The sequence below is a fragment of the Fulvivirga marina genome (assembly GCF_016775155.1).
Taxonomy (GTDB): domain Bacteria; phylum Bacteroidota; class Bacteroidia; order Cytophagales; family Cyclobacteriaceae; genus Fulvivirga; species Fulvivirga marina.
On record NZ_JAEUGD010000003.1, the window covers coordinates 1 to 57,671 of the forward strand.

The window sequence follows — 57,671 nt, forward strand, 5'->3', positions numbered from 1 at the left end:
CGTCGCCAGATTTTATCAATGAAACCCTGTTCATTATGAACAGGGTTTTTTGTTTTATAGACCTTACCATTCTAAGTTGCATAATGTCGTTAAATAACAATTGTCTACACGTGGTAAGAGTTAACGCTACTCAAGGAATACCATATTAGCATGGAACATGTCTGAAGGATCCTTAATCCTTACATAAATACTACCTGTATGATTAGTTCGTTAACCTTTGATTGTTTTTATAGGTCTTTTGATAAGTAGTATGTCTTAATAGAAAGACTTTTAACAACTGCCAGGAATGAACAAGCTGTTAAACATTATGTTTTAAGAAATATTAGTTAAGAAGTTGCGAATGGCTTCTGGTTAACCTATGATAACTTGATTTAGAGAGCCTGGCTTCAGATATTTATTGGCTATTTCCTGTATTTCTTCACTTGTGATTTCTTCAATAGTCGAAAGGTAACGGTCATAGTAGCTATACTCCAGACCGTGGATATGTATGTTTTTAAATTTTTCAGCTAGAGAAAATGCCGAGCTTAATTTGGATTGGAAGTGTCCAACCATATGGTTTTTAACCGTATCCAGTTCATGTTGCTCTACAGGAGTGTTACAAAGAATATGTAGCTCTTTGTTTACTTCATCTATGGTATCTTGAACAAACTCCTTTTTAACGTCGGTTCCAATAACTATATAGCTATTGTGTTTTAAAGCGACTATACTTGAATATATACCGTAAGTGAAGCCTTTATCCTCTCGAATGTTTTTCATCAATCTAGAGCCAAAGTAGCCGCCAAAAACATGACTTGTTATTAGCAATGGAATATAGTCGGGGTGTGTCTTTTTGACCGTATGCGTTCCTATACGTATTGATGATTGTAATGCTCCTGCTTTTTCCTTCTTAATAGTTGATGGCGGAGCATCAGCTAAGGTAAATAGGCTTTCATGGATGTTATCTGTTGATGTTGTAGCTTGTTTGAATGCACGGTTAATAATATTGATACTGGAGGAACTTACCTGGCCGGAAGCAATAAGTTCTATAGACGTTAAATGTTCTTTGTGAAACCTCTTAAGTTCCTCTTGGCTACGACCGCTCAAATCCTCTTCAGTGATTATTTTTCCATAGGGGTGATTCTTACCGAATAGTAGGTTCCTGAATGTTTTGGATGCGACTATGTTTGTACGCTCTTGCTGTAGTTTAAGTTGCTGTACTTCAATCTGTTTGATCCTTTTTAGCTCATTCTCGGGAAATGTAGGTGTAAATATCATTTCAACCAGATAAGGAAGAAGCGTTTCAAGGTGTTTTGGTAAACAGTATAGACTTACAGATGGAGCATCAAATGAAGGGTTTAATTCAAGAAATGCACCGTACTGAGCAAAGTGGTTTGCAAGCTGATTTGATGTGAAGGATACTGTTCCTTCTCGCAACATTTTCAAGGCTAGAAGAGAGGTGCCGGTTTTATTTTCATGATATGTTCCTCCAAAAGGAAACATTATCTCTAGTTTAATAACAGGCTGGCTTCCTTCATCTAAAAGAAAAAGCGGAATACCACTATCCAGGGTGTGCCGCTTTACTTTTGGAAACTTTATTTGATACGAAGAAGTGTGGCTCGGTGCTACAGATCGATTTAACATAGATTAATCTACAACAGATTCTTCATCCTTACTACCTTTGTCAAAGTTGAAAAGGAGTGTGAATCGAAGCGTTTCAGCTAACGGATGCTCCTGTTCTTTAGGTACTAGGTAGGCAAAGTCAATTCCGAAAACCTGATATCTGAAGCCTAGCCCTAGGGTCAGATATTTTCTGTTTCCTTTATCCTCCGATTCGAAGAAATAGCCTACACGAGCAGCAAATGTATTGTTGTACCAATATTCAGCTCCTGCAGAAACGGTTACTTCTTTCAACTCTTCACTAAATCCGTCTTCGGCATCACCAAATGAACCAAACATACCACTCAAAAGCGATTTGTCACTTTGGGCTGAGTCCAGCTGAGGGCTTGGTACCATTAATTTATTGAGATCAACACCAAAAGTCAACTTGTTATACGGATCTAGGTTAGTGGTGAATGCACCCCCTAATCTAAGATTAGTTGGGATAAAATCTTTATTGCTTTCGTCAGAGTAAGTAAGCTTAGAGCCAATATTAGAGATTACTGCAGCCAGAGCCAGATTAGAATTGCTTCCACTTAACAGCAAGTCTTTATCATAGAAAACTGCAATATCAGCCGCGATACTATTACCTGGCTTTGCTTCTACACCACCTGAAGAAAAGCTTCCTGTGAGGTTTGAATGAATATATCTACCGGCAACACCGATACTTAGGTTTTGCGTTAACATTCTTGAATATGCTGCATCGAATGAAAACTCTCTAGGATTAAACTGACCTTCGTCACCACCTTGCTCATTGGTGAAAAATATTTCACCCAAATCAAAGTAGCGCATAGACATGGCTACAGCCTGTTCTTTTGAAAATTTGTAATAACCAGATAGGTAAGTAATAGACATGTCATTTATAATTTTACCTAGCCATGGTGTATAGGAAAGGGAGAACCCTATATTATTTTCAATAAAAACAAGTTTTGCAGGGTTCCAGTATATGGAGTTCGCATCAGGGGACGTAGCTGCTCCGACATCCGCCATCCCTCCGGCGCGAGCGTCAGGTGTAATGGTGAGAAAAGGAACTGCTGTGGTAATTACTCTTCTCGAAGAATCTTGACCGACAATACCCTGAGCTTGAGATGTATAACCTGTTAATACTGATAAAATGACCGCCGAGACGAGCGTAAATAACCTTTTCATGTGACTTCTGTTAGCAAACAAATATAATTAATTAATAAGAATAAGCTTTTCATATCCTTGATTTTTTCCCCCATCCGACATAGAACGTACCATGATCTTAAATAAGTATATTCCTCCCGGAACTTTTTGTCCAAAGATATTTGTGCCGTCCCAATTGAAAAGCTCTATATCTGATGTACTTCCTTGTATCTCAAAACTCATGTCTCTTAATATTTCACCTGATCTGGAGATTATCTGGAGATTGACCTGAAGATCTTCGCCGGATCGGCTATGCTCAAAAGCAATGGTAGTATTGCTGGAAAAAGGGTTGGGGAAAGCCCTTAAATTCGATAACGAAATGCTCCCTTCCTCACCTACAACGAATTCGATTTCACTTTTGCCTGGGTTGTTGTAGGTATCCCAGGCCTTTAGTGTTAGTGTATGTTTCCCTTTTTCTAGGTTATTAAGTGGAAAGGAAACCCATCCGGTTTTGTAGGTGTTTTGAGAAGCTATATAATATTCATTAAGGTTATAAACGTTTTTGTCATCCAATATGGCAGTGATATTGTTTCCGACTCCGTATCCTGAAATATTAATGCCACTTTCATCTGATAGCCTAGCAACCAACATCGTATTAGGGTTGACTTCTCCGGTGCCTCGGTATGTGCTATCTCCCAGATACAGTTGAATATTAGGTCCCGTATTATCCTGAGGTGGGTTTATAGCCGTACCTCCCACAACAATTTCTATATCAGAGCCATTTGCATCGTCATTTTGAGTTTTTTGGAATGCGTATAAACTGATCTTACCTGTTCCTGCTTGGTAAGAAATATTTTTAGGTACAACAAATTCGACGGTAAATTCTCCATTACTAATCGTTGATGTTCCTCTGAAAATGACATTTTTACGAGACTTGTACGTATAAGGGGTGTTTTCCTGGCCAAGTGTTACGAACTCAGACTCCTTATCATAAATGACGGTCTCTAAGGTTCCGTTAAATTCGGTGCTTTTTAAACCATCCACTTCCTGGATTTCTCCTTGGATTTTAACTTTACTTAAAGCTTTAAGCGTATCTGATTTATTCGCGTTGCCGTTAATTGACGTTAACACAACTTTCTTTTTTGGATAGCTGAGCCTTAGGGAGGGATCCCCTAGCAAACCAAAGTTTCTGTTTCCTACTTTATTGGCATCAATGGCTTTGTCCACGCTATTATTTTTTGTGATCCTTATAATATCACCAAGTCTTGGGTATTGGTCATCCGTGATTCTAAACAACTCGTTATAGAAGGCTTTATTCAAAGCAAAATTAGAGCTTGAAAATACAGGTCTACAAGTACTTATAATGCCAATACCTCCTCCTTTAGAATTGGTTACTAGCTTTTCTCCTCCTGAGATCAGAGTTGGGTCATCATGTCGACCAAACTCACAAGTGGCGGTAACAAATAGAGGGAGCCTTTTAATGTTATCCCATTTTCTTATCATTACAGTATCCAATATTTCTTCTTCGGTCCAGCCGACTTCTCTTCCGTGCCCTGTAAAATTTATTACCAATGCGCCTTTACTCACTAATTTGGTTAGTGCTTCTTTAGCTTTAGGTGAGGTCTGTTTGCTAGGGGTGGAGATTTGAGGATAAGCGTCCAAAAAGAACTTATTGTAATTGAAGTCTGAAAATGCAGTATCGATCAATACTGTTAATTGATCCGATTGTGATGTGTGCGTATTGGCGTCTCCATCATCAGCCACAAATGCTATATCATTTCGCCAATGTCCCAAAGCTTCTGGGTCGGTGCTATAACTTATAAGCTTATCTACCACTGTTTTAGCCTGTTTTAGGCTGGTAACTGGTAATCGTCCGACTCCTATTTCCATAGTATGGTTGCCTCCCGACTTCTCTTGCCATTCACCTTCATCTGATTCCATAAAACCAAAATAGTCATCTGAGGTATAGGTGTCTAGCGGGTATAGAGAGTTTCTTGATTCATATACAGGAACATAATTGTTGTTCTTTTGTAGAATATTTTTATAATCGTAGGAGCCTCTTCCAAATAACAAAAGGTATTTAAGCCTGTTGGTTTTGCCGTATAAGTATTTGGTATAATCTCTAATGGCTGTGACATCCTGTTTGCCACTTGAAAACTCGTTATAGACTTGTTCCGTTGTTACTACTGCTACGCTAAGGTTATCATTAGACCTTCTGAATTGTGCCAGCCTTTTGGCTTCAGGTAAAAAGTTTGGGTGAGTTACTATTAGTAAATCAGGAGTACTGATCCCTCGAATATTTTGATTAGGAATCTTTATAATTTCCGGGGTGAGCAGTTTGGCCGGATCGAAAGCTATAAACTCCTTTATCGCAGATGTTTCAGTTCCAAAAGAAGCTTTACCCTGATTAAAAGTAAATGGCTGGTTTTTAGCAGCTAAGGGATCTGATATATCCCAAATCATAGTTTGTGCTGTAGCATCAGAAATTTCAAAAGTACTGCTAGTGTTGTTGCTGCTTTCAGTTGATCTGAATATGGTCATGCTCTGGGTTAACTTGAGATGACATTTAGCCTCTATGATAAGGTAATCAAGGAAACCAGCAGCATACCCGGAGCTGTTTCCTATATACTCCAGTTTAACCGCAAGATTGCCACTTCCAATATCATTTGAATTAAGCATAAACTGACTCAAATCCTCATTGCCTTTAACACTATATAAATATTGCTTTTTGTTAAAGTCAGGAATGCTTCCTATAATTTGTTCTCCTGCAGCAATATCATTAAGAGTCAGCTTGAATTTAGATTCAGCAAAAGACTGGGCCATTACTGCTGATGTAACTGTAACAGTGGTATTTGGAATAAGTCCATCTATTTTGAAATTATAGGTTTGTATCCCGGGATTGCTTTCATACCATTTCCGTCCAGAGCCAAGAATGTTCTTCTCATCTACCTCATGGTACCTAAAAGTGTTGTAACTCTGTATTTTAGGGAAACTTGTACCTAGGTTGGAACCGCTGGATATTCTTAGGCCGTTATCGGTACCGATCGTTAGAAAATAATAATTCTGGTTAGAGTAAATATTATGCTGGTAGTTTAAAATACCTCCTTCATAGCTATATGAATCGGCTCCCTGAGCATATATGAGTATATAATCACCGTTGTCGAACTTTCCATCATTTTCCCCACTAATGTATATGGCATTTTGTGTCAGATCGGCAGGTCTTTCTATGCTGTTTGCTTGAGGGAGCATTCCGGAACCATTTCCATAGACCTGGATTTTTCTTGGGTCAATGCTGGCTACATCAATGCCCATTTCCTGCAATTTACTGTGGGTGATTTTATAAACTCCATCTTTTTCAATAGTTAGCTTGAACCAGTCACCCGAGGATAAAACCGAATTATCCTGGCTGATAGCAGCTTGTGAAAAAGTGAATAAATAAAACAGAATAATTATGACTCGTAAATTTCGGGTCATGGGAGATCGGTTTGATTATGAAGTAGCAACATGATATCCGTTTTAAACGTTTCCTGTCAGCTTATATTATGTTACGCTTTGCTTATTCACAGTGTTGTTTATTAGTGATAGACCGATATACGTAATAATAATAAGCGAAATAGCCAATATTTTAAATATCGCTATAAATAATACGCTTATGATCAGAAAGGTAAACCTTATCTTATTGTCTTTCCAGGAAAATGACTTGAACTTAAGTGCAAAAAGCTCTACAGGAGCGATGAGCAATAGTGAAAATACTATGGAAACTGCGAGCAATACCCAGATACTAACAAAGCTTGAGTAGTCTGAGGTAACAATAAATGCAAAAGAAGATATAAACAAAGCATTAGCCGGCGTAGGGAGGCCAATAAATACCGATTGCTGCCTTTCATCAATATTGAACTTGGCTAGCCTCAAGGCAGAGAATATTGCAATTGTAAAGGCTATGAAGGACAAGTATTCATTTTCAGAATACTGACCGATCAAGTGATACATAATCACTGCAGGAAGGACTCCAAAGGTCACCATGTCGGCTAATGAATCTAATTCTTTGCCAATTGGAGAACTTACTTTTAACATTCTGGCAGCAAACCCATCGAAAAAATCCAGGACCATAGCGAGCCAAAGCAAGTACGTTGCGAAAATCAAATCACCTTTAAATGCAAAGACGATACCCAGACAACCACAGAAAAGGTTGCCGCAGGTAATAGTATTAGGGATATGTTTTTTGATATTCAAAGCAAATTAGGCTACAGCGCAGAAGGGATTTGATTTTTTTTCAGTTCCTACATTCGTGGCCGGACCATGTCCACAATAAACAGTGAAATCTTCACCCAATGGGAATATTTTTGAGTGGATGCTGTTGATCAATGTATCAAAGTCTCCACCAGGTAAATCTGTACGGCCAATACTACTCTGAAACAGCACATCCCCACCTATACATATTTTATCTGCTTTGCTAATGAACGCAATATGTCCTGGGGCATGTCCGGGTACGAAAATTACATCTAGTTTTGATTCTCCAAATTCAACAATATCGCCTTCATCTAAATGCTGATCTACAGTGGCCTCTTCATAGTTAGTGAAGCCATAAGATGGTGCGTAGACCTTCACTGATCTCAAAGTTTGCTCGTCCAGTTGATGTACATAAAGTTCTACATTGAATTCCTTCTTAACATATTCGTTGCCTAATACATGATCGATATGGCAATGGGTATTCAGTAGTTTAACCACTTTCAAGTCATTCTCAACAATAAAAGCTTTCAGCTCTTTCTTTTCATATTCTTCATAACACCCTGGGTCAATCACTACACATTCTTTAGTGTCATCATATAAAACATATGTGTTTTCCATGAATGGATTAAATACAAAAGACTTGATGTATATCATTATGTTCTGCTTCTCTTTTATCAAATTTGTCCAATAGAAACAAAAATACATTTTTATAAAGATTTTTAATGCATAATAGCCGTGAGATTGATTATATCATCGTAGGGCAGGGCCTAGCAGGTTCTACACTTTCGTATCAGCTTATAAAAGAGGGAAAAAACATATTGGTAATTGATGAGGGCAACCCTCACACTTCTTCGAAAATTGCCGGCGGCCTTTACAACCCGGTGACTGGGCGAAAAATGGTGAAAACCTGGAAAGCTGACCTGTTGTTTCCTTACTTGATTAATTTCTATAAGGAGATGGAACAGCTTTGCTCGTCCAGGTTTCTGGTGGATATCCCAATTTACCGCCCATTTATCTCTATGGAGGAACAGAATGAGTGGATGGGCAAAAGTTCGACGATAGAATATGCTCCCTATATTAAGAAGGTTCATTGCAAGTCACTTTACTCATTTGCCAATGACCCTTTCGGGGGTATCGAACTGTTACAGTCGGGCTATCTTGATATACCTATATTTTTGGAATCATTCAGGGATTATTTGAGCAGTAATGAGCAGTTGGATGATTCTCAATTTGAAAGTGATAGCCTTATTGTGGAGAAGTCCTTTGTGCGATACAAAGGCACAAAAGCACGAAGGATAATTTTTTGCGATGGTTTAAACAGCGTGAAACAAGGGCATTTTCAATGGCTGCCTTTTAGCCCTGTAAAAGGTGAAGTGTTACGAATAAAGTCAGACTTTAAGTTAAACAACATCCTTAACCGTGGAGTTTTCGTAGTACCATTAGAAAATGGTCTTTTTCGGGTTGGTTCAAATTACGATAATCATGATTTGACCTCGGTGCCCACTGAAAAGGCTAGAGCTGAAATAACCGGCCGTTTGAGCGACTTAGCAAATATTAGCTATGACATTGTTGAGCAGGTTGCCGGAATACGACCAGCTACCAGAGATAGAAGACCATTTTTAGGACTGCATCCTGATTATGAAACTATTGGAGTATTTAATGGGTTAGGAACTAAGGGTGTGTCTTTAGCTCCATACTTTTCAAATCACTTGATGAGGTTTTTGGAATATGGAGAAGAACTCAGTTCTGAGGTCAATATTAATCGCTATTTTTCGTTATATTACGATTCTCTAAAAAATTGAATGAAAAGTATTAAGAATTCTCTATTAACATTATTCGCTATAGCCGCACTTTCCCAGGCATCCATGGCTCAAAGTACTATGGAAAAGTTTGGGAGGAATCGAATCCAATACGAGCAATTCGACTGGCGATACCTAAGTTCTGATAATTTTGATGTTTACTTCTATAAGGGTGGAGACAAAATTGCCAAAGAGGTAACCGAATATCTCGAAGAAGAGTTTGAGCGTGTTACTGACATCATTGGATACCCCCCATACTCGAAAACTAAATTATTTTTGTACAACTCTAATGCCGATTTACTACAAAGTAATATTGGTATAAACGATCATGCCGTAAGCGCGGGAGGAGAGACACAGTTTGTTAAGTCACATATTGAAATAGCCAACCCAGGAAATATTAATGCATTGAAGAAAGAACTTTTATATAAAGTTTCTTCACTTATGGTAAATGAAATGATGTTTGGAGGAAGCCTGAAGGATATGTTCCAAAGTTCTGTTTTGTTGAACTTGCCGGAATGGTTCATCAATGGGGCTTCACTTTATGTGTCTAAAGGTTGGAGCATTGAAATGGATGACTATGCCAGAGAGCTTGTAAACACCAAACATCCAAGAAAATTCGGAAAACTGACGGGAAAAGAGGCAGCCCTGGCCGGACAATCCCTATGGAATTTCATCGCCGAAAAATATGGTAAAAGTAATATATCCAATATCCTGAATTATACCCGTATAATTCGTAATGAAGAGAAGAGTATCGCCATAACTCTTGGGGTGAGCTTTGATCAAGTGATGTATGAGTGGCAGAATTTTTACACAGATATTGATAGACAGGTTGATGAAAATTATATAGAGCCTAACAAGGATAACCGAGTAATAAAGAGGAACAGGAAGGATATAATTTATTCACATGTTAAACTTAATCCGGATGGCACCAAGCTTTCCTATACTTATAATTATAAAGGGAGATATCATGTTTATGTTAAGGACCTGTCAACAGGCCATGAAAAGGAGGTGCTCTCCGCCGGAGATAAAGTAATTAACCAGGAAATAGACCATAATATTCCGCTGATAGATTGGGTTGATGAGAGTACTTTAGGTATTGTGTATGTAAAGAAGGGACAGATTTACTTTAGCTTATATGATTTAATTACTAACAGTAAGCTGCCTCGCATAATGGATAAATTTGAGCAAGTCAGGAGTATAAGCTTTTCTGATAATGGTCGCTTGATGATCGTGAGTGGTGTTGTAAATGGCAAAAATGACTTGTACCTTTTAAGTACGCGAAGAGACAGGGTTAAGAGATTGACAGATGATATTTACGATGACATTGATCCTGCTTTTGTGCCTAACTCAAATACTATTGTTTTTAGTTCAAACAGGGTGTCGGATACATTGAATGTAGAGACTACAGATTTTGAAAAGGTTGGCAATAATTTTAATCTTTTCTTTTATAATCTAGATACAACGGAAAATATACTTCATAGAGTTACAAATACGATTAGCCGCGATGTAAAGCCAATGGCTTTGAGTTCTACTCGATTATTTTACCTAAGTGATCAAAAGGGAATAATCAACCTCTTTACTTATGACTTATCAACCGGTATATATACTCAGGTAACTAATTTTGGTTCTAGCATTGAAAATTATGACATAGATTTTGGTAGCTCTAAATTGGCCTACATTATGGCTAGCCATGGTAAGGATTATGTTTACTATGATCCGGAGTTTAACTATGATCAACAGATTTTTACGCCGTTAACTACACGCCAGCAGGTTTTGCAGGCAAAGGCTTTCAGATTGAAAAGAAACCAGGAAAAAAAGGAAGCACTTACTGTTAAAGAAATTGTAGAGCAGAGACTAGCTGAAGCCAGGGAGAATAAGGAGGAGCAAAAACAAGATACAACGATTTTAGAAGAAGGCTTCATTGATACTGACAACTATCAGTTTGACATTGAAGAAGAGGAAAAGGAACAGGAAGAAGTTATCAATACCGATAACTATACATTTGACTCGGATATTCTTAAAGAAGAGCAGAAAGATTCATTCCTGGCACAATACAGAAAGCTTAGAAAAGGAAATAAAATCACGGGACCTTTTCCTTATGATACCAGATTTAGTGCCGACCATCTGGTGACATCTCTTGTGATAGATCCGTTGAGGGGTTTTGGTATTTTGATGGAAACGGAAATGAATGATATGTTGGAAAATCATAAGTTTTCAGGAGGTATCATGGCCACTGTTGATTTACGTAGTGGAGATATATTTGCTGAGTATCAATATTTAAAAAGTCGGGTTGATTATAGTGTGAGGTATGACAGAGAGGTGATTTTCAGAGACTCTGAGATGTTGCATAAATACAGCAAGAATGCTTTTGAAATTGGTGCGGCTTATCCTTTCAACCCCAAAACAAGGATAGCCATGAAGCCGTTTTATGCCGTTACCAGGTTTGAAAATTTGGAACCTACATTGGTTGGTAATACGCCTACACCGGTCTTTAGTCCGTCATCATCTGAACAGTACGGTGGCGCTACTGTTGAGATCGTTTTTGACAACTCAGTAATTAATGGAATGAACCTGATTGAAGGTAGCCGCGCGAAAATAAGGCTCAAACATTATGAGGGGATGACCGACCAGAATAAAAGTTTCTCTAATTTCTCGGCGGATTTCAGGCACTATCAAAAAATATATAAAGAAATAGTACTGGCCGGCAGACTATATTATGGAACGTTTTTTGGAAAGGCTCCTAAGCAATACCTATTGGGTGGAATGGACAATTGGTTATTTTTCGATGAAAACACTGATGGCACAAACAACCCATTGAAGCCAAATGCAGAAAAGGATAACAGTGACCTTTTATTTGTAGAGTATGCTACTAACCTGAGAGGCTTTGATTATGGCGCACTATACGGAAGGAATACATTGCTTTTCAACGCAGAGCTAAGAGTTCCATTGGTCAGGGCATTAAGTAGTGGACCTATAACATCTAACTTCTTCAGAAATTTACAGTTTACAGGCTTTTTTGATATAGGTTCTGCCTGGACCGGAAAATCACCGTTTAGAGAGGATAACTCCATAAGCACAAAGATTATCCCTGAAGATCCAGCAGACCGAGAGAAAAGTAATTTTATCATTGAGCTAAAGAACTATAGAAGTCCATGGATTTATAGCTACGGAGCTGGTTTCAGGACAATTATTCTGGGGTATTACATCAAGTTGGATGTAGCCTGGCCTGTTGATAACTATGAGATTGGCGGCCCAAGAGCTCATTTGACATTAGGATACGACTTCTAAGTCAGCTATTTTTGTTCAACATTATATTAAAATTCAGTTAGCCATATATGCTTAAATCCATGACAGGCTATGGTTCATCTCACCTTTCTAATGATGAGGTAACCATTAATATCGAGGTTAAAACTCTCAATTCTAAATATCTTGACCTTAACTTTCGTTTGCCCCGGGCTTTCTCTGAAAAAGAGATAGAACTACGCAATCTGGTTTCAGAGAAACTTCAAAGAGGCAAGGTTTCTTTAAGTATTGATTATGTCAAAGAAAAAGAAACAGAGCTTAAGCAACGGTATAACGAAGAGCTGTTCGTTCAGTATTACACTAAATTGAAGCGGCTTGCAGACAGAGTGATAGCTCCCGACCAGGATATTTTCAAATTGGCCCTGAGTGCTCCTGATGTTATGATCACCGATCAAAATGAAGAGGTGGATGAACAAGAGTGGACCAATCTAAAAAACCTGGTGGAGCAAGCACTTGATAATTGTGATGCCTTTAGAAAAAAGGAAGGTGCAGAACTCCAGCAGAAATTTTCCACATATATTCAGTCTATTAGCCATAGTCTGGAACAAGTGAAAAAGTTGGATCCCAAACGTGTTGAAAAGATCAGGGACCGTATCAAAGGTAATCTTACAAAGTTTGTAGATGAGGAAGGTTTGGATAAAAACAGGCTGGAGCAGGAAATTGTCTATTATATTGAAAAACTTGATATCACTGAGGAAAAAGTGAGACTGGCGAGTCACCTAAACCATTTCAATGAAGTGCTTTCAGATAAAAACTCTCTTGGTAAAAAGTTGGGGTTCATATCTCAGGAGATAGGTAGAGAAATCAATACCATTGGCTCAAAGGCTAATGATGCTGACATTCAAAAGCATGTAGTATCAATGAAAGAGGAGCTGGAGAAGATCAAAGAGCAACTCCTTAATGTACTTTAATGCATCAATGGATAAACTCTACTATTTCTTCCAAGCCCAGGCTTCTTGATGCTTTTATTAAGATAACATGCTGATTAAAATGCTGGGCTTTTAGAGTCTCAATCAGATCAGCTTTACTTTTAAAGTATTTTGCATCGGGTAAATGTTTAAGGACTGATTTAATCATATCACCACAAAGATAAACATCTGTGAGGTGCTTGCTGGAAAGGTCTGCTCCTAGCTTTTCATGTTCGGAAATACTTTCAGGCCCTAGCTCTTTCATATCGCCAAGTATAGCTACCTTATGTTTCGCACTCATTTGTGACAGGTTTTCCAGAGCTGATGCCATTGAACTTGGGTTGGCATTATATGCATCCAGTATGATGGTATTATTCCCTTTTTTTATGATTTGAGACCGATTATTCTGGGGAATGTACTCCGCAATTGCCCGGTTAGCATCAGTCTCGGGAACATTAAAGTATTTGCCAATGCATAATGCTGCAGCTATATTTTCAAAATTGTATTTCCCAATAATGTTGGTCTTGATTCGCTCTCCATTTTCAGCTTTTAGTTCAACAAAAGGCGAGGCATCTATGAACTCACAATGATAGTAGTTGCCTTTTTGAGGGTAGAATAATGGGTTGAGAAATCGCTTTGACATATTGCTTAATACCTCATTTTTCGAATTTATCCAAACGATACCCGATGTTAGGGTTAGGTGATGGTATAGTTCACTTTTTGCTCGTATCACCCCCTCATAACCTCCAAAACCTTCCAGGTGAGCCTTACCAATGTTTGTGATTAGGCCATGTGATGGCTTGGCAATGCTGCACAGTTGCTGAATCTCCCCAACATGGTTTGCTCCCATTTCAACGATGGCAATCTCATGCTGATCCTCAATAGAAAGTACCGTTAGAGGTACTCCTATATGGTTATTAAGGTTTCCTTGGGTGGCTAATACTTTATAAGATTTACTCAGCACCACATTAATGAGCTCTTTGGTAGTCGTTTTACCATTTGAACCGGTTAGGCCAATGACTGGAATTTTTAGTTGGTCCCGATGGTATCGCGCCAGACCCTGTAGTGCCTCAAGTACATCTTCAACTAAAACAAATCGATCATCTTTTTTATACTTCTCTTCATCGATTACAACCATTGATGCCCCTTTTTTCAATGCTTCTTCAGCAAATTCATTGGCATTAAAGTTAGGTCCCTTTAAAGCGAAGAAGATAGACCCCTTTTCAATCTTTCTTGTGTCAGTACTTATTTTTCTGGTTTCTAAAAAACGGCTGTAAATGGTTTCAATCATGAGAGTTATCTTATTCATGCTAATATAGCGCGTGTTACAAAGAAGAGTAGTGTTAAAAGCAAAAATATTGACGTATTTTACAACTTGAATAAATACATTAAATGTAAAAATTACAGATACGCGAACCTGTAATGGAGATTCTTCGTTAAGTTACATGTTCAAAATCAGCTCGTATGAAAACCCTTTATGCTTTTACGCTCATTTTTTGTACATCTTTTTCGATTTCCAAAGCACAGTTTGTTTATACACTTGACCAATCAATCCCCGTGGAAAAGAAAGGTGTTACGTTAAGTATGCCCTGGACTGGTGGGCTGAATAGTATTCAATACAGTACAATAGACCTTAACCATGATGGTATTGAAGATCTTGTAGCTTTTGATAGAAGTGCTCATAAAGTTTACCCCTTTCTCGCTGTGGATAAGGCGTATGCCTATGCTCCTGAATACGCCTTCTACTTTCCTGCTGAGATAAAGAACTGGATGCTGTTAAGAGATTATAATTGTGATGGAAAGAAAGATATCTTCACTAGCCATTCTTTTGGTGTTCGTGTATTCATTAATGAGACAACTGTGAAAGGCCCTCTTAGCTGGAGAGAGTACATTACTGGTACAGATAACTCAGGAGATGATCAGTATTTTCTGAAAACCAAAGGCTTTACTTCCAATATCAACATGCAAATGAATTCGTCTGATATTCCTGCAATTGTTGATATAGATGGAGACTCTGACCTTGATATCTTGATGTTTCGAGCCAGTGGCACATCCACAGTTGAGTTTCATAAAAATCTGAGTATTGAAAGGGACGGGAATTGTGATTCCCTGCAATACGAACGCATTACACAAACATGGGGGAATTTTCAGGAATGTCAGTGTGGAGAGTTTGCCTTTAACGGGAATGATTGTGCAACCTCAGGGGGAAGGGAGGAGCATCAGGGCGGTAAGTCAATACTATTGCTCGATAATGATAGTGATGGAGATTACGATGTGTTAATCTCAGAGGAAACTTGTGGTAACCTTTTCATTATGGAAAATACAGGAACCAATGAATCACCTTCCTTTAATTCAGCCAGTGCTGGTTTTCCTAATAGCAGTGATCCAGCTACAATGTTATTTTTTCCAGTAGGTTATTATGAAGATGCAGACTTTGATGGAGTAAGGGATATGTTGGTTTCGCCAAATGTTGCAAATAATGTATCTAACTCGGTAAACTTTGAGTCGTCAAGCTGGTTTTATAAAAATATAGGAACAGACAATAACCCACAATTTGAACTTAAAAATCGTAATTTTCTGCAGGATCAGACCATAGATCTTGGAGAAAATGCATCACCAGCCTTTGGTGATTATGATGGTGATGGTGACTTAGATATGATTTTGGGAAGTTATACTAACCAGGGGGCTCCGGGGTTTAATGCCACTCTTTTACTTTATGAAAACACTGGCTCGGTTAATGAACCTTCATATGTACTTAAAAGTGAAGATTACCTGCAACTTTCATTGTCAACGGTGTTTAATCTTAAACCAAAATTTCGTGATGTTAATGGGGATAACCGTGTCGATTTGGTATTTAGTGCAACTGAACTCTATAATTTCTCCACTAATGTTTACTACATATTGAACCGAGGTGAAGGGAAGTTTAACTTTGAAGAAGAGATACGTGTCTTATTTTCAAATATCGGTTTTGATGAGAACTTTGAGACCTATGACATCAGTGGAGATGGTTTGACGGACATACTCATAGGAAAGAGTACCGGAAAATTAGAATACTATGTTAATGTTGGAACGATAAATGCCCCGGTATTCAATTTGGAGGATGATACATTTTATGGGCTTAATTTTAGTACGTCGAGGTTGGATTTGAGTGTTACCATAGCTGATATTAATAGTGATGGTAACGCTGATATGATTGTTGGAGATAAACGGGGGAGTCTGACAATATATGATAATTTTCTTGCCCATGTTGAACAACCTGAGAATGGAATTACTGATTTTGTCTGGTCTTCAAATGAAGAGGTATCGACTTTTAATTTTGGAGGTAAACTGTATCCAGCAGTGGCTAACCTTTTTAATGAAGATAAACCCAGCCTGATTATAGGGACGGGGCAGGGAGGTTTACACCTATTGAGAAATTCAGATGCACTGGCTGGGTATGTCAACAGGTTTGATCTAGATATTTTTCCCAACCCGGTATTTAGTTCCTCCATGAAATACATTAATGTAAGCTCTAAGACTTCTGGTAATGCTACCATAATTTCCCTTCTTGGACAACAAGTGACAGACAGTTTTTATTTGCCTGCAAACACGGTGAAACCCATTTCGGTGGCAGGACTTAATCCGGGTATGTATATTGTTATCCTGTCTGCTGGGAATGAATATATACATCAACGGTTTATAGTTGTTGAATAAGGTGTACTTGTTTCTTCATATCAGGATTACAAAGGATCAGTTCATTTTTAAGAATGATTCAATAGACAACTTAAGGGTTTGGTTGCCTCATGTTACATTATTTGACTTAGATAACTATTCAGATACTACAACCATACAAACAGCAATTAAAGCTATGGATATAGCTGAAAAGGTATTTATACAGATTGAAGCAGAGGAAGGACCAGAGCTGGGAGGGGCTTTAAAGGTTTTAAATCAAGTTATTAAAAAAACTTCGGCTGTTATTGATTATCAAGGAAGTCATGAGACCTTGAATAAAATAATGATGCGTTTCAAAGATAAACAACTTGGTCAGGGCCTGTCGTTGCAGGAAAAAGTTCAGGAATTTTTCAGTGATTGATGGTAAAGTGGTCGGCATCCATATAAGCAGGAAATTTTTCTCTAAGGCCAGTGACGTCAGCGGGGTTCAGAGTAACTGTATGTATCTCCTCTCTGTCATCTGCTGCATAAAGTGCGTCACCTTTGGGCGTAATAATGGCTGAGTGACCGTTGTACCCTACCTGATTACCATCTTTACCAATTCGGTTAATACCAATTGTGTAGCTGAGGTTTTCTATGGACCTGGCTTTTAAAAGAATGTCCCAGGCATTGACTCTGGCAGCAGGCCAGTTTGCAATATAGATTGCAAGGTCATAACTCATTTGGTTACTTTCACCTTCCGGAAAATTTCTGCTCCATACAGGGAAACGTAGATCGTAGCAAATCAAAGGACAGATGCGCCACCCTTTCAAAGTTTCTATCAATCGCTCTTTTCCTGGAGAGTAGTGTTCATGCTCATTGGCCATTCTAAACAGGTGTCTTTTGTCATAAGAGCTGTATTGTCCATCTGGTTTCATCCAGACTAGCCTATTATAGTATTTACCACCTTCTTTAGCAATGAAGCTACCGCAAATTACAGCTTTGGTTTGTTCAGCCATTTGCTTCATCCACTTAAATACCTTGTAGTTCATGGGTTCGGCAAGTTCTTCTGCCTGCATGGAGAAACCGGTGCTGAACATTTCTGGCAGTATAATCAAATCGGTAGATTCATCGATCTGCCAAATCTTTTCTTCAAACATCGCAAGGTTCGCGTCTGAATTCTGCCAGTAAAGTGGCGATTGAATTAATGTTACCTTTAAATTCTGCATAATATCTTAGCAGCTTTTTCTATGGTTTCTTCATTTTTTGCAAAGCAGAATCTTAATATCTTATCATCCCTACGATTTTTATAAAAAGCTGAAATAGGTATAGAGGCAATGCTGTGCGTTTTTGTAAGATATTCGGCCATTTCCATGTCCGGTCGGTTAGAAATCTCTTGATATGAGAGTGATTGGAAGTAAGTACCATGACATGGTATCGGAATAAAACCAGAGTCTTTAATTTGACCCAGAAACAGGTCCCTTTTTTGCTGATAGAAGGCAGGCAATTGGGTGTAGTTACTTTCGGTTTTGAGGTATTCGGCAATAGCCAGTTGCACGGCTGTATTTACACTAAAGGTCACAAACTGGTGAACCTTTCTAATCTCAGCCATTATATCTGCAGGAGCCACTACGTAACCTACTTTCCATCCTGTGGCATGGAAAGTTTTTCCAAAAGAGAATACCGCAATACTTTGATCTGCAAGTGCAGGATATCTAAGTACGCTGGCATGAGTAAAATTATCAAATATGATATGCTCATAAACCTCATCACTCAGAATAAGCAGATTAGGATGTTGCATAGCTATTTTATCCAGCCGTCTCATGTCCTCACCAGTTAATATAGACCCGGTTGGGTTATGAGGTGTATTGATGATGATCATCCTTGTTTGGGAAGTGACCTTTTGCTCTACCTCATCCCAGTTAATAGAGAAGTCCGGCTGCTTGAGAGTAAGGTGCATTGGAATACCACCACTTAACCGTATGACTGGGGCATAACTGTCATATGCCGGGTCAAATAGGATAACCTCATCATCTGGGGAAATTAGTGCTGTTATCGTATTAAAAAGAGCCTCAGTAGCTCCAGAGGTAATAGTAATTTCAGTGTCAGGGTCAGCATAGTAATTAAAACGAGATTTTAGCATAACTCCTATTTGCTCTCGAAGTGCGGGAACCCCAGGCATGGGTGCATATTGATTGAACCCATTGGACATGTATTTATTTACCAGACCGATTAGCTCTTTTGAGACTTCAAAGTCAGGGAAGCCTTGAGAGAGATTAATGGCACTATGTTCCTGTGCCATTTTCGACATTACAGTGAAAATTGATGTGCCTACATCCGGAAGTTTTGACTTTAGTTTTGGCATATTATTTTTTTGCAGGAAGTACTACCCTGTAATCCACTTTCATCTTTCCTTTAGTTATGTTTTGGAGTTTCCCTTTAAGCATTCGCTTTTTCAGGGGAGAAAGGTGATCCGTAAATAATATACCTTCTATATGATCATATTCATGCTGAATAATCCTGGCTTTCATGCCATCATACGTTTCTTTATGTTCTACCCAGTTTTCATCAAAGTAGCGTATAGTAAGGCATTCATTTCTAAACACGTCCTCTCTGATGTTTGGAATACTCAAGCAGCCCTCTTCGAATGCCCATTCATCTCCGGTTTCTTCCAGTATTTGAGGGTTAATGAAAACCTTTTTAAAATCTTCCATATCCTCATCTTCTATTGGGCGTCCATCGACAACGAACATCCTTAAGCTTTTTCCAATTTGAGGTGCAGCTAAGCCAATGCCACTGGCGCCTTCCATGGTTTCAAACATATCTTCACTGAGTTGCTTGACATCCAACTCATCCTTTTCTATGTCCCTTGCCTTTTTCTTCAGCACAGGGTCTCCGTATACTACTATAGGATATATCATCTACTATTTAAGTTTCCTTATAATTTATTCAAAATTAATATATTTTTTCAAAAAGAGGGATTGCTGTCCAGGTAGGATTGTAAAATCACTGTAGCGCTTACCTTATCGATGTTGGCTTTGTTTCTTCTGTCTTTTTTCTTCATGCCCCCCTCTATCATAGCTGAAAACGCAATTTTGCTAGTAAATCGTTCATCTACTTCGCTGATATCGATATCGGGGAAGAGTTTTTTTAACTTGTCTATGAATTTGGTGACAGCTACTGTAGCATGAGTGTCTTCATTTTGAAGGTTTTTAGGCATGCCTATAACAAACCGTTCTACTGGTTCCTTGGAGCAGTAGTCTTTCAAAAAAATGAAGATTTCGCTAGTTGATACTGTTGTAAGGGGGGAAGCAATGATCTTCATAGGGTCTGTTGAAGCAATTCCTGTTCTTTTCAGCCCGTAGTCGATGCCTATAATTCTACCCACTAGTTAAACCGGATGCTTTCTTTAAAACGTGCTTTTACTTCTTTCTCCAGGATCAATGCTTTAGGAAATAGGATGTCATTTTCTATTTTTGCATGAGTGATCAGGTTTTTTTCGAGGTCTTTGAGTTCCTCATAAATGATCTTTACATGCAAAGGTGTTTGCTTATCGTAAGCATAATTATTGGTGATTTTACGAATGCCTTTCATTTCATCATCATGTTCACTATGCTCTACAGCATATCGCTGCAGCGAATGCTTTTCCATCAGATAATAAACCTGTGAAATGTTGCAGTTGTTTTTAGTGAATTTGTAAAGAGCTGAGATATAAGAAAAAAGTGTATCTTCTTCCTGATAAATGTGGTGAATGAAGTCTTCAACAAATAAAGGGAAGACGAACTTCAGGTCTTTTTCAATAAAATCATAGTTTGGGTGCCCAGCATGAAAATTATCTATTATACGCGCAATGTATGGTAATTTTTGCTTAATAAAAATGTAATGCGTGTGCTTGAGGTACTCAATAATAAGCTCTACAGGGTATTGCCTTAGTGAGAGATTCTCCTCCTGGCAATGGTAGACCGACTCCAGTTTTTGGACTACGGAATTTACATTGAGTCCCCTTTCTCTACAGGCTTGCTCAAGTGTTTTTTCTGAATAGTCATAAAACTCTATTCCAAAATAAAATAGTACAGAGGCATGCACGTAATTGTCGTCTACAATCTCTATGATCTTTTTGTTGTTCAAGGTCAAGGCTTATCTTATGGGATGAAAAACTGCAATGTAAATATACAAAACCTAATGTAATTTATTAAATAACCTTGACATAAGTCATAAAAGGTTAAAATATGTTGGTCAACAATTATTGTTTATGTCCCGTTAATAAGCTATATATTATTTTTAGGAAATTTATTTTTCTTTGTTTCAGTTTTATAGAAAAAATTTAAAAGCCGTGGATCAATACAAAAACTCAAAATATCAGATCAGACTTCCCATTATTTTATGCGTAGGTATAGCCGCTGGGGTTCTTATTGGAGCTACTTTTTCAGATTCTCCCCCGGTTCAGAACGACATCAACTCGAGTATGCAGAAGTTCAAAGAGGTGCTAACCATGATTGATCGCAACTATGTAGATGAAGTGGATACTGATGAGCTTGTAGAAGATGCCATTGAAAATATGCTTACCAAACTCGATCCTCATAGTACTTATATTTCAGCGGAGGATAGAATCAGGGCAAATGAGGATCTGCAAGGCAACTTTGAGGGAATAGGCATTGAGTTTAACATATTCAAAGATACCATTGTGGTAGTGTCTCCTTTAAGTGGTGGGCCAAGTGAGGCCGTTGGTGTTATGTCGGGTGATAAAATCGTTAAAATTGATGGGGAGAATGTCGCAGGCGTTGGCTTTACGAATAGAGATGTGCAGGAGCATTTAAAAGGACCTAAAGGAACGGAAGTAACCATTTCTGTTAAAAGAAGAGGCAAGAAGGGAGCCATCGAGTTTTCTATAATAAGAGATAAGATACCCCAGTACTCTGTTGATGCCAGCTATATGATTGACAGTGAAATTGGATATATTAAAGTAAGCCGTTTTTCAGCAACAACCTATGAAGAGTTCTTGGCATCTCTGAGAAAACTAAAAAAACTGGGTATGAAAAAACTAGTGCTTGATTTGCAAGGAAACCCAGGGGGATATATGAATCATGCTATTAATATGGTGGATGAGTTTTTGCCTAACAATAAGCTCATAGTTTATACCTTGGGGAAGCAGGAAAGGTTTAACAGTAAGGCTAACGCAAGCCGAAAGGGAGAGTTTGAAGAAGGGGAGCTCATAGTACTCGTTAATGAAGGCAGCGCATCAGCCTCCGAGATTGTAACCGGAGCATTGCAAGATAACGATCGTGCACTAGTGGTTGGGAGAAGAACATTTGGAAAAGGGTTAGTACAGGCTCCTATGAATCTTAGCGATGGCTCGGAGTTGCGCCTGACTATTTCACGCTATTATACGCCAAGTGGAAGGTCAATCCAGAAGCCTTATGAAGATAAAGATGAATATGCACATGATATTGTAGACCGTTATGAGCATGGAGAGTTCTTTAGTGCGGATAGTATCAAGTTTACGGATTCATTAAAATATCAAACAGCTCATGGCAGGACTGTATATGGAGGCGGAGGTATTATGCCAGATTATTTTGTGCCATTAGATACTAGTCTTACCTCAACTTATTTAAACAAGTTATTTACCAGCAATTCTGTGCAAGAGTATACTTTTAACTTTGTGGCCCAAAATAAGATCAGGTTAAATGCTATGAACTATGAGGAGTTTTATGCCGATTTCAAAGTAACCAATCAGATGCTGATGGATTTGGTTGAATCAGGAAAAGTCAATGGCGTAAAACCAAATTATGAGGATATGGAGAACTCAAAAGACCTATTTGAGCTTCATATAAAAGCGCAGATAGCACGACAAATATGGAATAATGAGGGGTTTTATCCGATTTACAACCAAACCAATGAGGTTCTGGAGCAAGCGATTAAACTTTTTGACGAAGCGGGTAATCTCGAGCGTGCTAAGTTTTAGTAAATAAGTTAATTTTTTCATGAAAAGCCTACCGGAAGAAGAATCGGTGGGCTTTTCTGTTGTGAGAAAACTACCGGTAATTATGTGTGGATTATATATTTCATGCTTTTATGAATTGATTATCTTTGGCCCTATATGGAGATAATTTGGTTAATAAGCGGTGTTATTTTAGGAGGTGTCGGATCCTGGATGATTGCGAAATTTAAATTTGCCAGCGAGGCAAAGGACTCAGAAGCTGGCCTGCAGGTAGAGAAAGAAAGGGTAGCAAATCTTCAGCGAGATGCTGATGTACTGAAGAAAGAACTTCAGGAAGAGAGAGCAAATGTGCTTGGTTTGAACAACAAGCTTTCATCTACGGAGGCGGACTATCGAAACTTAGAGGAGAAGCTTCGGGACCAGAAGCGAGAGTTAGAAAAGCTTCAGGAGAAATTTTCCTTGGAATTTAAAAATCTTGCCAACGAAATTTTCGAGGAAAAGAGCAGAAAGTTTACAGATCAAAATAAGATTAACCTTGGTGAACTACTTAACCCTCTTAGGGAAAAAATAACGGAGTTTGAGAAAAAAGTGGAGATGAATAGTAAAGAGAGTCTGGAGCAAAGCACCGCACTTAGAGAACAGCTAAAGGGGTTGCGTGAGCTTAACCAGCAAATGAGCAAGGAAGCTGAAAACCTAACCAGAGCCTTGAAAGGTGACACTAAAGCTCAAGGTAACTGGGGAGAATTTATCTTGGAAAGCGTTCTTGAAAAATCAGGGCTGGAGAAAGGGCGTGAGTATCTCGTACAAGAATCTTTTACCAATGAAGATGGAAGGAGGTTTCAACCTGATGTGATTATCCGTCTGCCTGAGGACAAAAACATTATCATTGATTCTAAAGTTTCGCTCATTGCCTATGAGAAATATGTTGCCGGAGACGAAGCTGAAAAGGAAATAAATTTAAAGGCCCATATATTATCCATCAGAAATCATTTGAAGGGACTTAACCTGAAGCAGTACGAGCAGTTGCATGGAGTTAAAGGGCTGGACTTTATATTGATGTTTGTGCCTATTGAACCGGCATTTAGTACTGCTGTTCAGTCAGATGTTCAGCTTTTTAATGATGCTTACGATAAGAATATTGTAATTGTAAGCCCTTCCACTTTAATGGCAACACTGCGAACTATTGCTAATATATGGAAAAACGAGTACCAAAGTCAGAATGCACTGGAGATAGCGAGACAAGGGGGAGATCTATACGATAAATTTGTGGCCTTTACCGAAGACCTTGTAAAGGTTGGAAATAGTCTTGACTCAACTCAGAAGGTGTATAGAGAAGCGATGAAGAAGCTTTATGATGGTCGGGGTAATCTTGTGAATAGAGCTAAGAAAATTAAGGAACTTGGGGCGAAAACCAGCAAAATATTAGATCAAAAGCTTATTGACAGGGCAAGCGAATCGGAATAGGCTGGTTATATGAAGTAGCGTTTATATTAGGGAATGAAAATAGCCTTTCATTAAGGCGATTCTGCTCAAAAGACCAAGTGTTGTATAGTTTGGTGTATAAATCTCAGCTCATTGAGTAAAGCTGGAGGTGCGCTTGGCTGAATACAGTGTTTTTATTTACTTCCGCCACCTATAATTTTAAAGAGACTTAGAATGCAAAAACTGACAGCAGATAATAAGTGGAAGAAGCTCATTATTGTAGGCGATAGGGTGTTGATCAAACCCAAAAAGCAGACAGAAAAAACGAGTAGTGGGTTATTTCTGCCGCCAAGTATTCAGGAGAAGGAAAAGATACAGAGCGGGTATGTGGTTAAGGCGGGACCTGGATATCCAATACCTACAACGGATGAAGATGATCTTTGGAAAGGGAAAGATAGTCAGGTGAGGTATATTCCACTACAGGCTGAAGAGGGGGATTTGGCTATATTTCTACAAAAAGGGGCGATAGAGATTATGTATGAAGATGAAAGGTATTTTATTGTGCCACAGTCTTCCATACTAATGCTAGAACGGGAGGAAAACCTTTAACGGATGTACTTTATTTATACTTACCCTTATTTGTCGGCCATTATAATAACATTAACAGCCAATTTAGTTTGCAAAAAGATTTTTATGCTTAAACATTCACCAATCTCTTATTTATTACTTTTTGTATTTTCTTCTATTGGTCAGGCATGCAGTCCGTTTGAAGGGCCGGTAGATAAGGAGAAATCCGATTCTTACTATTATTCGAAGTCAAAGAAGGAGGTCAGGTATAGTCCTATGGGGAATTGGTTTGAGTTGGGGAATTCAAAGGTCGATTCTGCTGATGTAGAGTCTTTCGAAGTCATTGATAGGGATTTTGGAAAGGATAAAAACCACGTATTTTATAAGACGCAGATAATAGATAGCGAAGTCGATAAGGAAACATTTATAGTTAAGGAGTTTCTGTGCTTTGATAAGAATAGAGTATATGTTCCAATAGACTATACTCCATATGACTTGAGGGGTCTGCTGCCCGAAAACCGTTACATGATGGTTATCGACCGAGCGAATCCTAAAACCTATGTTAAAGTGGATAGCGATTGGTCGAAGGATGATGCTAACTATTTTTACAATTACCAAAGGGTAGATGTTGACTATCAAACATTTGAAGTGATCAATGATCACTTTGCCAAGGACAAGAACATGGTTTACCTGTTAAAGTCTTTTTCCCTGCTTGAATCTTCCGTAGATCCGGCAACTGCTCAGAGGGTTGATGAGCGCTATATTGTAGATAAGAATAATTTATATGATTTTCAGCAGTATCGAGAGTCTGAAGAAGTTGATTCTCTTGTATCATTTAAGTGTTTTGATAGTAACAGCCTCAACTTTCTAGGGAAGAGTTTTCTCTTATTTGATGATAAGGTCATATTCGATGGAGTTGAATTACCAGATGTAGATTCCCGTTCTTTTAAAGTGGTGAAAGACTACTATAGCAAGGATAAAAATCATGTCTATGCCGGGAGTAAGATTATAAACGGTGCTGATCCCGCAAGCTTTGAAGTTCTCGAAACAACATTTTATTCAAAAGATAAAAACCATGTATTTGGTGAAGGAATTCTTATCGAAGAAGCGGACGCTGAAACCTTTGGGCCGATTGATCTTAATAAGAACATATTGCATAAAGACAAAAATCACACATACCAGTGGGGTAAGATCGTAGAAGAGGAAATGTAACAACTTATTAGAAACAGGTGTTGAGTATTACTGACTCTTTATTACTTTCACACTATGCAAGGACTATCAATTAATGCTATGAGAGTAGGGTGGAGGTATCGTCTGAGAAATTTTGACGAAACCTATGAATTTGAAACCCTGCAGAAGTTAAATTCTGAGAATTTTCTACTCAAAGACCTACATACCCTGGAGCGGTATGAACTCCATGACCTTGTGAAATTTGGGAGAGGTAAAGATTTTGAAATCAGGGAGCTATAAATACTTATCGTTTGTTTTTAGCAAATTCCTTTGCGAAGTACGTAAGAATAATGTCCGCACCTGCCCTTTTGATACTTAACAAGCTTTCGTTCATTGCAGAAGTTTTGTCAAGCCATCCCTTTTCTGCAGCAGCAGCTATCATGGCATATTCACCGCTAACATTGTAAGCCGCGATAGGAAGCTCGTAATTGTCTTTTAAAAGTTTTATTACATCCAGGTATGCCAAAGCAGGTTTTACCATTAGGAAATCGGCACCTTCTCCTACATCAAGATCGGCCTCAATGAGGGCCTCACGCTGGTTCGCCGGGTTCATCTGGTAAGTCTTTTTGTCTCCACTTTTAGGGGCCGAATCCAAGGCATCTCTGAATGGACCATAGAAAGCACTGGCATATTTAGCGCTATATGACATAATGGAAGTTTCGGTGAAGCCATTGCCATCCAGTATTTCGCGAATATATCCTACACGTCCATCCATCATATCAGATGGGCCGATAATATCAATTCCAGCTTCAGCCTGCGTAAGTGCCATTTTTCCTAATACATCCAGCGTCTCGTCATTCAGGATCTTTCCATTTTCATCTACAATACCATCATGCCCGTCAGAGCTGTAAGGGTCCATGGCAACATCAGTCATGACACATGCCTCAGGAAACCTTTTTTTTACCTCTTTGAGTGCGGTGATATAGAAAAAGTTGGGGTCATGGCTTTTGGTGGCCATTTTATCTTTGTGAGATTCATTCACAACGGGAAAGATGTCAAAAGCTGCGATACCAACCTTAAGGCACTCTTCAATCTCTTTAAGTATATGATCAATACCAAGTCGGCATATGCCGGGCATGGAGTTTACTTCTATTTTTGCCTTTGGGTCTTCCAGTAAAAACAATGGAAATATGAGGTCATCAGTAGTAACCTTTGTCTCTTCTACCATGGCTCTGATCACGGCAGACTTGCGATTTCTTCTTGGTCTGATCATCATTTGGCAAATATAGTAAACCTCGCCTTTATGCACTATGCGGCATGGGTAACTTTGATTTTCAATGTATAATAATTAGTGCGGAGTTATAAAAAATAACCCGATGACCATTGAATCATCGGGTTATAGATATCAACTATATCTTATAGTGTGTGAGATTACTTCTTAAAATTTGTAATTGTTTTTTCTATGATATCACAACACTCATGCAGTTGCTCTTCGGTCATTACCAAAGGAGGTGCAAACCTGATGATGTTACCATGAGTCGGTTTGGCCAGAAGCCCGTTATCTTTAAGTGCTACGCAAATGTCCCACGCAGTAGAGCTGTCCGGAGTATCGTTGATAACAACAGCATTGAGGAGTCCTTTTCCTCGAACCAGTTTTACCAAATCAGAGGATTCAATGAATTTGTTCATTCTATCTCTGAAAATTACTCCTAGCCTTTCGGCGTTTTCTGCCAGGTTTTCTTCCTTAACAACTTCTAGTGCTGCGATGGCTACTTTAGAGCCAAGTGGGTTTCCGCCAAAGGTGCTACCATGCTGTCCTGGTTTGATTACACCCATGATTTCGTTGTTAGTCAGAACGGCAGATACGGGATATACCCCTCCTGAAATTGCTTTGCCAAGGATTAGCATATCTGGCTTAACATTTTCGTGGTCGCAGGCCAAAAGCTTTCCGGTTCTTGCAATACCAGTCTGGATTTCATCTGCAATAAACAAGACTCCATATTTTTTACATAAAGCAGCTGCTTTTGATAGATAACCTTCGTCAGGTACAAATACACCCGCCTCACCTTGAATAGGTTCAACCAGGAAACCAGCGATATTTTCTTCTTTTAGCTGTGCCTCAAGTGCCTCAAGGTCATTATAAGGTACGCTAACGAAGCCAGGAGTATAGGGCCCAAAGCTCTTTCTTGCATCCTCATCATTTGAGAAGGAGATAACAGTAGTTGTTCTGCCATGGAAGTTGTTTTCACAAACAATGATCTTTGCTTCATTTTCAGGGATGCCTCTTTTTTCATAGGCATATTTCCTGCTTATCTTTATAGCTGTTTCAACGCCCTCTGCTCCTGTGTTCATGGGTAGTACTTTGTCAAACCCAAAGTATTCTGTAACGAACTTCTCATAAACCCCGAGTACATTGTTGAAAAATGCTCTTGAGGTTAGTGTTAGTATTTCGGCTTGCTCTTTTAAAGTGTTGATTATTTTAGGGTGACAGTGCCCTTGGTTTACTGCGCTGTAAGCAGAAAGAAAGTCATAATACTTCTTGCCTTCGATATCCCAGACAAATACGCCTTCTCCCTTAGCTAATACTACTGGAAGAGGATGATAATTGTGTGCTCCGTGCTTATCCTCAAGCTGCATTGTTTCCTGAGAGGTCAATTTTGATTTTGTGAGTGTTGCCATAACAGTAATATTTAATAATTAAAAAATGCACCACTCGTCACGGAGAGTAGTCATCCTTTCCTCATTTTAAAGGAGAGAAATCATCCTGAATTACAAAAGTAGTAAAATAAGCGTATATTTGTCAGCCTGACAATGGCATATTGCCTTGTCTTTCAAAGTTTAAGTTTCGGTTTGGAACTTGAATATAAGGCGTATGCAGATTAAAATATTCAATACCACTTTGAATATTAATAATCTTTTTCCGATATTTGCAGACCCAATTGAAAAAGGTACAAAATTTAATTTTTTATAAAGATGTCAAAAGTTTGCCAGATCACCGGAAAGAGGCCTCAAGTAGGAAACAATGTTTCTCACGCAAACAATAAAACTAAAAGAAGGTTTAATCCAAATCTTCACAAGAAGAGATTCTACCTTCCTGAGGAGGACAAGTGGATAACTTTGAAAGTTTCTACTTCAGCTTTAAGGACCATTAACAAGAATGGTATCACTGCCGTTTTGAAGAAAGCCAGGGCAAACGGTAATACATTAGTTTAGTAATAAAGCATTTAATAATATTTTATCATGGCTAAGAAAGGTAATAGAGTACAAGTGATAATGGAGTGCACTGAGCATAAGACTAGCGGAATGCCTGGTACTTCAAGATACATCACTACTAAGAATAGAAAAAATACTACCGAGAGATTGGAGTTGAAAAAGTATAACCCTATTCTTAAGAAATATACTGTTCACAAAGAAATTAAATAATTATGGCTAAGAAGGTAGTTGCAACCCTCCAGAAAAAAGAAGGTAAAAACTTCGCTAAAGTGATCAGAGCGGTGAAGTCTGAAAAGACCGGTGCTTACACTTTCAAGGAAGAGATGGTTCCTGTTGATCAGGTAAAAGATTCTTTAGCTAAAAGCTAAGAACCTCGTTAAAATATTAAATGATAGAAAAAGTCCCTTTCTGATGACCTTCAGGAGGGACTTTTTCGTTATCTTCAAATGGAGTATTGCGAAGGTGGCTCATACTCTCCTTAATCATTAGAATCAATAAGAATATGTCAATCTTTAGTGGGTTATTTTCAAAAGAAAAGAAAGAGTCTCTTGACAAGGGACTAGAAAAAACTAAAGAAAACTTTTTCACCAAGCTTGGTAAGGCCGTTGTAGGGAAATCCAAGGTAGATGAAGAAGTACTTGATGAGCTGGAAGAAGTACTTATAACTTCTGATGTGGGAGTAAATACCACGATTAAGATCATTCAAAGAATTGAAGACAGGGTGGCTCGTGATAAGTACCTTGGGGTAGATGAGCTTGATAAAATCCTCCGTGAAGAAATAGCCGGCCTTTTAGCTGAAAATAATACCAAAGATCTTAGTGATTTTTCATTGCCCGAAGGGAAAAAACCTTACGTTATTATGGTAGTAGGAGTCAATGGGGTAGGTAAAACCACCACCATTGGTAAGCTTTCGGCTCAGTATAAAAGAAAAGGGCTTAAAGTGGTGTTAGGAGCAGCCGATACCTTTAGGGCAGCGGCCGTTGATCAGATAAAATTATGGGGAGAGCGAGTTGGTGTACCGGTTGTCGCCAGAGGCATGAACACCGATCCATCGGCAGTGGCATTTGATGCCGTAAAACAAGGCGTGGAAGATAATGCTGACGTTGTTATTATTGATACTGCGGGTAGGCTGCATACCAAAGTTAACCTCATGAATGAGCTTTCCAAGATCAAAAGGGTAATGCAGAAATTTATACCTGATGCGCCGCATGAAGTTCTTTTGGTCTTAGATGGTAGTACCGGGCAAAATGCAGCGATCCAGGCGAGAGAGTTTACCAAGGCTACTGATGTGACTTCCCTAGCCATTACCAAACTGGATGGAACTGCGAAAGGTGGCGTTGTAATTGGTATATCTGACGAATTTAAAATACCTGTAAAATATATAGGTGTAGGAGAAAAAGTGGATGACCTACAGGTGTTTAACAAGATGGAGTTTGTTGACTCTTTCTTTAAAAAATCTGTTTGAGCCATACAGGTTAAGGCTTAAGACATTTCGTGACTTAAACTATCCCTCTTATGAATTTACAAACGAGATGTTCTTCTTGTGGGAAATTCATTTATTTCAAAGAAAGAGCTGTTGATAGGTTTGCTCTGGCAAGGAAGCTTGGAGTAAAAGTTGAATTGAATTGTGACTATTGCAATAAAACCCATGCATATCCTGTAAACAATATAAATGCCAGGCCGGCAAAATATTTGATCATCTTGCGTACGGTAATATTTGCAGTAGGAACCCCAGCATCTATTTTTGTGGTTATTTTTTGGGCAGGAAGCCTGAATAGTGTTAGAGCATTTGAAGCACTTGCTTGTTTTGTGATTGTGCCGTATTTGCTTTATGAAGCCATAAAATCTCATCAGGAACAACGAGTAAATTACTTTAATGCCAAACAGTACGGGTGAGACGCTCCTCTTGCTGTTTTCTTAGCAGTTTAACAACTTTCCTGAGTTAATTAACTATTTTTCTCATCGGAAATATGCTGTAGATGATCCTTAGGCAATTGTCCAAAATAGAACAGAAAGAATGTAGAGAAGATGTTTCGCATTTCTCTGATCATCAGTTTTAAGTACAGGAATTTACTTCAGACTTTTGCTATCCAAAGATTATAATCGGACAGGGGTTATTGGCGGTGCTCAGTGGCGATTTAAAATGTATTATTAATGAAGAACACCATTGGCTTGATAATCAGATGTTTGTTTTTCTAAATAAAGGTATCGAACTGTTGATAGAAGGAAGGGTGAAAAGCGTTTTGGTTATCCTCTACTGTGCAGGTTCTTCTGAGGTCGAAGGAGATGCTTATGAGTGGTATTGGCATGGGTATTCGGGCAGTGTGGTTGAAAAAGGTAGGGTGTTGAAAGCCAATAGGGAAATGTATTTAGCTTCACTTTTTTTCTTGACTGCCCTGCTACAGTTAGTATTTATGAAGAGGCTGGAGAAACAATAGTTGAGCTTGTGGAAAGTGACCTGCCAACAGGTAGTGAAACCGCTCTTAAGTACTTTGTTAAAAGAGGACTTGATCTTCGTAATAAAAAGATGGAACTGACTAATGTGATTACTTCCTAATATCAATGTAGGTGCCCGAATTGATTTTTTTATAATTAGATATTTATCAGGTATCTTAGTTGCTAACAATTAAAATGATTTGGATTCCGTTACTCAAGTTTTACTAGGTGCTGCAGTAGGAGAAGCTGTGGCAGGAAAAAAGGTAGGAAATAAAGCGATAATGTGGGGAGCTATTTGTGGTACTATTCCAGATCTGGATGTGATAGGTCGCTATTTTCTTGATACCGTGGAAGCATTGGATTTTCATAGAGGTATTTCACACTCCCTGTTGTTTGCTATTGTTGTTTCTCCTGTTCTTGGGTATGGAATAAGTCGTTTGTACAGTCAGGCCAGTGCTACATGGAAAGACTGGACATTGCTGGTGTTTCTCGGGCTGTTTACCCATGCCTTACTAGATTGTTTTACAACATGGGGTACTCAACTGTTCTGGCCTGTAGGTGATAGAGTTGCATTTAAGAGTGTTTTTGTCATAGATCCTCTTTACTCACTGCCCTTACTGGTATGTCTGGCCTGGTTGATATTTTTACCCAGAGGCAGTTCAAAAAGAAAGCGACTTAACAATGCCGGGCTAATTCTCAGCTCAGTATATCTGATGCTCACTTTGGTTGCTAAACATCAGGCCAATCAGGTTTTTGAAAATTCTTTTGATGCTCAGGGTATGGTGGTCGAGCGCTATGATAGTAGGCCTGCTCCCTTAAATATTGTTTTATGGACTGTAAATGCAGAAACCAGGGAGGGGTACTACATTGGTTATTACTCCTTTCTTGATATAGGGCAAAAAATAAAATATAACTTTTTTCCCAAGAGCCACTATCTGTTGGAGAATTACAGAGAGAATGAAAAAGTTAAAAAGCTCGTAGAAATAACAGAGGGGTGGTATACCGTAGAGGCAGCAGATAATGGCATTATCATCAACGATTTGCGATTTGGACAGAGTAGTGGCTGGCAAACGGGTGATGGTAATTTTGTGTTTGCCTATAATGTTTATCAAGGAGATTCTAAAACACGGGTTGATGAGGTGGAGAAAAAACTTAGTGATGGCAGTAAAATGCTTATGCCATTATGGAATCGCATCATGGGAAATTAATTTCTGGTTTATTTGTTCAAATCATCGGTTGAGGGCAGCTCAATAGTTTGTGGCCCCTTCCTCAATGGGATCCTGAAAATCAGATAATAGTTAAAACCCCAGCTTACGTTTTTGTCAGCGCGTCCATAACCCGGTATTTCGTGGGGTATAAGCTCATTGCGTTCAAAGGTATCAATGCCGAATTTGAACCTCGCGGTGTAGCCCAGCCAAATAAATTTCCACATTTTTACTTTCATGCCAGTTACCATTTCGAACCAATCAGCTTTTAGGTCAGTGTTAGAAATTTGAGATGTGCCATCTCCAAAAACGTCGTTGGTGTAACTAAAATTAAGTTCGTCTGAAAAAGTAGTTGTGGCATATCTAAGCCCAAAAAACAAGGCGCTCTGGTCAGGGTCCCGGTGAAGGAAATTAATATCCGGACCTACTTTAAAGTAGCTTCCTTCGACGGTATAAAGAGAGTTGCTGTTCTCCAGTGTGCGTTCCATTTGGCCATACTCCACATTTAAGAAGTAACGATAAAAGTCAATGTCTGCCTGAAACTCGTACTGTTTGTAATCTACTTTGCTGAAAGATTTTCCAAAGCCAATGAGGTCAGCACCTACCCTGATGCCCGTTGGAATAAACCTTCGACTTGTGGTGTCGAGTTGAACTTTTTCCTTCTGACTAAAAGCGGCCGAAGCCATGGTAACGAGACAAATACTAATTAAATATCTTAACATCTTCAGTGACTTGTTCAACAAGTATTTTATTCACGATTTTAATAGAACCGAAATCACTCCTTACATAGTCCAGGTCTGAAAACACCATTTCTATACCGCAATCCTCAGAAACCAAACGCGTGTTGGTATTATATTTTAATATTAAGGTATCAATACCCAGTTCTGAATCGAAAACAAACGTGGTTTGAACAGTATCAGGCCTGAGAGGAAGTTTGATATATGACGCCTCTACTTCTGAGAACAGTACACTGTCAGTACCTTGAGTAGTAACTTTGTTAATATTTAGCGTATCGGGCTCATTATTGTCGCTATTGTAAAACTTTATGTTTACAAAATTGGTTGTCTTGCTGTTGCAATCCGGGTCATCAAGACAGCTGGTTAATGAGATCGCTGCTGAGAGAATTAATATTGGTATAACTATTTTCATGAATAGGGCACAAATATAAGTATTGCAGTAAGAAGTGAGGGAGAAATAACCATAAAGTTTAGTGTACCAAAACATGTGCCATTTGATTGATGGTGCAGGTTTGAAGTAAAACCAGGAAGTATTGGCTTGCTTTTAAAGCCATTGGGTGAGATTGTATTTTGCGGTACTGTATAATAACTTTCGCATTGCCGTTCACTTTCGCTAATTTTGCAGCCACTTTATAAAACAGGAATAATTTGAAAACCAAGGGAAGAAAGAAGGACAAGGTAAATATAGTAACTCTCGGGTGTTCCAAAAATCTTGTGGACTCGGAAGTAATGCTTACCCAACTTCGAGGAAATAAGGTTAATGTCAGCCATGAAGCAGAAAACGATGATGCTAACATCATTATTGTTAATACTTGCGGCTTCATTGATAATGCCAAGCAAGAGTCGATTGACACTATACTTCGATATGCTGATGCCAAAGGGGAAGGGCTAATTGATAAACTCTATGTAACAGGGTGTTTGTCTCAAAGGTATAAGGATGATCTTGAAAAAGAGATTCCTATGGTAGATGCTTTCTTTGGTACGATGGAGCTTCCTATGCTCCTGAAAAAATTTAAGGCAGATTACAAGCATGAGTTGGTTGGGGAAAGAATACTGACAACTTCGAATCACTATGCCTATATGAAAATAGCAGAGGGATGTGATAGGCCTTGCTCATTTTGTGCTATACCTATTATGCGAGGTAAGCACGTTTCCAAAACTATAGAGCAGCTGGTGACTGAAGCTAAAAATCTTGCCAAAAATGGTACTAAAGAGCTGCTGTTGATAGCTCAGGATTCTACTTACTATGGCCTTGATATATATGGGAAAAGAAATCTTGCAGACCTACTCAGGAATCTCTCAGATGTAGAAGGTATCGATTGGATCAGGTTACATTATGCCTACCCTACAGGTTTTCCGCTGGATGTGTTGGACGTTATGGCTGAACGAGATAACATCTGCAATTATCTTGATATGCCATTGCAACACGGGTCGACCCGTATATTGAAGCATATGCGTCGAGGGACGACCCGAGAAAAGCAGGAGGAGCTGATTCAGACTATCAGAGAGAAAGTTCCAGATATAGCTTTAAGAACTACACTAATAGCCGGGTATCCAGGGGAGACCGAGGATGATTTCATTGAAATGCTGGGTTTTGTAGAAAGATCTCGCTTTGACAGACTGGGTATATTTACCTATTCACATGAAGAAAACACCCATGCATATAATTTTACTGACGATGTTCCGCAACAAGTGAAACAAGAAAGGGCGAATGTCGTAATGGAAGTACAGGAAAAGATTTCTTATGAACTGAATGAGCGGAAGATAGGTAAAACTTTCAAAGTACTTGTTGATAGAAAAGAGGGAGGGCAGTTTATAGGAAGAACGGAATACGATTCACCTGAAGTGGATAATGAAGTAATTATTGAAGAGCAAGCGAAACATTTAAGGTTAGGTGATTTTGTAAATGTTAAGATCAATGATGCGACAGAATTCGACTTGTACGGTGTAGTCATTTGACCGTTACTGTGAAAAGTGACCTCTTAACTTATTGATATGAACTTGACTAGAGTTGATTACAAAGATACCCATCAATTTTCATCATTATTTCTCGATTATATCCATGGGAAAGATCAACTCATGGAATTTTATGGGGAAAAACCTGAGATAGGTTCATTTAAAAAGCAGATTGCCACCAAGAATTTTTCCCCAGAAAACAGAAAGATTCTTTGTCAGACTTTGGCCAGTCAATATCAGAACCTTGAACTATCAGAAGTAACACGTCAAAACCTGGATCTACTTTCAGATTCCAATACTTTTACCGTCACAACGGGCCATCAACTTAATATTTTCACTGGGCCACTCTATTTTATCTACAAAATTGTAACGGTTATCAACATTTGTAAGCAGTTAAAAGCGGCTCACCCTGATAAGAATTTTGTGCCCGTCTACTGGATGGCCTCAGAGGATCATGATTTTGATGAGATCAGCTATTTTCGTCTAAATGGGAAAAAACATCACTGGAAAACGGAGCAAAAAGGTGCTGTCGGTCGGTTTAACCCAAAAGAATTGAAGGGTATCGTGGATGCGGTTCCTGGTATGCCTGATTTTTTTAGAAAGGCCTATTTAAAGCATGATACTTTAACTGATGCGGTACGGTACTATGTAAATGAGCTGTTTGGTCAGTATGGGTTGATCGCTGTTGATGGTGATAGCCCGGTTTTAAAAAGAATGTTTATACCCATAATTGAGGATGACGTTTTTAGAAATACAAGCAATGAACTTGTAGAGAAGCAATCTGAAAAGCTTAATAAGCTGGGCTACAAGACACAAATATTTCCCAGAGCCATCAACTTTTTTTACATGGATGGCGAGCTTAGAAGTCGCTTGGTCAAGGAGGACGGTATGTTTAAAGTTCTTGACACAGACCTGGAATATACGGAAGCGGAAATCCGTGATCTTATCTGTAATCACCCAGAGCGTTTTAGTCCGAATGTGGTACTTCGCCCTGTTTACGAAGAGTTTGTTCTGCCTAATCTCGCTTACATAGGCGGGCCTGCAGAAGTGACCTATTGGCTGCAGCTTAAGTCGGTATTTGATCATCACAATATACCATTCCCTGTTGTGATGCCACGAAACTTTGCCTTGGTAATACCCAAGAATATTTCTGCGAAATGGGGAAAAACACACCTTGCTATAGAAGATATGTTTTTAGATAAAGACCGACTTCATAAAAAGGCGGTAACTAAGCACTCATCAAGAGATATCCATCTCAATGGCCAGATGGAAAAAATACTCTTGCAATTTGAAAAAATAAAGGCTCAGGCAGTGAAAATTGACCCTACACTTGCACCGCATGTGGAGGCACAGCAGGTAAAAACAAAAAGGAGCCTTGAAAATATAGAGAAGAAATTTGTCAGGGCGGAAAAAAGACATCAAGCGGATATGCTCAGACAGGTTGATGCGGTGCTAGAGGAGCTTTTTCCTAATGGCAGTCCGCAAGAACGAGTAGATAATTTTCTTAATTTTTATCAGTCAGACCCCTCCTTTATTGATCAATTAATTACTTATTTTGAGCCTTTCGATTTCAGGTTCAATGTTTTAATCGATGGTTGATAAAAATACCTTACGAAAAGTTTATTTAGAGAAAAGACTCACTTTAAGTGCTGAGGAATATCAAAGAAGAAATAAGCTTCTTATCGATAGGTTGATTGAGTACATAGACTTTACTCAGGTTAATTTTTTGCATACATTTCTTTCTATAACAGATAAATATGAAGTCGATACTTTCTCTGTAATTAAAATAGTGAGAGAACTGAACCCTGATATAAACATTGTTATTTGTAAAACTTTGCCCAAGGGAGAGCTGTCTCATTATAAGCTTAATGACAGAACACGCATAGAGAAAAATAAATGGGGAATACCGGAGCCTGTTGAAGGTGACATAGCTGATATAGAGGGTATAGATCTGGTCTTAGTGCCGTTGATTTGCTTTGACAAGGTTGGGCACAGAGTAGGTTATGGAAAGGGTTTTTATGATAGGTTTTTGAAAAAAGTGCCGAAAGCCAGGAAGGTAGGGCTTGCACTGACACCACCTCTCGATATAATCAAATATTCGGATGAAATGGATGTAAGGCTGAATATGTGTGTAAGCCCCTTCGAAACTTATGAATTCTGATTATATTACTTTTTCAATGACGAACTTTCGTCCATTGAGCTCAATGCCCTCCTGAGCTGTTTTATCCATTAAGAGAGAACCAAGAGGTGAAGTTGGTGCGATGGCAAAATAATCCTTTCCATCAACTGTAATTTTACCCAGCCCTATAGAAATATAAAAGCTGCCATTATTGGTGATTACTAAGCTTCCCATCTGCGCTGAATCATAGCTTTTTGATGGTATAATTCTGCTTATAGTTTCTTTGAGCTTTCTGGCTTCGGCCAATTGTATAGCATTGTTTTCCATCTCTTGCTGCATCATTTCTCTTCCCGTTTCATACTTATCACCTGCCGAACTTTTGGTCTCATTATTGGCAGATTCTTGCGCAGAATCCATGGCATCCTTTGCGTTTTTAATACGCAGGTCTATCAGTTCGATGCACTTGTTATATAGCTTTTGCTTTAAACCTGGGTTCATGTTTATTTGGTGTCAAAATTATGGACACCAAATAAACACAATTACCAGAAATTATTGTTTGCAGAGGTCTGTATTTATTTCAATACGACATCACATTTAAAAAAGAATCATCCTTTGAAGGCAGTTGGCTTTCACCCATTAGGTATTTATCAACTGCAATGGCAGCTTCTCTGCCTTCGGAAATAGCCCATACCACCAATGACTGTCCTCTTCGGGCATCGCCCGCTGCAAAAATATGACTTACATTGGTTTGGTAGTTTTTAGTGTCAGCATTGCCTCGTGAATCGGTGCTTATACCAAAGGCTTGTAGCAATTTGTTTTCAGGCGAAAGGAAACCAATTGCCAATAAGGCAAGCTGACAGGGTATTTCCTTTTCGGACCCTTCTACTTCTTTAAAAGATTGCTTCCCGTTACTGTCAATGCTCCATTCTATGTCCACAAGCTTTACTTTTTTTAGCTGCCCCAGGTCATCTCCTATAAATTCTTTTGTTAAAATGGCCCACTGCCTCTGGCCCCCTTCTTCGTGAGAAGAAGAGGTGCGCAGAGTCATTGGCCATAATGGCCAGGGGTCGTTTTCTGTTCTATTAGGAAACGGTTTACTTAAAAGTTCAATTTGTGTAACAGATTGGGCTCCTTGTCGATGAGATGTACCGATGCAGTCGGACCCGGTATCTCCACCTCCAATAACCAGTACATCCTTATCTTTAGCCAATATCTGTTCTTCCTGAAGCTTGTCTCCCGCTACTTTTTTATTCTGCTGGGTGAGAAATTCCATGGCAAAATGCACCCCTTTAAGGTCACGCCCAGGAATAGGCAGGTCTCGGGGAAGAGTGGAGCCTGTGCAGATTACAACTGCATCATGGTTTGCATTGATCTCATCCGTTGAAATGTTGACGCCGATGTTTGCGTTTACTTCAAACTTGACCCCTTCAGCTTTCATGATATCTATTCTGCGATCTATTACCCATTTCTCAAGTTTAAAGTCAGGTATTCCGTATCTGAGTAGCCCACCGACTTTATTTTCCCGCTCATAAACAGTTACCGTGTGTCCCGCTCTATTGAGTTGGGCAGCTGTGGCCAGGCCCGCTGGGCCTGAACCTATGACAGCTACCTTTTTGTCGGTCCGGTTTTTAGGAGGGTGAGGGGTGATATACTCTAATTCGTAAGCCTTCTCGACAATGGTCTTTTCAATGTGTTCTATGGCTACTGGAGGTTTGTTTATGCCAAGTACACAGCTAGCCTCGCATGGAGCAGGGCATATTCTTCCTGTAAACTCGGGAAAGTTGTTGGTGGAAGAGAGGATCTGTATGGCCTCTTCCCACTGTTCGCGGTAAACAGCATCATTAAATTCAGGGATAACATTGCCCAAGGGGCAACCATTATGACAAAACGGTACTCCGCAGTCCATACATCTGGCGGCCTGTTGATTCGTTTTCTTTTCAGGGAATTCATCATAGATCTCCTTGAAATCTTTGATACGCTCCTGTGGAGGCCTCGACTGAGGCAATTCTCTATTATATTGTAAAAATCCGTCCTTCTGTCCCATGTTAAACTGCTACTTTTATCGAGTCCTTATTTTTCATTAAAATGGCTTTGTAATCGTTAGGAATAACCTTTACAAAGTGCTTTGAGGTCAGTGGCCATTGTTGTAGAATGTCTGAGGCAACGTTGCTTTCCGTGTATTCTTTGTGTCTGTTGAGCATGCTTTTTATTTTTTCCTCATCCTCATTGTCAAGGGGTTCCAGTGAAATCATTCCTTTGTTACAAAGCTCTTTGAATTGAGCTACGGGGTCAAATACATAGGCAATACCTCCGCTCATACCGGCTGCAAAGTTTTTCCCGGTAGGCCCGAGTATCACTACCCTGCCGCCTGTCATATATTCGCAGGCATGGTCGCCGACGCCTTCGACTACAACTTCTACTCCTGAGTTTCTGACGCAAAACCGTTCTCCGGCCATACCTCTTATGTAGGCTTCTCCTTTAGTTGCGCCATAAAAGGCTACATTGCCAATAATAATATTTTCTTCTGCTTCAAAGGTGGATTCAGCGTCAGGGTAAACTATCAGCTTGCCACCGCACATGCCTTTACCGAAATAATCGTTAGCCTCACCTTCAAGCTCAAAAGTGGAGCCGGAAGTCAGGAAGGCGCCGAAGCTCTGGCCAGCAGAACCTTTAAAATTGAAGTGAATAGTATCTTCAGGAAGACCATCTCCTTTGTGCTTTTTACTAACCTCATTGCTTAGCATGGCGCCCACTGAGCGGTCTGTATTTTTGATATCGAAATTCTTAAATACCTTTTTGCCATTTCCAATGGAAGGCCCTGCGGTATTAATAAGTTTCCAGTCCAGTACCTCATTGAGATTATGGTCTTGCTCTAGTTGTTTATAGGTGCCTACGTGTTCGCCAATAGGCTCTTTAAATAATATAGGCTTAAGATCAAGATCTTTAAACTTCCAATGATTGATTTCTGGCCTGACTCTGAGAACTTCTGTTTTGCCGACCATTTCATCGATTGTTCTAAACCCTAATTGAGCCATGATCTGGCGCAGGTCTTCGGCAAGGAAATTAAAGAAGTTAACAACATGGTCAGGGTCACCCGTAAATAATTTTCTTAGTTCAGGGTTTTGGGTTGCTATACCTACAGGGCATGTATTGAGGTGACATTTCCTCATCATAATACAGCCTTCTACTACAAGGGCAGCTGTAGAAACTCCCCATTCTTCCGCACCAAGTAAAGTGGCTACGGCCAAATCTTTCCCTGTTCTGATCTGTCCGTCAGTTTGTACGACGATCCTGCTTCTCAGGTCATTTTTTACCAGAGTTTGGTGCACCTCTGCTAGTCCGAGCTCCCAAGGCAGTCCAGCGTGTCTTATTGAGCTAAGTGGTGATGCTCCTGTTCCTCCGTCAGCTCCTGATATAAGTACCACATCGGCGTTAGCCTTGGAAACACCGGCGGCAACGGTACCCACACCAGCTTCTGATACCAGTTTTACATTTATCCGAGCCTCTCTGTTAGCATTTTTAAGATCATAAATGAGTTGCGCAAGGTCTTCTATTGAATAAATGTCATGGTGTGGTGGGGGTGATATCAGACCTACTCCAGGAGTGGAGTGACGTACCCTTCCTATCCATTCATCAACTTTATGACCTGGTAATTGCCCGCCTTCCCCTGGCTTAGCACCCTGAGCCATTTTTATTTGCAACTCATCTGCATTGGTAAGGTAGTAACTTGTTACCCCAAATCTTCCCGATGCCACTTGCTTAATTGCAGATCTTTCCCAGTCACCATTAGCTTTTCTTTCAAAGCGGACCTCGTCTTCCCCACCTTCTCCACTATTACTTTTGGCTCCTATGCGGTTCATGGCAATAGCCAAAGTGCTATGTGCTTCGTGAGAAATGGAGCCAAATGACATAGCCCCTGTGGCAAATCTTTTAAAAATATTTTCTTTGGGTTCTACCTCATCAATAGGTACGGGAGTAGTACTTTTAAATTCAAGAAGACCTCGAAGTGTTAGGGCATGCTTAGTCTGATCATTGATTTTTTTAGCATACTTTTTATATAGGTCAAAATTATTGGTACGTGTTGAGTGCTGTAAAAGGTGGATGGTTTCAGGGTTGAACAGGTGTTTTTCACCACGTCTTTTCCATTGATATACTCCACCAGTTTCTAAAAGCGCCGTGCTTTTATCTTGTTTATCAAATGCGGTGCGATGCCTGATAAGTACCTCTTTGGCTAAACCATCGAAGTTGAGGCCCTCGATGCGTGTTATAGTTCCTTTGAAGCATCGGTCTACTACCTTTTTACTGATGCCTAATGCCTCAAAAATCTGTGAGGATTGATAAGACTGTAGGGTGCTTATCCCCATTTTTGAAAGTACTTTGAGTAGTCCGTAACCAATAGCGTTCTGGTAGTTAGCCAAAGCCTGGTCTACATCCATTTCTTTTTCAAGCAGGCCTTTTTTGCAAAGGTCTTTAATTGACTCCAGGGCCATATAAGGGTTGACGGCACTTGCTCCATATCCGATGGCAGTAGCAAAGTGGTGTGTTTCTCTTATATCTCCAGCCTCTACGATGAGCCCGGCTTTGGTTCTGATCTTTTTCTCTACAAGGTCATGGTGTACTGCGCCGATAGCCATCAGGGAAGGGATAGGAGCATGGTTTTTATCAATGTTTCTGTCGGAAATGATAATTACCTTTTTTCTATCAGCAATTGCTTTTTCAGCAGCCATACAAATATTGTCCAGGCCTTCCTCGAGTCTGCCAGGTTTGCCATCCGCAACAAATACAGAGTTTATTACAGCATAGCTGAATCCGATATTTTCAAGGTTTTTAAACTTCTGAAGATCAGAGTTAAGTAAGACAGGTTGTGAAATATGAATTTGCTTTGTGTGCTCAGGAGTTTCATCCAAAATATTCAGACTTTCTCCAACTCGGGTGAATAGTGACATAACCATCCGTTCACGAATAGGGTCAATAGGAGGGTTGCTAACCTGAGCAAAGAGCTGCTTGAAGTAATTTGAAATATGCTGGCTCTGATCAGAAAGTGCAGCCAATGGAGTATCTGCACCCATTGAACCAACGGGTTCCGTGCCTGATACGGCCATTGCTCCTAAGATAACTTTTAGCTCTTCGGAGGTATACCCATAGGCTTGTTGCTTGAGCAATAACTTTTGCTCATCATCATGTGGATCTATGTTAGTTGGAGTTGGAATTAGCCTGAGCTTTACCCGATGTTCCTTGATCCAGTCCACATATGGCTTGCGGCTTGTAACTCTGGCTTTTACCTCCTCATCATACTCTACCTTCTTTTTGGTCAGGTCGGCTATAAGCATCTTTCCCGGTTGCATACGCCCTTTGCTAGCTATTTCGGCAGCAGGTACAGGGAGCGCACCGGCCTCTGAGGCTACTATCAATCGGTCATCCTTGGTGATATAATAGCGAGATGGTCTTAACCCATTGCGGTCAAGTGTAGCCCCTATTATATTTCCATCAGTAAATACTAAGGCTGCCGGGCCATCCCATGGCTCCATAAGAGAGGCGTGGTATTTGTAAAAAGCTTTTCTTTCTGTGTCCATCAGTGTGTTGTCCTCCCAGGCCTCAGGGATTAGCATCATCATAACATGCGGCAATGATCGGCCACTTAATACCAGCATTTCAACCAGTGAATCAAAGTTTGCTGAGTCGCTATGTGTCGGGTCAGTTACAGGAAGTAGCATTTTTAGCTCCTGATCCGTGAACAGGTTAGACCTCATCATAGCCTCTTTGGACTTCATTTTTGTGACATTACCACGGATAGTATTGATTTCTCCATTATGAGCTATGAATCTAAAGGGCTGAGCTAATTTCCAGTTCGGGAAGGTGTTAGTGGAAAACCTGGAATGAACAATAGCTAAAGCAGAAGTAACTGATACATCCTGTAGATCTAAGTAGTAAGGTCTTAGTTGCTGAGTTGTAAGTTGCCCTTTATATACAACTACCTTATGAGAGAGACTGGCAACATAAAACTCACTATTGTTGCCCTTAACATTATGACCTATATAATGAGTGGTATAATTTCTTAATACAAAAAGCTTTCGCTCCAACTGGTCACCGGTTAAGCCTTCTTTATGCTTTATAAAAACCTGTTCAATAACAGGCTCTACTTTTTTTGAGCCTGCACCAGGAATGCTGCGGTCAACCGGTACAGGTCTGTATCCGAGAACTTCAAGGCCTAAAATGTCTGCATGACGTTCCAGCACTTCGCGGCAGTCTTCTCTAACAGCCTTGCGGGAGGGGAAAAATAACATACCTACACCGTACGAACCCGCGGCAGGGATATTGAATCCGAGTTCGCTGCACTTTACTTCGAGGTACTCATGGGGGATTTGTATTAGAATACCTGCACCGTCACCTGTGTAGGGATCACATCCGGTGCCTCCTCGGTGTTCCATGTTTTCGAGCATGTCAATGGCATCCTGAACGATTTTATAGTCTTTGGTGCCATTGATGTTTGCGATACATCCGATTCCACATGAGTCATGTTCAAGCTCAGGGGTGTACAACCCACGCTTTAGTTGATTATTCATTAGCATAATTGGTTTGAAAAGTACTTTCAGGTAGGGCACAATACCAGAATTGAAATCAATATAATGAAAATTGTCTAATGTAAATCACTAAAGACTATGAGAGTTGGTAATTTTAGATTGTTTTTTTGTTAAATTTTTAATCAAATTGGGCTTTTCGTTGAAAATACGGAAATAGGAATCGTTTGCAGAAGCTGTTCCAACGAAAAATTAAATTTTATTACTTGGAGGCGCGTACCATTTCCTTTTTTCCTGGAGGACCCGGTAAGGTCTCCACGTTCAAATGGAGTGATTGGAGGTCTCTTTTAAGTTGCCCTTTGGCGCAGTAGGTGACAAATATTCCTCCATGTTTCATGGAATTGCTTATGTCTGAAAGGATAGTGATGTCCCAAAGTTCGGCTTGCTTATTTGGGGCAAAAGCATCGAAATAGATGATGTCAAAGGTGCTACCCTGAGCAACGTAATCTTCAAGTTTTGTCTGGATTTTGTTAAGGGTAAAGAAAGGGGAGATAACTATGTCCTCATTCCATTGGCTGGTGTGAATCTTTTCAAACCATGACTTGGCTTTAGGTAAATCAAGGTAAGAGGTGTAGTTGAGCTGCTTAATCAGTTCAAAATCAACGGGAAAGGCCTCTATGGAGGTGAAATGAACAGGTATTTGGTGTTTTTCCGCAAATTCAGCTGTTAATAGAGCATTGAGACCAGTGCCAAGGCCAACTTCAAAAATTTTGATGTTTTTAAGGCCCCTGCTTTTTTGGTGAGCAAGTCCCATTTCAATAAATACATGTCGCGATTCCTGAACTGCGCCATGAAATGAATGGTAAGTCTCATTAAGGTTTGGGACATACAAAGAATGTGATCCATCATCAGTGGTGATGAGTTTTATTTTTTCTTCGTTATTTCCGGCTTCCTTGGTCATCAGTTTTTTGTAATAAGTACAGTAGCAAAAGCAGCTACTCCTTCTTCTTTTCCCACAAACCCCAGTTTTTCAGTTGTTGTAGCTTTAATGGAAAGATCTCCCTGGTCAATATCCATTACATTACTAAGGCATTTTTTCATTTCAGGGATGTAAGGGTTGATCTTGGGTTGTTGGAGACAAATGGTGGAGTCGATATTTCCAACTTCCCAGCCTTCATTACGTATCAATGCTAGCACTTCTTTTAGGAGTATCTTGCTATCAATTCCTTTGAATTTTGGATCAGTGTCTGAAAAATGAAAGCCGATATCACGCATATTGGCAGCGCCAAGCAAGGCGTCACAAATAACATGGATCAGCACATCCGCATCAGAATGCCCCACAGCTCCTTTGGTATGTTCTATTTGTAAACCTCCAAGCCAGAACTCTGACCCTTCCTTTAGTTGGTGTACATCATACCCAAACCCGGTCCTTATTTTCATTCCTGTTATATAATTTCTTTTTGCTTTGATTTATAATGGAGTACTGTGCAGTTAGTCGGTGCCAGTATTTCTTTTACACTTTTATTGACCTGTTCTACGCTGACCTGCTGGATCTTTGTGGTTTCCTCGTTAGCCAGGTTGGTGTCGCCGGAAAGTGTTGCAATGGCTAGGTTTAATGCTCTGTTTAATACCTCAACTTCTGACATTACATGGCTGGCCTCGGCTTGATTTTTAACTTTCTCAAGCTCTTTTGTTGAAGTGCCTGAGGTTATAAGCTCATCTATAACTTCCTGGACCTCTTCTTCAGCTTTTTTAATGCTTACGTTAGAAGATACCTTTCCGCCAATAATAAGTAAGCCAGGGTCAATTGACCCTGTTATGGAAGCTCCAATCGAAGAGAAAGTTTCCTTTTCTTTAACTAGCTTTTCGTAAAGTCTCGAAGATGAGCCTCTTCCTAGAATGTCGCTAATGAGATCCGCGGTATGATAACCGTCATCAAATTTACCGGGGATGTGAAAAGTCATGTGAAGTGCATCTGCCGGGACATCTGCAGTTATCTCCATAAACCGCCGTTCTACCTGTTTAGGCTCCTGAGGTAACTCTCTTTTATAATCATTGCCACGGGGAATAGGGCCAAACCACTTTTCGGACAATCTTTTCACTTCATCAAACTTCACTTTTCCGGCTACAACCATGATGGCTTGGTTGGGTACATAGTGCTTGTTGAAAAAAGACTTTACATCTTCCATAGTAGCGTTTTCAATATGACTGATCTCTTTCCCTATAGTGGGCCACCGGTAAGAATGCTTTTGGTAAACTAGTGGGCGAAGTTTTAACCACAGATCACCATAAGGTTGATTAAGGTAACGTTGTTTAAATTCCTCAATCACCACCTTGCGCTGAACTTCCAGAACTTTGGGATCAAAAGAGAGACTCAACATACGGTCGGACTCCAGCCAAAACCCTGTTTCCAGATTTTGGGCAGGTAGGGTCATATAATAGTTTGTAATGTCGGTGCTGGTAAAAGCATTGTTCTCCCCGCCAGCGAGCTGTAAGGCCTCATCATAGTTAGCTATATTTTTTGAGCCACCGAACATCAGATGTTCGAAGAGGTGAGCAAAACCGGTCTTATCAGGGTGCTCATCTCTGGAGCCAACATCATATAGTATGTTTAAAACAGCTATCTGAACTGTGGGGTCCTCATGAACTATAACCCTTAGTCCATTTTCAAGTGTAAAGCTTTTAAAATCTATCATTGTGAATAGCAAAAATAAAAATATCACATCACTTTGCAGATAATACCAATGCTTTAATTTTGCTTACTAAATTTTGAATTATGCACTTTGACAGGAAGAAGTATTCCGATAAGATATTAAAAGAGCTTTATGAAGCTTTGTTGAGGCCTCGTATGATAGAAGAGAAGATGTTGATACTTCTCAGGCAGGGTAAAATAAGCAAATGGTTTTCAGGTATAGGTCAGGAGGCCATTTCCATTGGTTCTACAAAAGCTCTTGAAAGCGACGAATATATTCTTCCTATGCACCGTAATTTAGGCGTTTTTACTTCCAGAGAGGTGCCATACAGTCGTCTTTTTTCTCAATTTCAAGGGAAACTATCCGGTTTTACCAATGGCAGAGATCGCTCCTTTCACTTCGGTACCAACGATTATAATATAGTAGGCATGATCTCTCATCTAGGCCCGCAGTTGGCCGTGGCTGATGGTATTGCATTGGCAAACCGGCTTACGAAACAGGAAAAAGCCACGCTGGTTTTTACTGGAGATGGAGGTGCTAGTGAGGGTGATTTTCATGAAGCATTAAACGTAGCTGCTGTTTGGGATCTTCCGGTTATTTTCGTTATTGAGAACAATGGGTATGGCCTATCCACTCCAAGTAATGAGCAATTTAGGTTTAAAAGCTTCGTAGATAAAGGCCCGGGATATGGAATTGATGCAGTGAAGGTAGATGGAAATAACATACTTGAAGTTTATGATACTATTAAGCAGTTGGCCAAAAAAGTGCGTAAAAATCCCCGCCCGGTGATTGTAGAAGCAATAACTTTTAGAATGAGAGGTCACGAGGAGGCGTCAGGAACAAAATATGTTCCTAAAGACCTGATGGAGAAGTGGGCTAAAAAAGATCCGTTAGAAAACTTTGAACAGTACCTTCTTAAAGAAGGTGTAATTACTGAAGCTGATATTAAGAAATATCGAAAGATCATTCAGGAAAATATTGATGAAGGCCTGGAACAAGCATATGCTGAAGGTATGCCTCAGGCAACCATGGAAAAGGAGCTTTCTGATATGTACGCTCCTTATCAACAAGAGACGGTATCTCCATCAACGGATGTTAAAACCACTAAGCGATATGTGGATGCCATTTCGGATGGATTGCGTCAAAGTCTTGAAAAATACCATGAGTTAGTTATTATGGGGCAAGACATTGCCGAATATGGCGGTGTATTTAAAATTACAGAAGGCTTTGTTGATCAATTTGGTAAGGACAGAATCCGAAATACGCCATTATGTGAGTCTGCCATAATTGGTGTTGGACTTGGCATGTCAGTTAAAAAGCAAAAATCTGTTGTAGAGATGCAGTTTGCTGATTTTGTTACCTGCGGATTTAACCAAATAGTTAATAATCTTGCTAAATCGCACTATCGTTGGGGCCAGAATGCTGACGTAGTTGTGCGTATGCCAACAGGAGCGGGTGTTGCAGCCGGGCCTTTTCATAGTCAGTCCAATGAAGCATGGTTTTTTCATACCCCCGGCCTTAAGATAGTTTATCCTTCAAATCCTGCAGATGCTAAGGGGTTACTGTGTGCCGCTATTGAAGATCCAAACCCTGTGATTTATTTTGAACATAAATTTTTATATAGATCACTAAGTGAGGAGATATATGATGATTATTATACTATTGAAATTGGTAAGGCAAATCTTGTAGAAGAAGGCACTGATATCTCTATAATAACCTATGGTATGGGTGTGCATTGGGCAAAAGAAGTTATGCAAACGTTACCTGAACTTTCAGCTGATATTCTGGACCTAAGATCGTTATTGCCTTGGGATAAAGAGGCTGTTGAGGCAACAGTGAAGAAGACAAATCGTGTGTTGATTTTGCATGAAGATTGTATGAATGGAGGAGTTGGTGGTGAAATAAGCGCCTGGATCAGTGAAAATTGCTTCCGTCATCTTGATGCTCCTGTTTATCGTGTAGCTAGTCTGGATACAGCGGTTCCATTTTCTCCGCCGCTAGAGCAAAACTTCTTACCCAAAGGTAGGCTAAAACAAAAAATTAAGGATTTGGCGGAATTTTAATTAAATTAGTGCGTTTTAAAGGCTGGCTAATTTATTTTTTAACAGATTTCGCCTGATTTGAATATCCTAAGTCAATTTAAGTTTTTCAAGTTTAGCATGAGCTTACGACTGTTATTAGTTGGAGCGATGCTAGTGTTTGTTGTTGGTGTAGATGCTCCCGAGGTTCAGGCTCAGCAAAAATCACAATATGAAAAAATGCAGAAGAGGCGGAACAAGAGCAATCGCCGCCTGAAAAGAAGGGGAGATAAGGGGAAGTCAAATAGAAGAAGCTTAAGGGCTACCAAATTTAAAGTACGATCTAAGCAGGGAGAGAGGGCCTACAGAGGAGATATAACGGGAAGGAAGTTCCAAAGCAAAAGATCAACACGTCCTAAATGGGGTGCGCGTGTAGCTAAGCCAAATCCCTATGCCGGTAGGAAAAGGACTAGCGAGGCCAGTAGGGCCAAGGCATCAAAACAGACCCCAAGGTATTCTTCAAGAGAAAGAGAAAAAGCATGGAAAGGTGGTGCTGGACGAGCCAGCTTTGGTAGATCCATCCGGACAACTTTTACAGGGAAACGTGCTTATCAGCGAGTTAAAGGTTCTGGACGTTCAGCTACTCGAGACCCTGAAAGACCAAGAAAAATAACCAGAGTATCGCCAAGATCAGCTTCTGGAGCTTACAGGATTAGAAAGCGAAAGAAACCTTATGCCATAAGAGAAAGATCAAAATGGGAAAAGGCTTTTCAGGGAGATATTACGGGGAGAAAATTCAGAAGCAAAAGAACTACAGACAGGCCAACTATCCAGAAACCCAGAAATACAAGGTATACCAGTAAAGGGAGAAGGGGGGATAAGGCCTACAAAGGACGTATACAGGCAGGTTACCAATCTGCCAGTCGAACAAAAGAAAAGGCATGGAAGAAAGATATTTCAGGAAATAAGCTTAGGGTTCGTACTTCAGGTCAGCCAAAGTTCAATGATTCTCATTTTCAAAGCTATCCTAAAGGAAAAAGACAAGGCGATAAAGCTTACAAGGGTAAAATGAAGGGGGGGGGATTTAAGTCCATAAGCTCCAGAAAGGAAAAAGCTGGAAGAAGATCACTTTCATCAAGGCCTCCAGGGGATGGTACACGTAGGGCATGGAAGTTTCAGGGAAATATCAAGTCGGGCAAACCGCTAAAGGGCGGAGGTAGTGTAAGTGGTAGAAAGTGGAACAATAAGGGGAGAGCGGTGCAAGGCCGTGGCCTGAGAGACCAGGATAATCGAGTGGCCAGGTTTCAGGGGAATGTTAAAGGAGGTAGGCGCTTGAAGGGTGGTGGAAGTATTAGCGGTAAAAGATGGAATAACAATGGAAAATCAATTCAAGGCCGTGGCCCGAGAGATCAGGATAGCCGTGTAGCAAAGTTTCATGGAAATATTAAGGGTGGTAAACCATTGAAAGGTGGTGGAAGCATTAGCGGAAAGCGCTGGAATAACAAGGGGAAGTCTATTCAGGGTAGAGATCCAAGGGAGCAGGATAATCGAGTAGCCAGGTTTCAGGGAAATATTAAAGGAGGTAAACCTTTAAAGGGTGGTGGAAGTATTAGTGGTAAAAGGTGGAATAATAAGGGGCGGTCCATTCAGGGTAGAGGTCCAAGGGAGCAGGATAATCGAGTAGCCAGGTTTCAGGGAAATATTAATGGAGGTAAACCTTTTAAGGGTGGCGGAAGTATTAGTGGTAATAGGTGGAATAATAAGGGGCGGTCTATTCAGGGTAGAGGCCCAAGGGAGCAGGATAATCGAGTAGCCAGTTTTCAGGGAAATATAAAAGGAGGTAAACCTTTAAAGGGTGGCGGAAGTATTAGTGGTAAAAGGTGGAATAATAAGGGGCGGTCTATTCAGGGTAGAGGCCCAAGGGAGCAGGATAATCGAGTAGCCAGATTTCAGGGTAATATCAAGGGAGGCAAGCCTCTGAAAGGTGGAGGTAGCATAAGCAGGTCTGGTTGGAACAATAAAGGTAAGCCCGTACAGGGCCGAGAACCTAAAGGTCAGGATAGCAGAATTGCAAANACAATAAAGGTAAGCCCGTACAGGGCCGAGAACCTAAAGGTCAGGATAGCAGAATTGCAAAGTTTCAAGGAAATATTAAGCAATATATGCTTGAGAAAGGTCCTGATGATGCTCAAAAATATAGAGGCAATGAATACAGGGCATATTTAAGGGAAAAAGGCCCTGATGATGCTCATAAATATCGTGGCAGTATACAGCAGTTTCGCTTTAAGAGAAACCCCAACTCTGCAAAAGAGGCTTTGAAAAGAAAGCCTACGAATAAGGTTTATTATAAAAAGAAGCCGTATCAGGGGAATATCAAAGTCACTTCAAAAAGAAAGCCGAATAAATCAGCTGCTGAGGAAGCACTACAAAAGAAATACCCTGATAAAAACTACTTCAAGGGAGGAGAGTACCAGGGTAATATTAAAGCGAATTGGACTACTAAACGCAACCCTAGTAGTGCCGAAGATGCCTTGGAGGCCAGGCCTCCAGGTAAGGGAACTGCTAAAGGCATGGAATATCAGGGGCGTTTGAAAATGCCTACTTATAAAAAGAGACCAAATGCTGTTGAAGGGGCTCTAAAAGGAATTGGGCCGTCTAGCGCATCAATACAAGCCAGTAACTATCAGGGAAATATTAAAATGCGGAAAAAGCGCATTGAGGATAGACATCCTGATTTTAAATACTTGAGAAGTAGAACGAATGGTAAAGCCGAGAAGGATAAAGTTTTTAGCTTTAAACTATTGTGGTCAAAGATCTTTAAGAAAAATGAAAATCAACCGGATAACTTGAAACAAAAGGATAGAAAACCTCGATATGATAAGAAGGAGCAGGATATCTGGTATGATTAACAGTGAGACGGTATTTTAGACAATAATATAGCTTTAGAAGAAAATTGAATCAAATATATGAACTGGATACAATTAAATAGTAGTGAGGATTTGGAGAGAATTAAAGAAGAGTCTAGAGAAAGTCCTGTCGTTATATTTAAGCATAGTACTCGTTGCTCCATTAGTGATATGGCATTGAACCGGTTGGAGCGGTCTTGGTCAGATCAGGACATGGTGAATGTAAAGCCTTACTACCTCGACCTAATCAGCAACCGTAATGTTTCCGATGAAGTGGCCGAGGTTTTTAAGGTAAGACATGAATCGCCTCAGGTTTTGATCGTTAAGAACGGTGAAGTCATTCACAGTGACTCCCACATGGGCATTAACTACAATACGATAAAAGATCTTGCTAAAAATTAAAAGTCACACTTTGCTTGATACTATCTGCCAGGCTTAGTGCGACCGGGCAAGTTAAGGCAGATCGTTTAAGTTTTTCTTTTTGAAGGTCTGTAGCGTTTAAATTATCTATGCTGAAATCAATCTTGATTTCAGCTATTTTCCTTGGGTTTGCACCCATTGTTTTGGTTACATTGGCCTTTAATCCGGTAAGGTCAATGCCCTCTCTATTAGCTGTAATTCCCATTAGTGTCATCATGCAACTGCTTAAGGCAGAGCTAACCAAGTCAGTCGGTGAAAAGGCTTCCCCTTTTCCGTTATTGTCAACGGGGGCATCGGTGATGATTTTATTATTTGACGTTAAATGTATGGCAGTTGTTCGCAAGTCTCCCAGATATTCCGTGGTCATTGAGTGCATAATTGTGTTCAATTTTAAACTATAATTTAGTAATTTGCGTTACAGCATATAATCGCTAAATTTAAGAATCTTTTATTTCCAATTATTTTAATATGCGCAAAAAAGCGTACTTCATTTTACTCTTTTTGTTTCCTATGCTTAGCTTGGCACAGAATCAGGATGCCGAAAGTTATGATAAGGAATTTGTATGGGGTATAAACAAGAATACGGCTGGAGGCTTGATAGGAGGCTTCATGCTAAGAAGCTCAAAGCGAATTGGAGATAAGCTGTATCAAAGCCTTGGAGTGGAAATCGTAAATGTGAAACACCCATTGGAGGTGCGGCGTAATTCAAATATTACGGGTAACCTTTTTATTTACGGCAAAACAAATTACTTATATGCAATTAGGGCTCAGTATGGGAGGGAACTTATTCTGTTCAGAAAGGCTCCTCAGCAAGGGGTCGAGCTTAAGTTGATAACGGCGATTGGCCCATCAATTGGGGTTGTGGCTCCTTACTATATTGATTATGATGCAGATGGACGCAATAACCCTTCCGTATCCTCGCGAAAAGAGCAATACGATCCTTATAAGCACAATGCCGATTTTATTCTAGGTACAGGGCATATTCTTCAGGGTATCCAGGAATCTAAAATTCAGTTGGGAGCTAATGTTAAGGCGGCTTTGAGTTTCGAGCTAGGAACTTCAAAAACGAGTGTTACAGGGTTTGAAGCAGGATTTTTATTGGATGCCTATACAAAGGAAATTCCGCTCATAGAAACTGCTGATAACAAGGCTATATTCCCCACGGCATTTATTACCCTTTTCTACGGAAAGCGTAGATAATCAGCATTAGTTTGTGGTAATGAAAGTGTTAATTCATAATTTTGCAGCTTAAATACATACGCCATGATAGAACTTCCGGTAATTTCAGAAGGAGAAGAAAAGAAAAAGCGTAAACCAGACTGGCTGAGGGTAAAATTACCTATCGGTAAGGAGTACGCTAAAGTTAGGAAACTGGTAGATAATCATAAGTTGCATACTATTTGCGAAAGTGGTAGTTGCCCCAATATGGGAGAATGTTGGGGGGCAGGTACGGCAACATTTATGATATTGGGTAATGTTTGTACGCGTAGCTGCACATTTTGTGCAGTAGCTACTGGCCGCCCTCCTGAGTATGATGCTGAAGAACCGAAGCGAGTAGCAGAAGCCATAAAGCTTATGGAGGTAAAACATGCGGTTTTAACATCTGTTAATCGTGATGAACTGAAAGACCGAGGTGCCGAAATCTGGTACCAGACCGTGGTCGAGACTAAGAAGCTAAGTCCAAGAACAACAATAGAGACACTTATTCCTGACGTCAAAGGTAATTGGGATGCACTTTATCGTATGATTGAAGGAGGGCAGGAGGTCGTGTCGCACAATGTAGAAACCGTAGAACGCTTATACCGTCGTGTGAGGCCTCAGGCAAAATATCAAAGAAGTCTTGATCAAATAAAACGGACTAATGAGGCTGGTAAACGAACAAAGTCTGGTATAATGCTTGGTGTGGGAGAAACGATAGATGAAGTACACAAGGCTATGGACGATCTTGCAGAACATGGCTTACACATCTTAACGTTAGGACAGTATTTGCAGCCGACAAAAAGACATCTTGAGGTTGCTGAGTTTATACACCCAGATCAATTTGAGGCATATAGAGAAGAAGGATTGAAAAGAGGCTTAAAGTATGTTGAGTCAGGGCCATTAGTCAGGTCCTCTTATCATGCGGAACGTCACGTAAATGTTCCTATATAAAAGTAAGGTATTCTCAGTTCATGCTTCATGAACTGAGAATACCTTACTTTCTTAATCTTTTTTCAGTCTTTGGTTCTGCAATTTATCTACAACAGGTCTCTCGCCCCTGTTTGCTAACACCCAAGCTGTATAGTAAACCAGCTTTGATCTTTTTGTTAGCATATCAAAGTTAATCTTATCGATTGTATCTGAAGGCTGGTGATAGTCTTCATGCACACCGTTGAAATAGAAAATAATAGGAACATTATTTTTAGCAAAATTCCAGTGGTCTGAGCGATAATAAATTCGATCAGGGTGGTTCTCGTCATTGTAAGTGTAATCCAGTTCGAACTGAGTATAAGTTTCATTAACCTTTTCACTGATCTCGTGGAGTTCAGTAGATAAGCGGTTGGATCCAACGAGATACACGTAATTTGGGTTGTCCTTATGTTCCGGGTCTATACGACCTATCATGTCAATGTTTAAGTCTACAATGGTGTTTTCAAGTGGGAATACAGGGTGAGCAGCATAATAAGCAGAGCCCAAAAGCCCTTTTTCTTCTCCGGTCACTAGCATAAATAGCATGCTTCTTCTCGGGCCGTTGCCATCTGCCTTGGCTTTTACAAATGCCTCGGCCAGCTCCATTATTGCAGAAGTGCCAGATCCATCATCATCCGCACCATTGTTGATCTTGTCTCCCTGGCGCCCTATATGATCGTAGTGGGCAGTAATAACTACTAGCTCCTCTTTCTTATCAGAGCCTTCCAAATACCCTAATACATTTTCAGTATTAACCATTTTAGTTTTTTGCTCAGTTTTGAACACAACTTTTGAAGTCTTTACTTTTTTAAGTTTGTCAGGTGTCTCTGCGATTTCTTTAAGTTTTGATAAAGGGGTATTGAAAATGTCGTTTATGACAGAAGGGGCAACAAAAAACACCCCTGAACCCATGCCTTTTGTTTTTGGCTTTTCCAAGGTTAAATTTCCACCTGATAACCATCCCTTAAATTGGCTTGCCAGCCCCACAAATTCTTCGTCAGTAGTTGTGCTTGCTACAAAAACAGTTGTCGCTCCCTTTTTTGTCGCGGTTTCTATAGCACCTTGAGAGGCTTGTATATTATTAACCAATACCAATACTGCTTTATCTTCTATCTCTACTTGTTCGTAGTCTGATGGTGTGCCATTACCAGCAAAAACAATTTCAGAACTGACTTCTTCTCCGGTATCTGCAGACCCATAGAATACTACCTTTTCATAGTTATCATATCTGTTGTTTTTTACTTTTAAATATATTTCTCCAGGAGTGTTTTTGTACAATTCAACAGGTTGGAAATAGCTCATTTTTTCACCGTCCTTAACGGGCGGGAGGAGGCCTATATCTTCAAAGTGGTTACTGATGAACGTTGCGGCCATTTTTTGGCCTCTTTCGCCTGTTTCGCGACCTTCAAGTGCGTCTGAAGCCAGTATAGAAAGATAATCGTAGAGATCTTCTTTTGTAATCGTCTCGGCATATTTCTGAGCTCTGGAGTCGGTCTGGGCATTGACACTCAGAAAAGCACAGCTCATCAATATGACTGATAAAAGCTTTTTCATAAGCATTTCAAAATTTATGTTTAAAATCCCCCAAAAATAATCAAAATGTATACCGTAGGAGCTTTTGATTTCAAATTTGTTACAAGCGGTAAACTATCTTTATCAACGTTTGCGGTCAGTTGCTTTAATTGTTTTCCACATCAGCTTTTGTCCTAAATATATCCTACATTTGTACCCCCAAACTGGGGCTGTTAGAATATACTATAAGGAACTTATTTTATCCATTTATGAAACTAAATGTCAATAACTTGGAGCGGTTTGACACCCGGCACAACGGACCGGATGAACAGCAAATTCAGGAGATGTTAAAAGCAGTAAATGCAGGATCTCTGGATGAGTTAATTGATCAAACTATTCCAAAGTCGATTCAGCTAAAAAAAGAGCTTAGTCTACCTGTTGCGAAAACAGAGTACAAGTTTCTTAATGACTTCAAGAAACTGGCGCAAAAAAATAAGATCTTCAGGTCTTACATTGGCACAGGGTATTACAATTGCGTGGTTCCTGGTGTTATTCTGAGAAATATATTGGAAAACCCGGGATGGTATACAGCTTATACACCTTATCAGGCAGAGATTGCTCAAGGTAGGCTGGAGGCTTTGATCAATTTTCAAACCATGGTTATCGATCTGACTGGTATGGAGATAGCCAATGCTTCTTTGTTAGATGAAGGTACAGCAGCAGCAGAGGCAATGACTATGCTTGCTGGAGCAAGAAAGGGAGGAAAGAAGAGTGCTTCGAGGTTCTTTGTGGATCAAAATACGTTCCCTCAAACCATCGATGTGCTAAAGACACGTGCACTTCCGGTTGGTATTGAATTGGTGATAGGAGATGTTAAGGAAGTTGATCTTGCAGACCCGGAGCTTTACGGCATTTTGGTTCAAAACCCAAATAATGACGGCTCAATCATTGACTATTCTGAGTTTATCTCAAAAGCTAAGAAAAATGATGTTTCTGTTGCAGTAGCAGCGGATCTGATGAGCTTACTATTGATGAAATCCCCAGGAGAAATGGGGGCTGATGTAGTAGTTGGGACCAGTCAGCGTTTTGGTGTGCCTATGGGTTATGGGGGGCCCCACGCTGGATTCTTTGCAACGAAAGATACATTTAAAAGACAGATACCTGGACGAATTATTGGAGCTTCATTAGATGCGCAGGGAAACAGTGGCTATCGCATGGCTTTACAAACACGGGAGCAACATATCCGGAGAGAAAAGGCGACTTCCAACATTTGTACAGCTCAGGTGCTTTTGGCGGTTATGTCAGGTATGTTTGCTGTTTATCATGGACCTAAGGGCCTTAAAAATATAGCAAGCAGGATTCACGGATTAACCCAGTTACTGGATAATGGGATAAAGAGCCTAGGGTATGAACAAGTAAATGAAAACTATTTTGATACACTAAAGATCAATGTAGGCGAAACTTCTAAACTTCAAGAGTTGGCTTTACAGAGAGAAATGAACTTCAGATATTTTGGAGATGGCTCTGTTGGCATATCACTTGATGAAACAACCCGAGTACCTGATATTGCAGAAATACTTGAAGTGTTTGCTGGGGCTGCGGCTAAAACATTGACTTTTGATTTAGATAAGGAATGTGAAAACCTGAAAGTGAAATGGCCATCTGATCTTCAAAGGCAATCGGAGTACCTTACCCACCCTATTTTCAATGTTCATCATTCTGAGCATGAAATGTTGAGGTATATTAAAAAACTGGAGAATAAGGACCTTTCTCTTGTGCATTCAATGATCTCCCTTGGGTCATGCACTATGAAACTGAATGCTACTACTGAAATGATCCCTGTCACATGGCCAGAATTTGGAAGCATTCACCCGTTTGCGCCAGAAGATCAGGCAGAGGGATACCACGAGATGTTTAAAGATTTGGGTGATTGGCTGAGTGAGATTACAGGTTTTGCTGCAGTGTCGTTACAACCCAATAGTGGTGCGCAAGGTGAGTATGCTGGTCTGATGGTAATTAGAGCATATCACGAAAGTAGAGGAGAGGCGCAGCGTAACATA

The 57,671-nt window shown here is 39.8% G+C and carries 49 protein-coding genes (1 of these 49 running past the window's edge); 26 read left to right on the plus strand and 23 right to left on the minus strand.

All coding sequences use genetic code 11. The features are described 5' to 3' along the window. Positions 1-351 precede the first annotated feature (351 nt). The 5 genes from JMN32_RS01310 to JMN32_RS01330 form a co-directional block, all read right to left on the minus strand. On the minus strand, positions 352-1,620 hold the full coding sequence (locus JMN32_RS01310; protein ID WP_202854473.1) for a M16 family metallopeptidase: 1,269 nt from the start codon (positions 1,618-1,620) through the stop codon (positions 352-354). 3 nt (positions 1,621-1,623) lie between these two features. Next, positions 1,624-2,784, minus strand: a complete 1,161-nt coding sequence (gene porV, locus JMN32_RS01315) for a type IX secretion system outer membrane channel protein PorV (RefSeq protein ID WP_202854474.1) — start codon at positions 2,782-2,784, stop codon at positions 1,624-1,626. Positions 2,785-2,811: 27 nt separating this feature from the next. After that, positions 2,812-6,216 carry a type IX secretion system sortase PorU gene (gene porU / locus JMN32_RS01320; RefSeq protein WP_202854475.1) on the minus strand — a complete coding sequence of 1,135 codons (3,405 nt, stop codon included), beginning with the start codon at positions 6,214-6,216 and terminating at the stop codon, positions 2,812-2,814. Between the two features lie 66 nt (positions 6,217-6,282). After that, positions 6,283-6,975: a CDP-diacylglycerol--serine O-phosphatidyltransferase gene (pssA, locus tag JMN32_RS01325; RefSeq protein WP_202854476.1), complete on the minus strand. Its 693-nt coding sequence runs from the start codon at positions 6,973-6,975 to the stop codon at positions 6,283-6,285. Positions 6,976-6,981: 6 nt separating this feature from the next. Next, positions 6,982-7,626: an MBL fold metallo-hydrolase gene (locus JMN32_RS01330; RefSeq protein WP_202854477.1), complete on the minus strand. Its 645-nt coding sequence runs from the start codon at positions 7,624-7,626 to the stop codon at positions 6,982-6,984. A gap of 68 nt (positions 7,627-7,694) precedes the next feature. Between JMN32_RS01330 and JMN32_RS01335 the strand changes: the two genes are divergently transcribed. Genes JMN32_RS01335 through JMN32_RS01345 form a run of 3 tightly spaced genes read left to right on the plus strand, consistent with a single transcriptional unit; the run spans position 7,695 to position 12,985 of the window. Continuing rightward, entirely contained in the window at positions 7,695-8,774 is a 1,080-nt protein-coding gene (locus tag JMN32_RS01335; RefSeq protein WP_202854478.1) for an NAD(P)/FAD-dependent oxidoreductase, read from the plus strand. Beyond that, entirely contained in the window at positions 8,775-12,059 is a 3,285-nt protein-coding gene (locus JMN32_RS01340; RefSeq protein WP_202854479.1) for a TolB-like translocation protein, read from the plus strand. It abuts the gene before it with no gap. Between the two features lie 47 nt (positions 12,060-12,106). Further along, positions 12,107-12,985: a YicC/YloC family endoribonuclease gene (locus JMN32_RS01345; protein WP_202854480.1), complete on the plus strand. Its 879-nt coding sequence runs from the start codon at positions 12,107-12,109 to the stop codon at positions 12,983-12,985. Positions 12,986-12,989: 4 nt separating this feature from the next. Here the strand turns inward: JMN32_RS01345 and JMN32_RS01350 are convergent, their stop codons facing one another. Next, on the minus strand, positions 12,990-14,291 hold the full coding sequence (locus JMN32_RS01350; RefSeq protein ID WP_238354303.1) for a UDP-N-acetylmuramoyl-tripeptide--D-alanyl-D-alanine ligase: 1,302 nt from the start codon (positions 14,289-14,291) through the stop codon (positions 12,990-12,992). Positions 14,292-14,446: 155 nt separating this feature from the next. Between JMN32_RS01350 and JMN32_RS01355 the strand changes: the two genes are divergently transcribed. Beyond that, entirely contained in the window at positions 14,447-16,675 is a 2,229-nt protein-coding gene (locus JMN32_RS01355; RefSeq protein WP_202854481.1) for a T9SS type A sorting domain-containing protein, read from the plus strand. A gap of 154 nt (positions 16,676-16,829) precedes the next feature. Then, entirely contained in the window at positions 16,830-17,054 is a 225-nt protein-coding gene (locus JMN32_RS01360; RefSeq protein WP_202854482.1) for a hypothetical protein, read from the plus strand. On the opposite strand, the gene JMN32_RS01365 is transcribed toward JMN32_RS01360, so the two are convergent. Genes JMN32_RS01365 through JMN32_RS01385 form a run of 5 tightly spaced genes read right to left on the minus strand, consistent with a single transcriptional unit; the run spans position 17,044 to position 20,740 of the window. Beyond that, positions 17,044-17,841 carry an amidohydrolase gene (locus JMN32_RS01365; protein ID WP_202854483.1) on the minus strand — a complete coding sequence of 266 codons (798 nt, stop codon included), beginning with the start codon at positions 17,839-17,841 and terminating at the stop codon, positions 17,044-17,046. The two genes, JMN32_RS01360 and JMN32_RS01365, sit on opposite strands and share 11 nt — an antisense overlap. Further along, positions 17,829-18,977 (minus strand): methionine aminotransferase, encoded by a 1,149-nt coding sequence (locus JMN32_RS01370; RefSeq protein WP_202854484.1) that lies wholly within the window; start codon positions 18,975-18,977, stop codon positions 17,829-17,831. Before JMN32_RS01370 ends, JMN32_RS01365 begins: the two co-directional genes overlap by 13 nt. Before the next feature lies 1 nt (position 18,978). Beyond that, positions 18,979-19,533 carry a peptide deformylase gene (gene def / locus JMN32_RS01375; RefSeq protein WP_202854485.1) on the minus strand — a complete coding sequence of 185 codons (555 nt, stop codon included), beginning with the start codon at positions 19,531-19,533 and terminating at the stop codon, positions 18,979-18,981. Positions 19,534-19,580: 47 nt separating this feature from the next. Then, on the minus strand, positions 19,581-20,000 hold the full coding sequence (gene ruvX / locus JMN32_RS01380; RefSeq protein ID WP_202854486.1) for a Holliday junction resolvase RuvX: 420 nt from the start codon (positions 19,998-20,000) through the stop codon (positions 19,581-19,583). Further along, positions 20,000-20,740, minus strand: coding sequence for a hemerythrin domain-containing protein (locus JMN32_RS01385; protein ID WP_202854487.1), 741 nt, complete (start codon positions 20,738-20,740; stop codon positions 20,000-20,002). The genes ruvX and JMN32_RS01385 overlap by 1 nt, the downstream gene beginning before the upstream one ends. Positions 20,741-20,945: 205 nt before the next feature. On the opposite strand from JMN32_RS01385, the gene JMN32_RS01390 reads away from it, so the two are divergent. The 5 genes from JMN32_RS01390 (at position 20,946) to JMN32_RS01410 (ending at position 26,009) form a co-directional block, all read left to right on the plus strand. Then, positions 20,946-22,574, plus strand: a complete 1,629-nt coding sequence (locus tag JMN32_RS01390; RefSeq protein WP_202854488.1) for a S41 family peptidase — start codon at positions 20,946-20,948, stop codon at positions 22,572-22,574. Between the two features lie 135 nt (positions 22,575-22,709). Beyond that, entirely contained in the window at positions 22,710-24,014 is a 1,305-nt protein-coding gene (gene rmuC / locus JMN32_RS01395) for a DNA recombination protein RmuC (RefSeq protein WP_202854489.1), read from the plus strand. Between the two features lie 192 nt (positions 24,015-24,206). Next, complete coding sequence (locus JMN32_RS01400) at positions 24,207-24,581, plus strand: co-chaperone GroES (protein WP_202854490.1); 375 nt, start codon at positions 24,207-24,209, stop codon at positions 24,579-24,581. 84 nt (positions 24,582-24,665) lie between these two features. Next, a complete protein-coding gene (locus JMN32_RS01405) occupies positions 24,666-25,751 on the plus strand; it encodes a DKNYY domain-containing protein (protein WP_202854491.1) in 1,086 nt (361 codons plus the stop codon). A gap of 54 nt (positions 25,752-25,805) precedes the next feature. After that, complete coding sequence (locus tag JMN32_RS01410; protein ID WP_202854492.1) at positions 25,806-26,009, plus strand: hypothetical protein; 204 nt, start codon at positions 25,806-25,808, stop codon at positions 26,007-26,009. Between the two features lie 4 nt (positions 26,010-26,013). On the opposite strand, the gene hemB is transcribed toward JMN32_RS01410, so the two are convergent. After that, positions 26,014-26,985 carry a porphobilinogen synthase gene (hemB, locus tag JMN32_RS01415; RefSeq protein WP_202854493.1) on the minus strand — a complete coding sequence of 324 codons (972 nt, stop codon included), beginning with the start codon at positions 26,983-26,985 and terminating at the stop codon, positions 26,014-26,016. A 155-nt stretch (positions 26,986-27,140) separates the two neighbouring features. After that, positions 27,141-28,388: an ornithine--oxo-acid transaminase gene (rocD, locus tag JMN32_RS01420; protein ID WP_202854494.1), complete on the minus strand. Its 1,248-nt coding sequence runs from the start codon at positions 28,386-28,388 to the stop codon at positions 27,141-27,143. Positions 28,389-28,682: 294 nt separating this feature from the next. Between rocD and rpmB the strand changes: the two genes are divergently transcribed. The 7 genes from rpmB (at position 28,683) to JMN32_RS01455 (ending at position 32,566) form a co-directional block, all read left to right on the plus strand. Next, a complete protein-coding gene (gene rpmB / locus JMN32_RS01425; RefSeq protein WP_202854495.1) occupies positions 28,683-28,922 on the plus strand; it encodes a 50S ribosomal protein L28 in 240 nt (79 codons plus the stop codon). A 27-nt stretch (positions 28,923-28,949) separates the two neighbouring features. Then, positions 28,950-29,132: a 50S ribosomal protein L33 gene (gene rpmG, locus JMN32_RS01430; RefSeq protein ID WP_202854496.1), complete on the plus strand. Its 183-nt coding sequence runs from the start codon at positions 28,950-28,952 to the stop codon at positions 29,130-29,132. Positions 29,133-29,134: 2 nt separating this feature from the next. Then, entirely contained in the window at positions 29,135-29,290 is a 156-nt protein-coding gene (locus JMN32_RS01435) for a DUF4295 domain-containing protein (RefSeq protein ID WP_202854497.1), read from the plus strand. A gap of 134 nt (positions 29,291-29,424) precedes the next feature. Then, a complete protein-coding gene (ftsY, locus tag JMN32_RS01440) occupies positions 29,425-30,387 on the plus strand; it encodes a signal recognition particle-docking protein FtsY (RefSeq protein ID WP_202854498.1) in 963 nt (320 codons plus the stop codon). A 50-nt stretch (positions 30,388-30,437) separates the two neighbouring features. Further along, the gene (locus tag JMN32_RS01445; RefSeq protein ID WP_202854499.1) at positions 30,438-30,818 is read left to right on the plus strand and encodes a hypothetical protein; all 381 of its coding nucleotides are present in this window, start codon (positions 30,438-30,440) and stop codon (positions 30,816-30,818) included. Positions 30,819-31,105: 287 nt separating this feature from the next. After that, complete coding sequence (locus JMN32_RS01450; protein ID WP_202854500.1) at positions 31,106-31,360, plus strand: hypothetical protein; 255 nt, start codon at positions 31,106-31,108, stop codon at positions 31,358-31,360. 198 nt (positions 31,361-31,558) lie between these two features. Next, the gene (locus JMN32_RS01455) at positions 31,559-32,566 is read left to right on the plus strand and encodes a metal-dependent hydrolase (RefSeq protein ID WP_202854501.1); all 1,008 of its coding nucleotides are present in this window, start codon (positions 31,559-31,561) and stop codon (positions 32,564-32,566) included. 8 nt (positions 32,567-32,574) lie between these two features. Here the strand turns inward: JMN32_RS01455 and JMN32_RS01460 are convergent, their stop codons facing one another. Together JMN32_RS01460 and JMN32_RS01465 are read right to left on the minus strand one after the other, a co-directional pair. Then, positions 32,575-33,285 carry a DUF6048 family protein gene (locus JMN32_RS01460; RefSeq protein ID WP_202854502.1) on the minus strand — a complete coding sequence of 237 codons (711 nt, stop codon included), beginning with the start codon at positions 33,283-33,285 and terminating at the stop codon, positions 32,575-32,577. Beyond that, entirely contained in the window at positions 33,266-33,712 is a 447-nt protein-coding gene (locus JMN32_RS01465; protein ID WP_202854503.1) for a DUF6452 family protein, read from the minus strand. The genes JMN32_RS01460 and JMN32_RS01465 overlap by 20 nt, the downstream gene beginning before the upstream one ends. A gap of 236 nt (positions 33,713-33,948) precedes the next feature. Here JMN32_RS01465 and rimO point away from each other — a divergent pair, with 236 nt between their 5' ends. From rimO to JMN32_RS01480, 3 genes are read left to right on the plus strand one after another with little or no spacing between them, the layout of a single operon-like run. Next, positions 33,949-35,259: a 30S ribosomal protein S12 methylthiotransferase RimO gene (rimO, locus tag JMN32_RS01470; RefSeq protein ID WP_202854504.1), complete on the plus strand. Its 1,311-nt coding sequence runs from the start codon at positions 33,949-33,951 to the stop codon at positions 35,257-35,259. Positions 35,260-35,295: 36 nt separating this feature from the next. Beyond that, on the plus strand, positions 35,296-36,855 hold the full coding sequence (gene bshC / locus JMN32_RS01475; protein ID WP_202854505.1) for a bacillithiol biosynthesis cysteine-adding enzyme BshC: 1,560 nt from the start codon (positions 35,296-35,298) through the stop codon (positions 36,853-36,855). Continuing rightward, positions 36,848-37,417: a 5-formyltetrahydrofolate cyclo-ligase gene (locus tag JMN32_RS01480; protein ID WP_202854506.1), complete on the plus strand. Its 570-nt coding sequence runs from the start codon at positions 36,848-36,850 to the stop codon at positions 37,415-37,417. The genes bshC and JMN32_RS01480 overlap by 8 nt, the downstream gene beginning before the upstream one ends. Here the strand turns inward: JMN32_RS01480 and JMN32_RS01485 are convergent, their stop codons facing one another. From JMN32_RS01485 to JMN32_RS01510, 6 genes are all read right to left on the minus strand, one after another. Beyond that, entirely contained in the window at positions 37,418-37,873 is a 456-nt protein-coding gene (locus tag JMN32_RS01485; protein WP_202854507.1) for a 3-oxoacyl-ACP synthase, read from the minus strand. A gap of 79 nt (positions 37,874-37,952) precedes the next feature. Next, complete coding sequence (locus JMN32_RS01490; RefSeq protein ID WP_202854508.1) at positions 37,953-39,419, minus strand: glutamate synthase subunit beta; 1,467 nt, start codon at positions 39,417-39,419, stop codon at positions 37,953-37,955. Position 39,420: 1 nt separating this feature from the next. Next, positions 39,421-43,938: a glutamate synthase large subunit gene (gene gltB, locus JMN32_RS01495; RefSeq protein WP_202854509.1), complete on the minus strand. Its 4,518-nt coding sequence runs from the start codon at positions 43,936-43,938 to the stop codon at positions 39,421-39,423. A gap of 217 nt (positions 43,939-44,155) precedes the next feature. Further along, positions 44,156-44,854 (minus strand): tRNA (5-methylaminomethyl-2-thiouridine)(34)-methyltransferase MnmD, encoded by a 699-nt coding sequence (gene mnmD, locus JMN32_RS01500; RefSeq protein WP_202854510.1) that lies wholly within the window; start codon positions 44,852-44,854, stop codon positions 44,156-44,158. Beyond that, positions 44,854-45,333 carry a 2-C-methyl-D-erythritol 2,4-cyclodiphosphate synthase gene (gene ispF, locus JMN32_RS01505; protein ID WP_202854511.1) on the minus strand — a complete coding sequence of 160 codons (480 nt, stop codon included), beginning with the start codon at positions 45,331-45,333 and terminating at the stop codon, positions 44,854-44,856. Before ispF ends, mnmD begins: the two co-directional genes overlap by 1 nt. 5 nt (positions 45,334-45,338) lie before the next feature. Beyond that, positions 45,339-46,589 (minus strand): M16 family metallopeptidase, encoded by a 1,251-nt coding sequence (locus tag JMN32_RS01510; RefSeq protein ID WP_202854512.1) that lies wholly within the window; start codon positions 46,587-46,589, stop codon positions 45,339-45,341. Between the two features lie 80 nt (positions 46,590-46,669). On the opposite strand from JMN32_RS01510, the gene JMN32_RS01515 reads away from it, so the two are divergent. The 3 genes from JMN32_RS01515 to ytxJ all read left to right on the plus strand — a co-directional run bounded on the left by JMN32_RS01515 (position 46,670) and on the right by ytxJ (position 51,912). Beyond that, entirely contained in the window at positions 46,670-48,649 is a 1,980-nt protein-coding gene (locus JMN32_RS01515; protein ID WP_202854513.1) for an alpha-ketoacid dehydrogenase subunit alpha/beta, read from the plus strand. 2,117 nt (positions 48,650-50,766) lie between these two features. Continuing rightward, positions 50,767-51,513, plus strand: coding sequence for a hypothetical protein (locus JMN32_RS01525; RefSeq protein ID WP_202854515.1), 747 nt, complete (start codon positions 50,767-50,769; stop codon positions 51,511-51,513). A 57-nt stretch (positions 51,514-51,570) separates the two neighbouring features. Then, entirely contained in the window at positions 51,571-51,912 is a 342-nt protein-coding gene (gene ytxJ, locus JMN32_RS01530) for a bacillithiol system redox-active protein YtxJ (RefSeq protein ID WP_202854516.1), read from the plus strand. Here the strand turns inward: ytxJ and JMN32_RS01535 are convergent. After that, a complete protein-coding gene (locus JMN32_RS01535) occupies positions 51,902-52,306 on the minus strand; it encodes an OsmC family protein (protein ID WP_202854517.1) in 405 nt (134 codons plus the stop codon). The two genes, ytxJ and JMN32_RS01535, sit on opposite strands and share 11 nt — an antisense overlap. A 92-nt stretch (positions 52,307-52,398) precedes the next feature. On the opposite strand from JMN32_RS01535, the gene JMN32_RS01540 reads away from it, so the two are divergent. Then, positions 52,399-53,130, plus strand: coding sequence for a hypothetical protein (locus JMN32_RS01540; protein WP_202854518.1), 732 nt, complete (start codon positions 52,399-52,401; stop codon positions 53,128-53,130). A gap of 63 nt (positions 53,131-53,193) precedes the next feature. Continuing rightward, on the plus strand, positions 53,194-54,081 hold the full coding sequence (gene lipA, locus JMN32_RS01545) for a lipoyl synthase (RefSeq protein ID WP_202854519.1): 888 nt from the start codon (positions 53,194-53,196) through the stop codon (positions 54,079-54,081). A 51-nt stretch (positions 54,082-54,132) separates the two neighbouring features. Here lipA and JMN32_RS01550 read toward each other — a convergent pair whose 3' ends face one another. Beyond that, positions 54,133-55,653: a M28 family peptidase gene (locus JMN32_RS01550; protein ID WP_202854520.1), complete on the minus strand. Its 1,521-nt coding sequence runs from the start codon at positions 55,651-55,653 to the stop codon at positions 54,133-54,135. 227 nt (positions 55,654-55,880) lie between these two features. Between JMN32_RS01550 and gcvP the strand changes: the two genes are divergently transcribed. Further along, on the plus strand, positions 55,881-57,671 hold the 5' portion of the coding sequence (gene gcvP, locus JMN32_RS01555) for an aminomethyl-transferring glycine dehydrogenase (RefSeq protein WP_202854521.1). Its footprint extends 1,110 nt past the window's final position; the window shows 1,791 of its 2,901 coding nt (coding positions 1-1,791); it begins with the start codon at positions 55,881-55,883; its stop codon lies off the right edge, out of view.

Bases quoted from the DNA above. Each gene is read 5' to 3' on its own strand.
- JMN32_RS01310 (WP_202854473.1), bottom strand. From the start codon at position 1,620: ATGTTAAATCGATCTGTAGCACCGAGCCACACTTCTTCGTATCAAATA.
- porV (WP_202854474.1), bottom strand. From the start codon at position 2,784: ATGAAAAGGTTATTTACGCTCGTCTCGGCGGTCATTTTATCAGTATTA.
- porU (WP_202854475.1), bottom strand. From the start codon at position 6,216: ATGACCCGAAATTTACGAGTCATAATTATTCTGTTTTATTTATTCACT.
- JMN32_RS01330 (WP_202854477.1), bottom strand. From the start codon at position 7,626: ATGATATACATCAAGTCTTTTGTATTTAATCCATTCATGGAAAACACA.
- JMN32_RS01335 (WP_202854478.1), top strand. From the start codon at position 7,695: ATGCATAATAGCCGTGAGATTGATTATATCATCGTAGGGCAGGGCCTA.
- JMN32_RS01340 (WP_202854479.1), top strand. From the start codon at position 8,775: ATGAAAAGTATTAAGAATTCTCTATTAACATTATTCGCTATAGCCGCA.
- JMN32_RS01345 (WP_202854480.1), top strand. From the start codon at position 12,107: ATGCTTAAATCCATGACAGGCTATGGTTCATCTCACCTTTCTAATGAT.
- JMN32_RS01350 (WP_238354303.1), bottom strand. From the start codon at position 14,291: ATGAATAAGATAACTCTCATGATTGAAACCATTTACAGCCGTTTTTTA.
- JMN32_RS01355 (WP_202854481.1), top strand. From the start codon at position 14,447: ATGAAAACCCTTTATGCTTTTACGCTCATTTTTTGTACATCTTTTTCG.
- JMN32_RS01360 (WP_202854482.1), top strand. From the start codon at position 16,830: ATGGATATAGCTGAAAAGGTATTTATACAGATTGAAGCAGAGGAAGGA.
- JMN32_RS01365 (WP_202854483.1), bottom strand. From the start codon at position 17,841: ATGCAGAATTTAAAGGTAACATTAATTCAATCGCCACTTTACTGGCAG.
- JMN32_RS01370 (WP_202854484.1), bottom strand. From the start codon at position 18,977: ATGCCAAAACTAAAGTCAAAACTTCCGGATGTAGGCACATCAATTTTC.
- def (WP_202854485.1), bottom strand. From the start codon at position 19,533: ATGATATATCCTATAGTAGTATACGGAGACCCTGTGCTGAAGAAAAAG.
- rmuC (WP_202854489.1), top strand. From the start codon at position 22,710: ATGGAGATAATTTGGTTAATAAGCGGTGTTATTTTAGGAGGTGTCGGA.
- JMN32_RS01400 (WP_202854490.1), top strand. From the start codon at position 24,207: ATGCAAAAACTGACAGCAGATAATAAGTGGAAGAAGCTCATTATTGTA.
- JMN32_RS01405 (WP_202854491.1), top strand. From the start codon at position 24,666: ATGCTTAAACATTCACCAATCTCTTATTTATTACTTTTTGTATTTTCT.
- JMN32_RS01410 (WP_202854492.1), top strand. From the start codon at position 25,806: ATGCAAGGACTATCAATTAATGCTATGAGAGTAGGGTGGAGGTATCGT.
- hemB (WP_202854493.1), bottom strand. From the start codon at position 26,985: ATGATGATCAGACCAAGAAGAAATCGCAAGTCTGCCGTGATCAGAGCC.
- rocD (WP_202854494.1), bottom strand. From the start codon at position 28,388: ATGGCAACACTCACAAAATCAAAATTGACCTCTCAGGAAACAATGCAG.
- rpmB (WP_202854495.1), top strand. From the start codon at position 28,683: ATGTCAAAAGTTTGCCAGATCACCGGAAAGAGGCCTCAAGTAGGAAAC.
- rpmG (WP_202854496.1), top strand. From the start codon at position 28,950: ATGGCTAAGAAAGGTAATAGAGTACAAGTGATAATGGAGTGCACTGAG.
- JMN32_RS01435 (WP_202854497.1), top strand. From the start codon at position 29,135: ATGGCTAAGAAGGTAGTTGCAACCCTCCAGAAAAAAGAAGGTAAAAAC.
- ftsY (WP_202854498.1), top strand. From the start codon at position 29,425: ATGTCAATCTTTAGTGGGTTATTTTCAAAAGAAAAGAAAGAGTCTCTT.
- JMN32_RS01445 (WP_202854499.1), top strand. From the start codon at position 30,438: ATGAATTTACAAACGAGATGTTCTTCTTGTGGGAAATTCATTTATTTC.
- JMN32_RS01450 (WP_202854500.1), top strand. From the start codon at position 31,106: ATGTTTGTTTTTCTAAATAAAGGTATCGAACTGTTGATAGAAGGAAGG.
- JMN32_RS01460 (WP_202854502.1), bottom strand. From the start codon at position 33,285: ATGTTAAGATATTTAATTAGTATTTGTCTCGTTACCATGGCTTCGGCC.
- JMN32_RS01465 (WP_202854503.1), bottom strand. From the start codon at position 33,712: ATGAAAATAGTTATACCAATATTAATTCTCTCAGCAGCGATCTCATTA.
- bshC (WP_202854505.1), top strand. From the start codon at position 35,296: ATGAACTTGACTAGAGTTGATTACAAAGATACCCATCAATTTTCATCA.
- JMN32_RS01480 (WP_202854506.1), top strand. From the start codon at position 36,848: ATGGTTGATAAAAATACCTTACGAAAAGTTTATTTAGAGAAAAGACTC.
- JMN32_RS01485 (WP_202854507.1), bottom strand. From the start codon at position 37,873: ATGAACCCAGGTTTAAAGCAAAAGCTATATAACAAGTGCATCGAACTG.
- JMN32_RS01490 (WP_202854508.1), bottom strand. From the start codon at position 39,419: ATGGGACAGAAGGACGGATTTTTACAATATAATAGAGAATTGCCTCAG.
- gltB (WP_202854509.1), bottom strand. From the start codon at position 43,938: ATGAATAATCAACTAAAGCGTGGGTTGTACACCCCTGAGCTTGAACAT.
- mnmD (WP_202854510.1), bottom strand. From the start codon at position 44,854: ATGACCAAGGAAGCCGGAAATAACGAAGAAAAAATAAAACTCATCACC.
- ispF (WP_202854511.1), bottom strand. From the start codon at position 45,333: ATGAAAATAAGGACCGGGTTTGGGTATGATGTACACCAACTAAAGGAA.
- JMN32_RS01510 (WP_202854512.1), bottom strand. From the start codon at position 46,589: ATGATAGATTTTAAAAGCTTTACACTTGAAAATGGACTAAGGGTTATA.
- JMN32_RS01515 (WP_202854513.1), top strand. From the start codon at position 46,670: ATGCACTTTGACAGGAAGAAGTATTCCGATAAGATATTAAAAGAGCTT.
- JMN32_RS01525 (WP_202854515.1), top strand. From the start codon at position 50,767: ATGCTTGAGAAAGGTCCTGATGATGCTCAAAAATATAGAGGCAATGAA.
- ytxJ (WP_202854516.1), top strand. From the start codon at position 51,571: ATGAACTGGATACAATTAAATAGTAGTGAGGATTTGGAGAGAATTAAA.
- JMN32_RS01535 (WP_202854517.1), bottom strand. From the start codon at position 52,306: ATGCACTCAATGACCACGGAATATCTGGGAGACTTGCGAACAACTGCC.
- JMN32_RS01540 (WP_202854518.1), top strand. From the start codon at position 52,399: ATGCGCAAAAAAGCGTACTTCATTTTACTCTTTTTGTTTCCTATGCTT.
- lipA (WP_202854519.1), top strand. From the start codon at position 53,194: ATGATAGAACTTCCGGTAATTTCAGAAGGAGAAGAAAAGAAAAAGCGT.
- JMN32_RS01550 (WP_202854520.1), bottom strand. From the start codon at position 55,653: ATGAAAAAGCTTTTATCAGTCATATTGATGAGCTGTGCTTTTCTGAGT.